Genomic DNA, 50,707 nt, shown 5'->3' with positions numbered 1-50,707 from the left:
TCAGGACGGCGCCCACCAGGGTCACCACCCCGGCCCCCACGAGGGCACCGCCCAGCCCCGCCCCGGTCTGGACGTCCGCTCCCAGCACCGCCACCCCGAGCACCGCCCCGGTCTGCCGGGTCGTGCGGCTGATCCCGGACGCCAGCCCGCCCTCCCGCGGGCTCACCGCCTGGATCGCGGCCCCGGTCAGCGGCGACATGGCCAGGGCGAACCCGACGCCCACCATCGCCAGCCGCCACCACACGTTGCCGTAGCCGGTGCCCGCGTCCACGAACCCCAGCACCAGCAGGCCCAGCCCGGCCAGCACCAGGCCGCTGGTGACCACCACCCGGAAGCCGTACCGCGCGGCGAGCCGGCCGGCGAACGGGCTCACCACCACCATGCCGAGCGTCGCGGGCAGCGTCCGCAGCCCGGCCACCAGGATCGAGCTGCCCTGGACGTGCACGAAGAACTGGGAGAAGAAGAAGGACGAGCCCATCAGCGCGAAACCCACCACGACCATCGCCGTGTTCGACACCGTGAACAGCCGTTCCCGGAACAGCCGCAACGGCAGCATCGGCGCCGCGCGGCGAGCTTCCACGGCGACGAACCCGGCGAGCACCACCACCGCGACCGCGAAGCTGCCCAGGATCACCGGCGAGGTCCAGCCACGCGACCCGCCCTCGATCAGGCCGTAGGTCAGCGCGCCGACGCCCACGACCGACAGGACCGTGCCCGGCACGTCGATCGCCGGCGCCTCCGGGTTGCGGGACTCGCCCAGGACCCGCATGCCGACCACCAGCAGGACCGCGCCGACGGGCACGTTCACCAGGAAGATCGCCGGCCAGGAGAAGGCCTCGACCAGGATGCCGCCTGCCAGCGGTCCCGCGGCCAGGCCGATCCCGCTGAACCCGGCCCACAACCCGATCGCCCGGACCCGCTCGGCCGGAACCGGGTACGCGGCGCTGAGCAGGGCCAGCGACGCGGGGCTCAGCGCCGCGGCCCCGACGCCCTGCAGCACCCGCCCGGCGATCAGCCAGCCGATCGACGGCGCGAGGGCGCACACCACCGACGCGACCGTGAACACCGCCACACCGGCCAGGAACACGCGCTTGCGGCCGAACCGGTCGGCGAAGACCCCGCCGGACAGCAACAGCATGGCCACCAGCAGCACGTAGGCGTCCACGATCCACTGCAGCCCGCTGAGCCCGACGTGCAGGCGCTCCTGCATGTCGGGCAGCGCGGCCCCGACGATGGTGCTGTCCAGCAGCACCATGAACTGGCCGAGGCAGGCCAGCGCGAGCAACGCCGCCCGGCTCACGGCGGGAGTCTCGATCTTCGTCATGCCGCCGACGATAGTTCGATAATCCCGAACTGTCGAACAGTTTGCTAGACTCGGGCCATGCGATCGCTACCCCAGCCCGCACGCGAGTCGCTGACGCTCGCGCAGGTGCTGCACGCGCTGGGCGATCCAGTGCGCCTGAAGCTGGCGCTGCGCGCCTCCGGGGACCCCGAATCGACGTGCGCGGTGCTCGCCGACGGCCTGGACGTGCCGATGTCGACGCTGACCAACCACTGGCGGATCCTGCGGGAGGCGGGGGTGATCTCGATGACCGTGGACGGCAGGCACCGGCGGGTCCGGGTCCGCGCGGACGACCTGGGCGAACGCTTCCCCGGCCTGCTCGGCCCGATCCTGCGCCTGGCCGCGGACGAGTAGGTACGGTCACGGGCATGGACGCGGTGGTTTTCGACCTCGACGGGGTGCTCGTCGACTCCGAGCAGACCTGGGACGAGGTGCGCCGGGCGGTCGTCGCCGAGTACGGCGGCAGCTGGACCGCCACGGCCACCCGCGCCATGCAGGGGATGAGCACCCCGGAATGGGCGCGCTACCTGGTCGAACACCTCGGCGCGCGGCTCACGCCGGAGCGGATCGCCGAGGTCGTGATCGACGCGATGGCCCACCGCTACGCGGGCGGTCCGCCGGTGCTGCCCGGGGCCGCCGACGCCGTGCGCGCGGTCGGCGAGCGGTACCCGGTGGCCATCGCCAGCTCGTCACCACCGGTGCTGATCGAGGCGTTCCTGACGGCCACCGACCTGACCGGGCTGGTCGAGGTCGCGATCTCCAGCGAGCAGGTCGCCGCGGGCAAGCCGGCCCCGGACGTCTACCTCGAAGCCGCCCGCCGGCTGGGCGTCGACCCCGCGAAGTGCGCCGCGGTCGAGGACACCACCAACGGGCTCAAGTCCGCGCTGGCCGCGGGGATGACCGTCTACGCCGTGCCCAACCCGCACTTCCCGCCGGATCCCGCCGTGCTGGAGCGGGTGCACCGGGTCCTGGACACCGTCGCCGACCTGCCCGCCGCGCTCCAGGCGTGAAGGAAGGGCCCGGTCCAGGACCGGGCCCTTCCTCGCGGAGAACTCAGCGCTCGATCTCGCCCGCGATGAACTTCTCCACCGAGTCGCGCGCGGTCGAGTCGTCGTACTGCACCGGCGGCGACTTCATGAAGTAGGACGAAGCCGACAGCAGCGGGCCGCCGACGCCGCGGTCCAGGGCGATCTTCGCGGCGCGCACCGCGTCGATGATGATGCCGGCCGAGTTCGGCGAGTCCCACACCTCGAGCTTGTACTCCAGGTTCAGCGGCACGTCACCGAAGGCGCGTCCCTCCAGCCGGACGTAGGCCCACTTGCGGTCCTCCAGCCACTGCACGTAGTCCGACGGGCCCACGTGCACGTTGGCCTTGCCCAGGTCGCGGTCGATCTGCGAGGTGACCGCCTGGGTCTTGGAGACCTTCTTGGACTCCAGGCGCTCCAGCTCCTTCATGTTCTTGAAGTCCATGTTGCCGCCCACGTTCAGCTGCATGGTGCGGTCGAGCTGGACCCCGCGGTCCTCGAACAGCTTCGCCAGCACGCGGTGCGTGATGGTGGCGCCGACCTGGGACTTGATGTCGTCACCGACGATCGGGACACCGGCGTCGGTGAACTTCTGCGCCCACGCCGGGTCCGAGGCGATGAACACCGGGATCGCGTTGACGAAGGCCACGCCGGCGTCGATGGCGCACTGCGCGTAGAACTTCTGGGCCTGCTCCGATCCGACCGGCAGGTAGGAGACCAGCACGTCGGCCCGGGCCTCGCGCAGCGCGGCGACGACGTCCACCGGCTCCTCGTCGGACTCCTCGATGGTCTCCTGGTAGAAGCGGCCGAGGCCGTCCATGGTCGGGCCGCGGAGAACCGGCACACCGAGCGGCGGCACGTCGGTGATCTTGATGGTGTTGTTCTCGCTGGCGAGGATCGCGGACGACAGGTCCTGGCCGACCTTCTTGGCGTCGACGTCGAACGCGGCCACGAAGTCCACGTCACCGACGTGGTACTGGCCGAACCGCACGTGCATCAGGCCGGGCACCCGCGAGGCCGGGTCGGCGTCGCGGTAGTAGTGCACCCCCTGCACCAGCGACGCCGCACAGTTTCCGACGCCAACGATGGCCACTCGTACGCGGCCGCTGTTGTCGCCCATGCCGGTTTCTCCTTCGTTCAGTGATGTCTTGCCGATTTCGGATGCGGTCTCAGCTCTGAAGCCCGCGGTTTTGCTCGTCCTGCTCGTGCGCGATCAGTTCGTTCAGCCAGCGCACCTCGCGCTCGCTGCTCTCCAGCCCGAGGCGGTGCAGCTCACGCGTGTAGCGGTCGATCTTCTCCTCGGCACGAGCGAGCGCCGCCCGTAGCCCTTCACGGCGTTCCTCGACCCGGCGGCGCCGGCCCTCCAGGATCCGCATCCTGACATCAGCCGGTGTCCGGGAGAAGAAGGCCAGGTGGACCCCGAACCCTTCGTCCTCCCAGGTCTGGGGCCCGGCGTCGGCGAGCAGCTTCGCGAAGTGCTCTTTCCCCTCCGCTGTGAGCTTGTACACCGTCCGAGCCCGCCGGCCCCAGCCCTTGACGGGCTCGCCGGCTCCTCCGACGTCACTGTCGGCCTCTTCGATGAACCCCGCCCGCTGCAGCCGGCGCAGGGTCGGATACAGCGAACCGTACGAGAAGGTGCGGAACATGCCGAGCGTGTCGTGCAGCCGTTTGCGCAGCACGTAGCCGTGCATCGGTGCCTCGTGCAGCAGCCCCAGGATGGCGAACTCCAGCACGGTGCACCCCCTTTCGAGGACTTCCACGACACTCCGGCAACCTAACGCCCGATTATATCGGGCCGATACATCGAAGTGGTGCAGCCAACACCGATGATCACCCGATGCGACCCGAAACACACCCCTGAAGTTCACCAGAGCGTTATGGAACGTTCGGCGTGTCGCGCGCGTGGTCTACATCGTTAGGCCGCACAGCTCATGGCGCACACACGGCGGCCACGTACTCTGTCACCGTGCAGAACCAGCGACAGGTGGTGGACTACGCCCTGCAGCGCCGCGCGCTGCTGGCCGGCGTCCGCGCCGGTCGTGTCGGCACGCGCGACGTCTGCGACGCCGATCCGTACCTGCTCAGGGCTGCCCGGTTCCACGGCGAACCGAGCGGGGCCCCCTGCCCGCTGTGCGGGCAGGACGGCCTGACGAACGTGTCCTGGGTGTTCGGTGAACAGCTCAGGCACGTCTCCGGCTCGGCCAGGACACCGGCGGAACTGGCCCGCCTGGCCAACCTGGTGGGGGAGTTCAACGTCCATGTGGTGGAGGTGTGCCGGGCGTGCCGCTGGAACCATCTGGTGCGTTCGTACGTCTCGGGCAACGGAACCCCGCACGGCCCGTCCCGGAGGACGGCTGGGCAGTGAGGGGACGTAGCGCAGCGCTGGCACTCGATCACAGAACGGCGCCCGGTGTACCGCCGGTCTGGGAGGCTCACTCGTGAACGACCACCGCAATCGCTCCTGGCCCGGTCAGGAGCCCGATGAACCCCGTCGTGCCCAGTGGCCGCGCGAGGGCGGCCCGGCCTGGCCGAACGGTGACGAACCGCCACGACGTCCCGCGCCTCCCCAGCGCCCGCAGGCCCGCGGCCCGCAGGGTCCCCAGGGCCCCCAGTGGCCCGGCGAGGGCGGTGGCCCGGGCTGGCCGGGTGGTCAGGACCCGGACGCCCCCCGTGGTCCCCGCCGCGTCCCGCCCGCGGGCAACCGCATGCCTCCGCCGCCGCAGCGCCGTCCCGGGCCGCCGCCCGGAGCGCCCGGTCCGCAGAACCCCGCCGACCGGCCGATGCGCGGCCGCTACCGCCCGCCCGCCGGTCCGGCCGCCGCCGGCCGCGGTGCCGGTGCCGCCGCCGGCCGCCGCCCCGGCATGGGTGACTCCGAGCCGGGGCTGCTCACCCACGCCGAGCTGCGCGCCAGCGGGTACGACGACTACGACGACTACGTCGACGAGCCCCTGAACGACTCCGGCCCCGAGGACGACGCGCCCGAGGAGACCGGGAAGGGGAAGAAGGGCAAGGCGGCCCTGACGCCGAAGCAGCGCAAGAAGCGGCGCTGGAAGATCATCCGGCGCACCCTGTACGCCTTCTTCGGGGTGTTCGTCGTGCTGCCGGCGATCGCATTCACGATCGCCTACTTCCTGGTGGACGTGCCGACGCCGGAGGAGGTCCTGGCCCAGCAGGCCCAGGTGGTGACCTACTACTACAGCGACGGCTCGGTCATGGGCAAGGAGATCCCGGACAGCGGGAACCGCCAGGTCCTCAAGCCGGGCCAGATCCCGGACACCGTCAAGCACGCCGTGTACGCGGCCGAGGACGCGACCTTCGAGACCAACAACGGTTTCGACGTGATGGGCATCCTGGGCGCCGTCTACAACAACCTGACCGGCGGCTCCGGCGGTGGTTCGACCATCTCCCAGCAGTACATCAAGAAGGCCACCGAGAACGAGGCGCCCACGCTCACCCGCAAGGCGACCGAGCTGGTCAAGTCGTTCAAGATGAACCAGACGCAGTCCAAAGAGGACATCATCACGGCCTACCTGAACATCGTCTACTTCGGACGTGGCGCCTACGGCATCGAAGCCGCCTCGCACGCGTACTTCAACAAGACCGCGGCGCAGCTGACCCAGTCCGAGGCGGCGCTGCTGGCCGGTCTGATCCAGGGCCCCGGCAAGTCGGAGAACGCCGAGTACACGACGTGGCGCTGGAACTACGTCATGGACCAGATGGTCAAGTACAACTGGCTGTCGGACACCGACCGCAAGTCCGCCCAGTACCCGACGCCGCTGCCGAAGGACCAGACCAAGCCACAGGCGATCACCGGCAACAACGCGTTCATCCAGGCGCAGGTCGAAGCCGAACTGGAGGCCGCGGGCTACTCCAAGGAGAAGACCCAGGCCAACGGCTACAACGTCTACACGACGATCGACCCGAACGCGCAGCGCCTGGCGGAGAAGGCCGTCAACGACGTGATGCAGGGGCAGCCGCCCGAGCTGAAGAAGGCGCTCGTCGCCGTGGATCCGAAGACCCGCGGTGTGGTCGCCTACTACGGCGGCCCCAACGACAAGACCGACTACATCGACTGGGCGAACACCGCACGGAACCCGGGGTCGTCGTTCAAGACGTTCGACCTGGTCGCGTTCCTCAAGATGGGCAAGGGGCTCGGCGAAACGTTCGACGGCAGCACGCACCGGCAGTTCGGCGTGCTGCCCAACGGCAACCCGCGCTACATCAACAACGCGGGCGCGTCCAACAGCTGTTCGAAGGAGTGCACGGTCGCGGAAGCGACGATGCGGTCGACCAACACGGTGTTCTTCGACATGGTCGCCAACGTGACCGGACCACAGGCGGTGGCCGACGCGGCCAAGGAGGCGGGGGTCACCTCGCTCAAGGCCGTCGACAACAACATCGCGCTCGGCGGTGGCTCGACCATGGCTTCGCCGCTGGACATGGCGGCCGGGTACGCGACCATCGCCGACAACGGCACCTACCTGGACCGGCACTTCGTGCAGAAGGTGACCACGCCCGGCGGGGACGTGGTGTACCAGCCGTCGAGCAACCCGAAGCCGGCCTTCGCCGAGGGTGACGCGAACAAGAGCAAGCAGATCGCGGGCAACGTGACCAACGCGCTCAAGCCGGTCATCCAGTTCTCGAAGCTCAGCTGCCCCAGCGGCCACGAGTGCGCCGGCAAGACCGGTACCCAGCAGTACGACGCCAGCGCCGGCAACGGCTCCGGGTCGGAGAAGGACAACTCGCAGGTGTGGATGGTCGGCTACACGCCGTCGATCTCCGCCGCGTCCTGGGTCGGTAGTGACAAGAACACGCCGCTGCGGGACAAGAACGGCGACGCGGTCTCCTCGACCGGGCTGCCTGCCAAGATGTGGCAGCAGTTCATGAACGACTACCTCAAGGGCAAGCCGAGCGAGAAGTTCCCGACCGTCTCGCCGATCGGCAAGAGCGCGACCGCCGGTGACGACGCGTCGTCCTCGACGAAGCCGACGAGCAGCAGGTCGAGCACGTCGTCCCCGACCACGCCGCCGTCGACCCCGCCGTCGACGCCGACCCACACCCCGGAGTCCACGGAACCGACGACGAGCAAGTCCCGGCAAACGCCGACCTTCACCATCCCGGGTGGTGGTGGCGACGACTTCGGGCCGACCACCACCCGCGACAGAGGCTGATCCCCGGCTCACGACGCGGGCCGTAACATCGCGCGGGTGTCCAGCCCGACCGACGAGACCACCTCGGCCGAACCCGCGCCGGCGTCACTCGACGCCGGTCAGCGGGTCGCGCCGTCCTGGACCGAGCCGCTGGTCGCGGCCGCGAGCAGACCGATCGGCGGTCCGCTCGGCGAGCACGCGGCGGTCGGGCGGCACTGGTTCTGGACACCCCAGCGGGTCGGGCTGGCCCTGGCCACGCTGGCGCTGGTGCTGTGCTGGTTCGGCAAGGCCAGCTGCATCCAGCAGTACGTCGACGACAGCGGGCAGACCCAGCTGGACTGGCGGTCCGGGCGCCCGTACGTGGCGATGTGCTACTCCGACGTCGTCCCGCTGTTCAGCGCCGAGCGGCTGGACCAGCCCGGCACGTTCCCGTACAAGACGAGCTGGATCGACGACGCCGGCACGCCGAACGCGCACGTCCGGTACATGGAGTACCCGGTGCTGACCGGGCTGTTCCAGTGGGCGAACGCGAAACTCGCGCAGGGCTGGAAGGCGATCGCCGACACCGGCTGGCTGCCCGGCGCGCTGCCGGTGGCGATCTACTTCAACATCACCGCGTTCTGGCTCGCGCTCGCCTGGCTGGTCACGGTGTGGGCGGTGGGCCGCACCGCGAACCGCCGAACGTGGGACGCGTGCCTCGCCGCGATCTCACCGCTGGTGCTGGTGCACGCGTTCACCAACTTCGACGCGCTGGCCACCGCGTTCGCCGCGACCGGTCTGCTCGCCTGGGCGCGGCGGAAACCGGTGGTGGCCGGGCTGCTGATCGGGCTCGGCGCGGCGGCGAAGCTGTACCCGTTGTTCCTGCTCGGGCCCCTGCTCGTGCTGTGCGTGCGGGCCGGGAAGCTGCGGCCGTGGGCGGTCACCGCGGGCACGGCGGTGGGCACCTGGCTGGCGGTCAACCTGCCGATCGCGCTCACGCTGAACGCGGGCTGGCAGGAGTTCTTCCGGCTCAACGCGCAACGCGGGATGGACCCGGACTCGATCTACAACGTGATCTCGTACTTCACCGGCTGGGCCGGCTTCGACGGGCCGCTCGCCGCCGGGCAGACGCCGACCTGGCTGAACGTCGTCAGCGGGGGGCTGTTCCTGGCCTGCTGCGCCGGGATCGCCTACGTCGGGCTGTCCGCGCCGGTGCGGCCGCGGCTGGCGCAGCTGTGCTTCCTGGTGGTGGCCGCGTTCCTGCTGACCAACAAGGTGTGGAGCCCGCAGTACTCGCTGTGGCTGGTGCCGCTCGCGGTGCTGGCGATCCCGCGGTGGCGGCTGCTGCTGGGCTGGATGCTGCTGGACGCGCTGGTGTGGGTGCCGCGGATGTTCTACTACCTGGGCACCGACCACAAGGGGCTGCCGCCGGACTGGTTCCTCGGGTTCGTCACGCTGCGGGACCTGGCCGTGATCGGGCTGTGCGTGCTGGTGGTGCGGGAGATCTACCGCCCGGCGGAAGACGCGGTACGCACGGCAGGCGACGACGACCCGGCCGGCGGAGTGCTCGACCGGGCCCGCGACGTGGTGGTGCTGAAGCGCCGCCGCGCCCGGCACGCGGTCTGAACGGCGAAACCAGCCACGGCCAACAACCACCCGTGTTCCCCCTCCAGCACGGCCGCCGCCGCGGGGGTCAGCCCAGCTTCTCCCGCAGGTAGGCGATGTCCTCGGCCTGTCCGTCGGCCGGGGTTTCGACCACCACGGGCGCTCCGGCGGCCGCCGCGACGGCCACCAGCGCCTCCGGGTCGATCGTGCCGCCGCCGTGCACCACGTTCGCGTGCTGGTCGCGTGCGGAGCCGAACTCGTCGCGCGAGTTGTTCAGGTGCACCAGGTCGATGCGGCCGGTGATGGCCATGACCTTGTCCACCACGTCGTCCAGCTCCCAGCCCGCGGCGAACGCGTGGCAGGTGTCCAGGCAGAACCCGGCGCCGAACTCGGCCACCTCGTCCCACAGCCGCGCCAGCACGTCCATCTCCCGCGCCATCGCGCCGTCGCCGCCCGCGGTGTTCTCGATCAGGATCGGCACCGCGAAACCGCCGTCGGCCGCCTGCCGTTCGAACAACTTGCGCCAGTTGGCCAAGCCCTCCGCGATGTCGTCGCCCTTGCCGATGTGACCGCCGTGCACGACCAGGCCCTTCGCGCCGACCTCCGCCGCGGCGGCCGCGTGCTGGGTGACGAGCTTGCGCGACGGGATCCGGATGCGGTTGTTCAGCGACGCGACGTTGATGATGTAGGGGGAGTGGATGAACACCTCCACCCCGGCCGCTTCGATGTCCGCCCGCGGCGGCTGCGCGACGGGTTTCTTCCAGCCCTTCGGGTCGGCCAGGAAGAACTGCACCACGTCGGCCGAGCGCTCCTTGGCCGCGGTCAGCGGGTCGTCGTCACGGACGTGCGCACCGATCTGCATGAGGCCACGCTACCGGCGGAATCCAGTCGGTTCTCCCCAACCGCACCGACGCTATGAAGTACCGTGAGCGCGGTCCGTGACACACCTGAGTGCTGGGGGACGCATGGGGAAGACCGCGCGCCGCGCCGGAGTGGCCGGGTTCGTGCTGACGCTGTCGGCCACGCTGGCCGCGCCGGGCGCGTTCGCCGAGGAAGCCGACCCCGCGCTGGCCGGCAGCTGTGACGCCACCCTGCGCGACGAGCCGGGCCAGGCACTCACCCTCGACGCGGGCGCCCCGCTCGACCAGCCCGGCGTGCTCACCGTCGGCACCGGCAGCGGCTCCGCGCCCACCGGCCCGGACCAGCGCGACCCGCTGCTGCCGCTGCCGGTGGCCGACCTGGCGAAGGCGCTGGACGTGGGCGACGCGCCGGTCGTCGGCGACGTGGCGACCGAGCAGCTCTGCCCCGGCGTGCAGGGCACGGTGAACACGCTGTCCGCGGCCACCCAGAGCCTCGTCTCCGGTCGGCCGCTCGTCCCGCCGTCCACCGGCGACCCAGCTCCGGACGACCCAGCTCCGGACGATCCGGCGCCGGAGGAACCCGCCCCCGGCGGACCGCAGCCCGGCGAGGAGACCCCGGCGCCCGGAACTCCCGTCGCCCCCGCTCCCGGCGCGACCGGCGGGATCGTGCCGGCCTCGTTCGTCACCGGTGGGTTCCTCATCGGTTCCGGGGGCGTCCCGCTGACGCCGCCGCTGTCCGCCCTGATCCGGCCCGGGGTCGTCCCGCCGGCCGCGCCCGGGCTCGTCCCACCGACTGGGACGGAACCGCCGGTGGTCACGCAGAACTCCGGGACCGCCGAGGCCATGCCGTCGCCGACCGCGCCGGCCCGGTTGCCGCTGATCATCGCGGTGTTCGCGCTCGCGATCGTGGCCGCCGCGCTCACCCGGGCCTGGATGCGCCGCGCCTGACGGCTACTTTCCGCCGTGCGGGCGTCACGCACCTGCTCTAGCTTCGTTGAACCAGTAGCGACGCGCTGGAGGACGAACATGCAGGGTCGGACACGCAGGACCGCCGCGGCGGGCGCCGCCGCCTTCGTACTGGCCGGATCGGCCGCGCTCGCCCTCCCCGCGACCGCGAGCGCGGAAACCCACACGGCCCAGTGCGGCGACACGGTCACGGCCAAACCGGGCGACGTCATCAAGACCCCGCTCGGCCTGAAGACCGTCACCGACGGGCTCACCTCGATCGTCGGCGGCCTGCTCGGCGGGCTGTGCCAGATCACCGTCAAGGTCGTGGACACGGTCGTCGAGCCGCTGCCGGTCGTCGGCGCCCCCGCCGCGAGCGCGGTCAACGGCGCCGTCGCGGGCACCACGAACGGCCTGACCAGCACGGTCGACCAGGCGGGCCGGGCGCTCGGCGGGGGTGGCGCGAGCCGGCCGCAGCCGCAGAACCCGCCGGGCACCGGCGGCCACCCGCAGACCCCGCCGGGCGGCACGCCCGGCCGCACCGAGGGCGTCGCGCCCGCCGCGATCCCCGGCTCGACCAGCCCCGTCCTGGCCGGCGACCCGTCGACGTTCAACCTCCTGCCGTTCGGGTCGGGCAGCGCCTACGCGCCGATGCGCAACTACGCCGGGCTGCCGTTCGCGGTGTCCGCGCTGTGGGCGCCCTCGCCGGGGCTGAAGTACGGCGGGCAGATCCCCGGGTACGCGCCGCAGTACGGCGCGCTCGGCCAGCCCGCGCAGTCCGGCGAGCCGGTGCAGAACGCGGGCCAGGCCGAGGCGCTCCCGGGCGGCTCGGGCGGTGGTGGCAACGTCGCGCTACCGATGCTCATCGCCGTCGTCGCTCTGTCGGGTGTCAGCGCCGGTCTCGTACGCGCGTGGGTTCTACGGGGAGCTACCGCTTAGTATCCTTTGGGTCCGCTCGTCGTTGATCCCTTCCGGGGACACACGCCTGCGATCACTGGAGGACCGCGCTCGTGCGCAACACCAGCCTGATGAAGACCACCCGTAGAGCGCTGACCGTCGCCGCCGTCGCCGCGGCCATCGCCGGCGGCTCGCTCCTGACGGCGGGGACCGCGTCGGCGAGCACCGTGCTGTCGCAGGCGTGCACCGGCACCGTGATCGGCGCCCTCAGCGACAGCGTCGCCGTGCAGGGCAAGGACCTCGCGGGCGTGGTCAAGGCCGGCGCGCAGGAGCAGGAGTGGTTCCTGCACCTCAACGGCGTGGACCCGCAGAAGATCGCGGACACGGTCAGCAAGGCCGGCGCGATCACCGTCGGGCAGATCCCGGCGAACGCGGCCAGCGGCACGATCGGCGGTGACGCCATCGCCACCGCCGTCGCGACCACGCTGAAGAACGCGGGCGACCCGTACGCCGTCGGCCTCGGCATCGGCGCCGACCAGCAGAAGAAGACCCTCGACTCGATCTCCAACAAGGTCGCCGGCAACTGCGGGCTGACCACCTACGCGAACAACTACACCCAGCCCGGCCTCCCCGCCACGCAGCAGCCCGGCGGGGCCACGCCCGCGCCCGGAACCTCGCCGACCGCGACCAGCCCGGGCATCGCGGGCACCGGTTCGGCCACCGCCCCGCCGCGCAACTACGGCAACATCCCGGCCGCCGTCCCCGGTGTGGCCGGCGTCGCGGTGCCGCCGAGCGCGCTCTACCCGTCCTCCGCCACGCTGCCCGACCAGGCGCTGCCGCAGGTCGGCGTGCTGGGCGGCCAGTCCACCTCGGCAGGCGGCCAGGCCGACGTCCGCAACGCGGGCAACGCCAGCGCGATCGGCGGTGAACCGGCCGCGGGCAACGTCCAGCTGCCGATGCTGCTGGCGGTCGTCGCGCTGGCCGGCGTGAGCGCCGCGCTGGTCCGGACCTGGGTGCTGCGCAAACTGTCGTAGCCGCCCCGTAGACTCAACCTCGGCAAACCCTCCTGCCACGGAAAGCCCGTGGCCGTGAAGCCCACAGGAGGTGAGTGGTTGTGTCGCGCCATTACGAGGTAATGGTCATCCTCGACCCCACGCTCGACGAGCGTAAGGTCGCCCCGACCCTGGACACCTTCCTCAACGTCATCCGCACGTCCGGCGGAAGCGTGGAGAAGGTCGACGTGTGGGGCCGTCGCCGGCTCTCCTACGAGATCAAGAAGCACGCCGAGGGCATCTACGCCGTGCTCGACCTCAACAGCGAGCCCGACGCGGTGAAGGAGCTGGACCGGCAGCTGTCGCTGCAGGAGACCGTGCTCCGCACCAAGGTCGTCCGCAAGCCGGTCCCGCGCAAGGCCGCCAAGGCCGCGGCGAAGGCCTGAGGCGAATAGCCCATGGCTGGAGACACCGTCATCACCGTGGTCGGCAACCTGACGTCCGACCCCGAACTGCGGTTCACCCCGTCCGGCGCCGCCGTCGCCAACTTCACCGTCGCGTCCACGCCGCGCACCTTCGACCGCCAGACCGGCGAGTGGAAGGACGGCGAGGCGCTGTTCCTGCGCTGCAACATCTGGCGGCAGGCGGCGGAGAACGTCGCGGAGAGCCTGACGCGCGGTGCCCGCGTGGTCGTGCAGGGCCGCCTCAAGCAGCGGTCGTTCGAGACCAAGGAAGGCGAGAAGCGGACCGTCGTCGAGCTCGAGGTCGACGAGATCGGTCCCTCGCTGCGCTACGCCACCGCCAAGGTGAACAAGGTCAGCCGCGGCAGCGGCGGCGGTGGCGGCGGCTACGGCGGGAACAGCGGCGGTGGTGCCCCCGCCGACGACCCGTGGGGTTCCGCCCCGCCGGCAGGCGACAGCGGCGGTTTCGCCGACGAGCCTCCCTTCTGACCAACCACTCGTACTGAATTCCCAGGAGCATCACCGTGGCCAAGCCACCCATCCGCAAGCCCAAGAAGAAGGTCTGTGTGTTCTGCAAGGCCGAGCAGAAGGGCCACCCGGAACTCATCGACTACAAGGACACCAACCTGCTGCGGAAGTACATCTCCGACCGCGGCAAGATCCGTGCCCGCCGGGTGACCGGCAACTGCAGCCAGCACCAGCGCGACATCGCCACCGCGGTCAAGAACTCCCGCGAGATGGCGCTGCTGCCCTACACCTCGACCGCGCGCTGAGGAGGGACCACATCATGGCGAAGATCATCCTCACCACTGACGTGGCGAACCTCGGCGGCCCCGGCGACATCGTCGAGGTCAAGGACGGTTACGCGCGCAACTTCCTGCTGCCCCGCGGCTACGCCATCCAGGCCACCAAGGGCGCCGAGAAGAACGTGCAGACCATCCGCCGCGCGCAGGAGTCCCGCCGCATCCGCGACCTCGACCACGCTCGGGAGATCAAGGCCGCGCTGGAGGGTCTCGGCACCGTCGAGCTGACCGCCAAGGCCGCCGCGGGCTCGAAGAAGCTGTTCGGTTCGGTCACCACCGCCGACATCGCGAACGCGATCAAGGCGGCCGGCGGCCCGCTGCTCGACAAGCGCGTCCTGGAGACCGACGGGCACATCAAGACCGTCGGCAAGCACGCGGTGAACGCCCGCCTGCACCCCGACGTGCAGGCCTCGGTCCGCCTCGAGGTGAAGGCCGGCCAGTAGGTCGTCACGCAGTACCAACCGGGCAGGTTTCCGCAGCTCGCGGGGCCTGCCCGGTTTTTCCTGTTCGGCCGCGGGAACCGGGTGCGCTGCGCTAGCATCCAAGCGGGCGATCAATGCCGAGGCGAGAACGTAGGGGGTTCCTGGCCATGACCGGTGAGAAGCCGACCGACAGGCTCACGGAGGTACCGCCACCAGCACCGATCCAGGTGGGTGGCAACGGCAGCCCCGGCGGGTACCAGTTCTCCCCGGACGAGGTGCGCGGCGTGATCAGCAAGTGGAAAGAGCTGCTGACCGACCTGCAGACGGACCTGTCGAACGCGAACACGATCGCCGAGGTCCGGCCGCCGGGACAGGAGTTCGCCAGCGGCGACTTCATCAACCGCGCCGCCAAGGTCTCCGGCGAGACCCTGCAGCTGCAGCACCAGCGAATGGTCGACTACGTCAAGAACTACATCGACGCCCTGGAGAAAGCGGCCGGGATCGTCGAGGAGCACGAGGACGAGGTCCACCGCAGCGTCGGAGGGTACCGGGCGGTCTGAGCATGAAACGCACCACTTGGCTCGCCGCCGCGCTGGTCGCAGCCGGCCTGCTGACCGGTTGCTCGCAAGGCGGCAGCACCGACGCGGCTCAGACGCCCACCGCCCCGCCGGTCGACCCGGCGCTGCGCGTGCCGTCGCCGCTGCCGTCGGGCACGCTGGTGAGCGACCCCTGCTCGGCGCTCTCGCCGGCCCAGGTCACCGAGATCGGGCTGGTCAGCCCGGGGGAGCCGTACCCGAGCCCGTCCGGACAGGGCTGCCGGTGGCAGTCGCAGGCGTACGACGCCAACAAGATCTTCATCGCCCCGCTCGGCAACCAGCAGACCGGGCTCACCGGTGTCTACGCCAACCGCGCGCAGGACAAGTACTTCGAGCCGGTCACGATCGACGGCTACCCCGCGGTCTTCGCCGCCAACGCCGACCTGCGCAGCCGCGGGACCTGCGCGTTGTGGGTCGGGGTCACCGACCAGCTCGTCGTGAACGTCAACTCGAGCATCCTGGACGGTCCGAACGTGACCGATCCGTGTCCCATCGTCGAGAAGGTCGCCGTCGCGATGGTGCAGCACCTGAAGGGGGCCGCGTGATGCACGTCCAGATCAGATTCGGCAGCAGGAGGGGTTGAGCCATGGTTGACGACTACACGGCGGGGCGCGTCGCATCGGGCGCGGCCGTCGGTGCGGCGATCGGGTCGGTCGTCCCGGGTGTCGGCACGGCGGTGGGGGCCGTCGGTGGCGCGATCGTCGGCGGTCTCGTCGGCCTGGCGAGCACGCCCGAGGCCGAGCACCACGAGGCGAACATCGGTGGCCGCACGATCGACGCGCGCAAGATCTGGGAGCAGATCAGCCCGGGTGACGCGTCTTCGCTCGTGGCCGGCGCCAACGCGGCGAAGAGCCTCAAGAGCGTGCACGAGGAACGCGGACGGCTCATCCAGCAGATCAACGACCTGATGGACAACGCCTGGAAGGGCATGGCCTCGGGTCAGGCGCAGGCGGGCGCGCACCCGCTGGGCATCTGGCTGCAGGACTCGGCCACCAACCTGGGCAAGAGCCACACCTACCTCAACGACCAGGCCAGCGCGTTCGACACGATCAAGTCCAAGGTCCAGGAAGTGCCAGCCCAGCCGCCGGATGGCAACTTCCTCGACGGCATCAACCCGATGTCCGACGTCGACGAGCAGATCGAGCAGTACAACCAGCGCGGCAAGGCGAACGTCGACGCGTTCAACAACTACTACCAGGCCAGCATGACCAACGCGGGCGGGATGCCGCAGTACACCGCCTGGCAGGGCAACGTGTTCTCCAACGGCGGGTTGCCGGGCGGGATGCCGGGCGGCACCGGCGGCGCCGGGAACATGCCCAGCGCGTCCGGCATGCCCGGTGACTTCAAGCCGGCCAGCACCGGCAACCTGCCGCAGTTCAGCGCCACCGATCCGTCGGCCAACCTGCCGAAGGCGCCTACCGGCCCCGGCTACACGCCGGGCACCGGGTCGGGCCCGTACAACCCGGCCTTCGACGCGACCACCGCGGCGGGCTACACGCCGACCTCCACCAGCGGGTTCGGGCCCGGTAGCGGGGGCGGGTCCGGCGCGGGCGGTGGCGCCGGCGCCGGCGCGGGTGGTGGCGGTGTGGGCGCCGCCGGGTTCGGCGCCGGGTTCGGTCCGGGCGCGGGGATCGGTACGGGCGCGACGGCGGGCACGGGTGCCGGGGCCGGCGGTGCGGGCGCCGGTGGCGCGGGCGGACGGCCCGGTCGCGGTGCGGGCCGCGCCGGCATGGCCGGGGCGCCGGGCATGGGCGGCCGCGGTGGTCACGCCAACGGCGAGGACGACGAAGAGCACGAGAACAAGTACATGGTGGGTGACGACCCGAACGAGCTGTTCGGCACCGACGAGCTGACGGCTCCGCCCGTCATCGGCGAATGAGGCCCGGGACGATGCCGGTGAGCCGGCCGCTGACGATCACCACCCCGACGCTGCTCAACCTGCTGCAGCGCCGGGGTGCGGAGCCGCACAACACGCTGTCGCCCACCGCGACCTGGTACGACGAGACCGCCCAGCGGATCATCGACCAGCAGGTCAACGCGGTGCTGACGCACCACGGCCTGATGGGGCCGCGGGGCATGGACCGCGAGTTCGCCGCGATGATCGAGTCGATCGCGCGGCCGAACGTGGAGTTCTACGGCTGGTTCGAGGGCACGTTCCCGGACGACGCGCCGCAGAACTTCACGGTCCTCGCCGGCAGCGGCGCCGGTGGCGGGTTCGTCCTGGCCCGCCACATCAAGGAGGACGTGGTGGTGATGCGGCCGCAGCGGCCGGACCAGCTGCTCCCGGCATTCGTGGACCAGATCCCGCGGGTGCCGCCCGGCGGCAGCAGCCCGCTGGTGGCGCCGAAGAGCGAGGTCTACGGCGGTGGCCGTCGGCCCTCGGGCGAGGACATGTCGATCATGCGTGGTGGTGGCGGCCGCTCCGTCGCCGATCCGGGCAAGGAGATCAAGCGCATCCTCGAGGGGCCGCGGGTGGCGGCCGGCAGCCTGTACGCGGCCGCGCGCACCCGGGCGGGCACGCGCAGGCGGTGCGACCGCGCGCTGAACTTCGTCGACACGCCCGACGGCCGCTGGCTGCTGGAGGAGCGGCCGGGCACGGGTGAGTCGCTGATCGTGCTCACTCCCGGTACGCCCCAGGCGATCGGTGAACGACTACACAACGCGATGCGCGCGCTGGGCTGATCAGTGCACCGGACCCCCCACTCGGCCGAGTGGGGGGTCTTCTACTGTCCGTAGGCTTGATCCACAGGCCGACGCCAGCGCGAGGCCGCGACACGCCGAAGATCGGGTGCGCGGCGACACGCCGAAGTTTTTTCAGTGAAGTTCTCCACAGGTTACCCACAGGGTTTGAACTGCGGTTTTCCTGCCGGTCAGATGAGTTGCCCCCAGCTTGTCCACAGGGGAAGGCGTACCTGTGACTGGTTCGGCCCGCTCCTCCACAAGCTGTCCACAGAACGGTCCCCAAGCAGGTTTGCACTGGTCCGTCCGAGCGATCTACGGTTCCCGCCGGAGTAGTCGCACACAGTGGCCGGAAGACACGGTCCCACCGGTGCGGCGGGTCCCACGCTCCGGCCGGAGATCCGGCATAATCGAACTGGTGTTCGCTGTCTGGGAGGTATCCGCGCGGTGGCGCTGACTGACGACCGTGGTCCGGCTTATCCGTCCGATCCCGGTCCCGAGGACCCGGGGCCGCGGTACGGCGAGTTCGACCGTCAGCCGCCCCAGGACATCCCGGCCGAGCAGTCCGTGCTGGGCGGCATGCTGCTGTCCAAGGACGCCATCGCCGACGTCGTCGAGGTGCTCTCGCCCAACGACTTCTACCTGCCCAAGCACCAGGCGGTCTACGACTGCATCCTCGACCTCTACGCGCGCGGTGAACCGGCCGACCCGATCACCGTCTCCGCGGAACTGGAACGACGCGGCGAACTCGCGCGCGTGGGCGGCGCGCCCTACCTGCACACGCTGATCGCGACCGTGCCCACCGCCGCGAACGCCGGCTACTACGCGCAGATCGTCGGGGAGAAGGCCATCCTGCGGCGGCTGGTCGAGGCCGGCACGCGGATCGTGCAGTACGGCTACGGCGCCGCGAACGACGGCGGCGACATCAACGAGGTCGTCGACCGCGCGCAGGCCGCCATCTACGACGTCACCGAGCGCCGCACCAGCGAGGACTACGTGGCGCTGGAGGAACTGCTCCAGCCCACCATGGACGAGATCGACGCGATCGCCTCGCGCGGTGGGGTGTCGCAGGGTGTGCCGACCGGCTTCGCCGACCTCGACGAGGTGACCAACGGCCTGCACCCCGGGCAGATGGTCATCGTCGCGGCACGGCCAGGTGTCGGCAAGTCGACCCTGGGGCTGGACTTCGCGCGGTCGTGCTCCATCAAGCACGGCATGAGCAGCGTCATCTTCTCCCTGGAGATGAGCCGCATCGAGATCGTGATGCGCATGCTGTCCGCGGAGGCCCGGATCCGGCTCGCGGACATGCGCAGCGGCCGCATGTCCGACGACGACTGGACGCGGCTGGCGCGGCGGATGAGCGAGATCAGCGAGGCGCCGCTGTTCATCGACGACTCGCCGAACATGACGATGATGGAGATCCGCGCCAAGGCCCGGCGGCTCAAGCAGCGCAACGACCTGAAGCTCGTCGTGGTCGACTACATGCAGCTGATGACCTCCGGCAAGCGCGTCGAGTCGCGGCAGCAGGAGGTCTCGGAGTTCTCCCGTCAGCTCAAGCTGCTGGCCAAGGAGCTCGAGGTGCCGGTGGTCGCGATCAGCCAGCTGAACCGCGGCCCGGAACAGCGGACCGACAAGCGCCCGATGCTGTCCGACCTGCGTGAGTCCGGCTCGCTGGAGCAGGACGCGGACATGGTCATCCTGATCAACCGCCCGGACGCGTGGGAGCGGGACGACCCGCGCGCCGGCGAGGCGGACCTGATCCTGGCGAAGCACCGCGCGGGTCCGACCAGCACGATCGTCGTCGCGCACCAGCTGCACTACAGCCGGTTCGCGGACCTCGCCCAAGGCTGATGCCCGGGTATGCAGGGTCTCAAATCTGACTTCATTTTTTCACCGGTGGTTTCATCTCGGTTTCATTTATGAAGTCTGTTTGAGACTGGGCTGTCTGGATGGTGTCTGCGCCTCGCCTACAGCTACTCGGTCTATGGGAACGGTGATGGCGGGTACGACAGGGCCGGAAGCATTTCGGGTTTCGGGAGTGTTCGGTCGCGGATGCGGAGAAGCTGACCGAGTGGCTGGCAATAGGCTCAGCAGACCCGACATCGGTTAGGAGGCTCGGATATTGCGGCGTACGGCGTCGAGGTAGTCGGTGATGGCCTGGTGGTTCTTGGTGAGGCATTCGATTTTTTCGGCCATGCGATCGCGTTCGCGTTCGAGCGTTGCGACCATGTCTGGCGTGACGTAGGGCATGTGGATCGTGCGGGGGGTGTTCAGGCAGGGCAGGATCTGCTTGATGATCCGTGTGGGCAGCCCTGCGTCGAGCAGGCCTCGTACCTGGAGAACCCGGTCAACGACGTACTCCTCATAGTCCCGGTATCCGTTGGGCAGTCGATCTGACGCGATCAGTCCCTGCTCCTCGTAGTAGCGCAGCAACCTCATCGAAGTCCGGGTGCGCGTCGACAGCTCACCGATCCGCATATCCCTCTCCTCGCCCTCTGTGGCTGGCGTTCTGTGACTCGGCAGACACCGAGTTTGACCTTCACACTAATGTCACCCATCGACGATAGGGCTATGACGCGACCAGATACGCTGCCACCTCGCTCGAGAACGAACGCCCGGCTCCCGCTGGCGGGTCTTCTGGCCTTGGCCACCACCGGGTTCATCACGCTCCTCACCGAGACGATGCCCGCCGGGGTGCTTCCCGGGATGAGCCGAGACCTGGGTGTGAGCGAGAGCACTGCCGGGCAGAGCGTCACCGTCTTCGCGATCGGGGCGATCCTCGCCGCGATCCCGCTCACCAAGGCGACGATCGGCTGGCCGCGCCGACACTTGCTGCTGTTGGCGATCGCAGGACTCGCGATCGCCAACACCGTCACCGCGCTCTCCGAGAGCTTCGCACTTACGCTAGCCGCCCGGTGCCTCGGCGGCATCGTCGGCGGGTTGCTCTGGGCGCTGTTGGCCGGGTACGCGGTACGGATGGTTCCCTCACATCAGCGCGGCAAGGCAATGGCGATCGCGATGGGGGGCGCAATCGTTGCCCTGTCCGTCGGAGTTCCTGCTGCGGCGTTTCTGGCCAAGCTCGTCGAGTGGCGATACGCGTTCGGGATCATGACCGTCCTCACGCTCGCGTTGATCGTGTGGGTCATCGCGGCGGTGCCGAGCTTCCCCGGACAGCCCAAGGGCTCACGGCTCCCGCTCACCCGTACCATTCGCATTCCCGGCGTAGCGCCCGTGCTCTTCGTGACCCTCACGTTCGTGCTCGCCCACAGCATCCTCTACACCTACATCGCGCCGTTCCTCACACCGCTCGGCATGGCAGGTCAAGTCGACGCCGTGCTGCTCACCTTCGGCCTGGTGTCGCTGGTGAGCATCTGGATCGCCGGAGCGCTCGTCCATCGGCACCTGCGCCTCCTCATGATCCTCGCGTGTGCGCTCTTCGCGACATGCACGCTGCTGCTCGGCATCTTCTCCGGCGTGCCTTCGCTCGTCTACGCCAGCGCGGCGCTCTGGGGGCTCGCGTTCGGCGGCACCTCCACCCTGTTGCAGACCGCAGTCGCCGAAGCAGCAGGCGACGCCGGCGATGTCGCCCAAGCACTCCTCACCACCGGATGGAACGTCGGAATCGCCGGTGGTGGCATCATCGGAGGCCTCGTCCTCAGCGGATCGGATGCATCCTGGCTGAGTTGGGTCGCGCTCGCACTGCTCGTCCCTGCACTCGCCACTGTGCTCACGGCACGCAAACACGGGTTCACCAAGGGAGAACTCGGCAGCCGCTGAACCACCGCTGCCCGCGACCCGAGAAAGGCCACGGCTTTGAGACTGTCCTTCAGGACCCTGCGGTGAGAGAACGAGCAAAACCGCAGGTCGCTAAAGATCGACATGTCATCGGCGACGGGACCCTACACGGGTACTTCACCGCCCGGGACGGCGTGGAACTGGCCTACCGGGAGGTCGGTGCCGGGCGTCCGCTCGTGTTGATCCACGGCTTCTTCTCCACCTCGCGGGTCAACTGGGTCACCTACGGCCACGCCGAGCACCTCGCGGGGCTGGGCTTCCGCGTGATCATGCCGGACCTGCGCGGCCACGGGGAGAGCGGGAAGCCGCACGATCCGGCCGCCTACCCGCCGGACGTGCTCGCCGACGACGGGTTCGACCTGGTCGAGCACCTCGGGCTCACCGACTACGACCTGGGCGGCTACTCGCTCGGCGGGCGGACGACCATCCGAATGCTGGTGCGCGGCGCCCGGCCCCGCCGGGCGGTGGTGGCCGGGATGGGGTTGCACGGAATCGAGCACACCGGCGGCGGCAACGCGCACTTCCGCAGGGTGCTGACCGGCCTGGGCACGTTCGAGCGCGGCACGCCGGAGTGGCGGGCGGAGGCGTTCTTCCGGCAGATCGGCGGCGACCGCGACGCACTGCTGCACGTCCTGGACACCTCGATCGACACGCCCCGCACCGTGCTGGAGCACCTGGACGTGCCGACGCTCGTGGTCGCCGGGATCGAGGACCCGCACCACCAGACCGCCCGCAACCTCGCCGAGGTGCTGCCGCACGGCCGGTACGTCAGCGTGCCGGGCAACCACCTCAGCGCGGTCGCGCGCCCCGAACTCGGCCACGCGATCGGCGAGTTCCTCACCTCGTAAGCCGAGCAGCTCCGGCCGCTCAGGGCCTCACCCTCCCGTCGCCGCGCGGATGCGTTCGGCGAGTTCGCGGGACCGCTCGACGAGTTCCGGCGGGCCTTCGATGGTGTACGGCACGCCGACCATCGGCAAGGTCATCGCCAGCCACTCCCACGAGTCCACCGGCGTGACGAACCGGCAGCTGTGCTCGTCGAGGGGCTCCAGCGTGCCGGCTTCGGTCATCAGCCGTTCGGCGACCACCGGCGCCGGCGCGTCGAACCGGACGACACCGCGGTGCCTGCTGAGCGGGAAGTTCGCGCTGGACTGCACGAAGCTCACCGGGTCCGGCGGCAGCGGTCGCGGGACGAACGTCGTCCCGGGCACGGTCACGCCGGTGATCCGGTCGATCCGGAAGGTGCGCCAGTCCCGCCGGTCGACGTCCCAGGCCAGCAGGTACCACCGCTTGCCCAGCAGCACCTGGCGGTACGGCTCGACCCGGCGTTCGCCGCGCTCCCCGGTCCGCGTCGTGTAGCCGAACCGCACGTCCTGGCGGGCGTGGGCGGCCGTGGCGAGCTGCTGGAGCACCCGCAGGTCGAGCAGGCCCGCCGCCCGCGACACCGCCTCCGTCGAGGCCAGCACCGCCGCGATCCGGTACCGCAACCGCGACGGCAGCACCTGTTCCAGCTTCCGCAGCGCGCCGTCGGCCGCACCCGTGGCACCGTCGACCTGGGCCAGTGCGGCGAACCGCAGACCGACGACCGTGGCCACCGCCTCCTCGTCGGTCAGCAGCAGCGGCGGCATCGCGCGGCCGGCCACCAGCTGGTAGCGGCCGCCGGAGCCGGATACCGACGACACCGGGAAGCCCAGCTCACGCAACCGTTCGATGTCCCGGCGCAGGGTGCGTGGGGAGACGCCCAACCGGGTCGTCAGATCCGCGCCGCTCCAGGTGCGGCCGGTCTGCAGCAACGACAGCAGCTCCAGCATCCGCGCGCTCGGTCCGTGCACGAATCGATGGTGGCAGGAATCGCGGCCGGAATGTGGCCGCGATCGTTCCTAGCGTCGGGCGCATGACAGAACTACGGGTCGTGGGTGCCCGGGAGCACAACCTCCGGGACGTCACCGTCACCCTGCCGAAGCACGCGTTCACGGTGGTCACCGGGGTGTCCGGATCGGGCAAGTCCTCGCTGGTGTCCGACACCATCGCGGCCGAGTCCCAGCGGCAGCTCAACGAAACGTTCACCACCTTCGTGCGCAACCGGCTGCCCCGCTACGGCCAGCCCGACGTCGACGCGATCGAGAACCTGTCGGCCGCGATCGTGGTGGACCAGAAACGCCTCGGCGGTGGCCCGCGCTCGACGGTCGGCACGGTCACCGACATCTACTCGCTGATGCGGTTGCTGTGGTCGCGGGCCGGACGGCCGTTCGCCGGGTACTCGAACGCGTTCTCCTTCAACGACCCGCAGGGGATGTGCCCGCGCTGCACCGGCCTGGGCACCGCCCGGACGATCGTGGTCGACGAGCTCATCGACCGCGGCCGCTCGCTGAACGAGGGCGCGATCCGGTTCCCCACCTTCCAGCCCGGCGGCTGGATGTGGCGCACCTTCGCCGACTCCGGCCGGTTCGACCTGGACAAGCCGCTCGCCGAGTACTCGACGGCGGAGTGGGACGCGTTCCTGCACGGCTCACCGGACCACGAAGGCCTGTTGCCGCGGTTCGAACGCATCTGGCTGCCGAAGGACGCCGACGCGCTGAAGGGCCGCACCCGCGAGGCGTTCGAGCGGGTGGTGACCGAGGAGACCTGCCCGAAGTGCCACGGCGCGCGGCTGGCCCCCGAGGCGCTGGCGTCCACAGTGGCCGGACGTTCGATCGCCGACTGCGCGGCGATGGAGGCCGAGGACCTGCTGGCCTTCGTGCGCACGCTGACCGAACCGGAGCCGGTGGTCGCGGGACTGGTCGCGCAGCTGGAGCGGCTCGTGTCGATCGGTCTCGGTTACCTCACGATGGACCGGCCGACCTCGACCCTGTCCGGCGGTGAATCGCAGCGCGTGAAGATGGTGCGGCACCTCGGCAGCAGCCTCACCGACATGCTCTACGTCTTCGACGAGCCGAGTGTCGGCCTGCACCCGGACGACGTGACGCAGCTGGTCGCCCTGCTCAAGAGCCTGCGGGACAAGGGGAACACCGTGCTGGTGGTGGAGCACGACCCGGACGTGATCGCCGCGGCCGACCACGTCATCGACCTGGGCCCCGGCGCCGGGCAGGACGGCGGCCGGGTGGTCTACCAGGGCGCGGTCGCCGGGCTGGCGGACACCCCGACCGGCCGCTACCTGCGGCACCGCCCGCGGATCAAGGAAAACCCGCGGCGGGCCGAACGCTTCCTGGAGATCCGCGGCGCCACGCGGCACAACCTGCGCGAAGTCGACGCGGACATCCCGCTCGGTGTGCTGACCGTCGTCACCGGTGTGGCCGGATCCGGCAAGAGCACGCTGGTGCACGGGTTCGTCCCGGACGCGGTGTCGGTCGACCAGAGCCCGATCCGCGGGTCGCGCCGGTCCAGCCCGGCGACCTTCACCGGGATCCTCGACGGCATCCGGCAACGCTTCGCCACGGCGAACGGGGTGAGCCCCTCGCTGTTCAGCGCCAACTCGGCGGGGGCGTGCCCGCGCTGCCACGGCCTCGGCGTGATCTACACCGACCTGGCCTTCCTCGACCCGATGGTCTCGACGTGCGAGGAGTGCCAGGGACGCCGCTTCGTCGCGGACGTCCTGCGGTACACCTACCGGGGTCGCACGATCAGCGACGTGCTCGACCTCAGCGCGCGGGACGCGCGGACGGTGTTCCCCGACGAGCCGATGCTGGACCGGCTGGTCGAGGCCGGACTGGGATACCTGTCGCTGGGCCAGCCGCTGAACACGTTGTCCGGCGGGGAACGGCAACGCCTGAAGCTGGCCGTCGAGCTCGCCCGCCCCGGCCGGATCTACGTCTTCGACGAACCCACGACCGGACTGCACCCCTCCGACGTCGCCGGACTGGTCGACCTGTTCGACCGGCTGGTGGCGGGCGGCTCGACCGTCGTGGTCATCGAGCACAACCTCGACGTGATCGCCAGGGCGGACTGGATCATCGACCTGGGTCCGGGGCCGGGCAGGCACGGCGGGCGGGTGCTGTTCCAGGGGCCACCCGCGGAGCTGGCCCGTCAGCCGCGGTCGAAGACCGGGCGGCACCTGGCCCGGCTGTCAGGGGACCGCTAGGCCGGCCCGCCGGAGCGCCTCTTCCACGCGCAGCCGCTCCACGTCGCGTTCCACGCCTTCCGGCAGCTCGTCCAGCCAGTGCCGCAGGCCGAGCGCCGCGCAAGCCTGGACCAGCAACGCGTCGTACGCCTGGTGGGTGGCGCGGCGGCGCAGCATCGGCGCGTCCGGGGCCAGGTCCGCCAGGCACCGGTGCACGCGGCGCAGGTCCGCGGCGAGCTGCTCGATCGGCGGGCCGGCCGGCGCCGGTTCCGTGCGGCGCCGGAGGGCGGCGACCACCGCGGGGGTCTTGCTCGCGAGCCAGAACAGCACCGGGGGCGTGGCACACACGACCAGGTAGATCGCCACGTTGACCACCATGGTTCAGGATAGGCGCCCGCCGTCCGCGCCGCGCCAGTCTGTACCGGTTCCGCGCCCGGGAATACCCCGCGACCCCGGTGCGTCGGGTACCGTAGTAGTTGAACTTTCAAACATGGAGGCTGCGATGAGTGCGACTCCCGTGCTCTACCTGAGCCACGGCGCGCCGCCGCTCGCCGATGACGCGCTGTGGACCCGCCAGCTGGCCGACTGGTCGGCGAACCTGCCCAAGCCCACGGCGATCCTCGTCGTCTCGGCGCACTGGGAGGAGGCGCCGGTGACCGTCGGCGCGACCACGACGGTTCCGCTGGTCTACGACTTCTGGGGCTTCCCCGACCACTACTACACCGTCACCTACCCGGCACCCGGCGCGCCCGACCTGGCCGCGAAGGTGCGCAAGCTCCTGACCGGCCCGGGCACCGAGGTGCACGAGGCGCCCGACCGCGGCCTCGACCACGGGGCCTACGTGCCGCTCGTCGAGATGTACCCGGACGCGGACGTGCCGGTGCTGCAGATGTCCATGCCCACGCTGGACCCGCGGAAGCTGTTCGAGCTGGGCCGCAAGCTGCGGCCGCTGCGGGACGAGGGCGTGCTGATCATCGGCAGCGGGTTCTTCACGCACAACCTCTCCGCGATGGGCGTCGGCGTGGACGGCACCCCGCCGCGGTGGTCCGCCGAGTTCGACCAGTGGGGCGCGGAAACGCTGCGGGCCAACGACATCGACGCGTTGCTCGACTTCCGCCACAAGGCGCCCGCCGCGACGCTCGCGCACCCGCGCATCGAGCACTTCGCGCCGCTGTTCGTCAGCCTCGGCGCCGGTTCCGCGGACGCCGAGCCGGAGACCGTCATCGACGGCTACTGGTACGGCCTGGCGAAACGGTCCGTGCAGATCGGCTGACCCGCACGCGAAAAACGGACCCGGGAGCACACGCTCCCGGGCCCGCTTCACGTCAGGGCATCAGCCCTTGATGTTGATCCCCTTGCCGCTGACCAGGTCGCTGACCTGCTCGAAGACGGCGGTCGGGTTGGAGTCCAGCTGCGCGATGGCCGGGACGTCGCCGGTGGGCAGCACGCCCTCGACGCTCGTCGGCAGCTCGGGCAGCTCGGGCAGGCCCGCACCCGGCAGCTCGGCCGGCAGCGCGGAGCGCTCCGCGCGGGCGGGCAGCGCCGGCAGCTTCGGCAGGGCGGTGGCGCCCATCTCCGGCATCGTGATCGGCAGGTCGATCTGCGGCTCCTGGCCGGCGACCGAGATGTCCGTCGCGTTGCGCACCGTCGTGCTGGTGACCGCGATCAGGCCCAGCGGGATGTCGTAGACCTGGGCGACGACGCCGACCGGAACCTGCTTGGTGATCCCGGACAGGGCCTTGGCCGGGCCGGACGTGGTGTCCGTGCCGCCCACGGTGCCGACCGTGGTGTTGTCGGCGAACGCGTGCGCGACACCGCCCAGCGAGACGGCGTTGCCGAACACCTGCGCCACGGCCGCGGCCGGGACGTCGAAGATGTCGCCGGACAGCGCGCCACCCTCGCCCGAGGTGGTGATGTCGCCACCCGAGTTGGCCTCGGTGCTGTTCACACCGGCCGCGTGCGCGACACCGACCAGGCTCGCGGCGTTGCCGAAGACCTGGGCCACCGGCAGCAGCTGGGCCGCGACCACGTTGCCGGCGATCGAGCCGCCCTCACCGTTGGTCTCGGCGTCGCCGCCCGCGGTCGACACGACGTCGTTGGACGCGACGCCCTTGACCACGCCGCCCCACACCGCGGCGTCACCGAAGACGGTGGCCACGGCGCCGACCGGCGCCTCGACGATGTTGCCCGCGATCGAGCCACCCTCACCGGTAGTGGACAGGTCGCCACCCGCGGTCGAGTCGGTCACGTTCTCCGACTCGCCGAAGCCGTTGCCGATCCACGCCCCGCCGATGCCGTGCACCTGCGCGGGCAGCGACACCGGCGCCGCGCCGATGTTGCCGGACAGGAAGCCGCCCTTACCGGTCGCGTGGCCGATGCCACCCGCCGTCGAGGTGGTGTCGGTGGTGGCCGCGCCGGAGCCCTGGCCGATCCACGCGCCACCGATGCCGAACGCCTGCACCGGCGCCGAAACCGGCACCTGGACCAGGTTCGCGCTGGCCGCGGCGTTGTCGTCCTGGGTGTTGCCGCCGCCACCGGAGGTCACGGTCTTGGTCTCGGACGCCTCCCCGGCGCCCTGACCGATCCACGACCCGCCGACACCGAAGACCTCGGCGGGCAGGGCCACCGGGGTCTGCACGACGTTGCCCGAGCCGGTGGAGTCGTTGCCCTGGCTGCCGTTATACCCGCCGGCCTTGACGTCCTTGGTCTCGGTCGCGCTGCCCGAGGCGTTGCCGATCCACGAGCCGCCGACGCCGAACACCTCGACGGTGCCCGCGGGCGGGGCGGACACGGTGTTGCCGCCGAGGAACGAGCCGTTGCCGGTGGTGTAGGTGCCCGAGCCGGCCTCGGCCTCGACGTCGTTGTCGCAGCCGCTGGCGTGCGCGTTGCCGATCCAGGTCCCGCCGACGCAGAACGCCTCGACCGGGAGCGCGACGGGCGCGTCGGCGATGTTGCCGGAACCGGCCGCGTCCTCACCGCTGGTGCTGGTGAAGCCACCGGCCTGCGCGTCGCTGCCGAGGTCCACGCCGCCGCCCTGGCGGTCCGCGCCGCCGCCGACGAGCGAGTTTCCGATCCAGGCCGCGGCGTTGCCCGCGACGGTCGCCGGAACCGCGGGCTGCGGCTGCGCGACGTTGCCCGCCAGGAACGAGTCGTCCCCGTCGGTCTGGATGTAGGTCGGGATGTCGTTCATGCCCGGCTTGGTGTCGCCGGCCTCGGCCTCGGTCTCGTAGGCGCCGGACGGGACGTCGGCGTCGCCACCCCAGGAGACGGCGTTGCCGGACACCTTGGCGGGCAGCGCCACCGGGATCCCGGCGACGTTACCGGTGCCCGCACCCTTCGAACCGTGCGTCTCGATCGAGCCGCCGGACTCCGCCTCGCTGGAGCCTTCGAAGTCGGTCTCGGCGTGGCCGAGGAACCAGCCCAGGGCGTTGCCCGACACCTGCAGCGGCGTCGCGCCCTGCGGGGCGACGACGTTGCCGGACAGGCCGCCGTTGGTGCCGTCGGTGACGATGTCACCGGTGGTCGACGCCTCCTGCGTCGCGCTGCCCGAGGTGTGGCCGCTGCCGACCAGGCCGAGCGCGTTGCCCGAGATCTGGATGGGTGCGGCCCAGTCCAGCGCGACGACGTTGCCGGCGAAACCGCCGTGCGAACCGTCGGTGTTGATGTCCGAGTCGTGCTCGTAGGTCTGCGTCGCGTCGGACTCGACCGCCGCGTCGCCCAGCACGCCGAGGGCGTTGCCGCTGATCAGGATCGGCACGGCGATGTTGCCCGAGACCTTGTTGCCGTGGAACGGGTCACCGTTGTCCTGCACCGAGGGGGTGGCGTCCTGCGCCACGGTGGCGCGCTGCGAACCGGGGTGGGTCGCCTGGCCGACGCGCTGCGCCGCACCGCTGGCGGCGTCGGTGGCCTTGGCGATGACGCCGTTGGCGGCGCCCATGGCCGGGGCGGCGGGCTTCAGCGCGCCGGTCTTGGTGACCGGGGCGGCCGCCTTGTTCACCGCGCCGGTGACCGGCTTGGTGCTGATCTCCTTGTCGACCTCAGGGAGGTCGACCTGCTTGCCCAGGGTGCCCAGGGCGTTGTCCTGGACCTTCACCGGGACGCTCAGGTTGACGTCCAGCGGACCGGCAGGACTGTCCGGGTTGACGTTCTCGTCGGCAGATGCGATGCCGGTACCCAGCATCAGCAAGCCACCCGTGACCAGCGCGGTCTGAATTCCGCGCTTTGCCCAGGTCTGCATCGAGGGTTTCTCCTTTTCTTCGGGTTCCCTTGCGGGGCTTGAAGTCGGTGCACTGACAGAGCACCGGGGATCGCGGGCATGGGTGAGGAAGCCCGCGAGGGCTGGAAAAAGCGGGGTGCTCTGGCTGTGCGCGCGACGCCGGTCCGAAGAAGGGGCACGGCGAACAGGGCGGCGCTTCGAGCTACCCCGCGCGAAAATCAGTCAGGAGTGACACCGGGCTGCTCGCCCGGCTGAACCGGCGTGTGCCGGGAAACGATGCGGACGGCACTGCGGTCGTCCACACCACGCACGGCCGGGCCGCCGGCGGGAACGCCGAACAGCAGGCCGTCGATGTGACCACCGGTGACAGCGCCACCGGGGGCGAACGGAACACCCGCGGGTGCGAGCGGTCCGCGCAGCGGCGAGTACGGGAACTGGTCCCGCTGGTCGCCGGAGGAACGGTCGGTGCCGCGGTCGTGCGGACCGACCTTGGACACCACGCCGTGCGGGACGTCCGGCACCGCCTTCGCGACCGGACCCATCACGGGCGCGGCTGCGGGGGCGGGCAGGACGTCGGCCGCGGGGAGCGCGGCCGACTGCTCGGCGTCGTCGAAGCCACGCAGGCCCGGCAACTTGATCAGGCTCTTACCGCCCGGGTGCAGGAAACCCCACACCTTGTTGCCGAACTCGGCGACCGCGGGCGGCGGGGTCAGCGCCTGGCCGATCACCTGCGGCGCGTCCTGCGGCTTGCGGCTGATGTGCTCGGCGGTGCCGAGGGTGCGCTCGACCGGACGCAGCACCGCGTCGCGGGTGAACGAGTGGACCGTCTGACGCAGGTCCGCCGCGGCGGCCTCGCCACGGGCCGGGTCCGCCGGGCCGCCGGCCATGCCGTACTTCAGCGCGGTGGCGGTGGCGTTGCCGACCAGGTCGGAGACGCCCCAGGTGAGGTCGTCGGTCGCGGTGACCACGCGGTCGGTGACCGGGGTCGCCTCGTCCCCGCTGGTGCGGGTGTCCGCCGGTGCGGGGGCGAGCTGGGTGGCGGAGGCGGTGGCGTCGCCGATCAGCCAGGCGGCCGTGGTGCCCAGGACGGCACCGGCGATCACGAGCAGGGCGCGGACGAGCCAGCGCACGGCCGAAGCCGTACCCCGTCCCATGGCCGCGTTCGCCTGCAACACCGTCTCCTGTCGAAGAAGTTGATCGCGATTTCCCGGTCGAGCCGTGTCCGAAACGTGCTCGCATTGATGCGGTAATCGCTTGCGCTGTCGAGATAACCAAAACTCGGGGGGCCCTCGCACCCTCGACACGACTTGATCGCACGATCGTGTGAAGAACACCGGGTGTGGCCGGACATCACGGGACGTGATCGGACCGGCCACACCCGCGGGGCGCCCAGAACGCGAGGGATCCTGGGCGCCCCAAGGGAAATCAGCCCAGCGCGCCCTGGACGATCGACGGGATCGCACCCGCCCAGGCGGAGCTGGCGAGACCCGCGGCACCGGCACCGGCCAGCGCGCCGGACTCGTTCCACGCGTTCACGTAGTCCGCACCCGTCGGGTGCGACGGCACCACGACGGGGGCGGTCAGTTCGTCCGCCGACGCGGTTCCACCGGCGAAGGCGAAAGCGCCGAGGGCGATGGCGAGAGCGGCGGCGCCACGCATCAGGGTCCTGCTCATGATCTGCACTCCTTCGTTGTGGGCGTTCGGTTCCGGTGAAAGCGCTATCCGAGCGCGCCCTGGACGATCGACGGGATCGCACCCGCCCAGGCGGAGCTGGCGAGACCCGCGGCACCCGCACCCGCCAACGCGCCGGACTCGTTCCACGCATTGACGTAGTCCGCGCCCGTCGGGTCGGACGGGACGACCACCGGCGCGGTCAGCCCGCTGTCCTCCCGGCCGCTGACCGAACCCGCCGCCCCCTGCACGATCGACGGGATCGCACCCGCCCAGGCGGAGCTGACCAGACCCGCGGCACCGGCGCCGAAGCACGCCCCGGACTGGTTCCACGCGTTCACGTAATCGGCGCCCGTCGGGTGCGAAGGCACCTGCGCGGGGCAGGTCAGACCGGACGGTTCCGCGCCGGTCGCCGCCGACGCCGTCCCACCGGAGACACCCATCGCGAGCAGGCCGGCCCCCACCAGCACCGCCGCGGCCGTCGTCTTGCGGAATTTGCTGAACATCGTCAGTGCACTCCTTTTCAATCGACCGGAAGTTCCACGCACTCCCGTCGCAACTGACGTTAAACGTCGAATGGAAGAATGCGCCAGATCGATTACCCGGAAGTGTGAAGAAAGCGCTTTCGGGCAGCACACAGAGCCGCTCCACTGCTAGTCAGAGCGGCTGTTCAGGGCACAAAGGGAAACGGTTGGAAAAGTCGTGCGGACGTGCCGGGAAATCGATCGGGAAACTTTCGGACGCGTTCCGCCCGGAGGAATCCGCGGTCGGCGGAATGGGATTCCGCGACCACGGCGAACGGCATCGGCGGCGGCGCCGGGCGCAGCGGGCAGACGCCGGCCGCGTCCGTGGCGTGCACCGGAGCCGCGCAGGCGCCGTGCACCGGTGCCGCCGGTTCGGGCGCGCCCGGTCCGGGTTCGACCGGTTTGGGTTCGACCGGTTTGGGCTCAGCGGGTTCGGGCTGCACCGGGGCGGGTTCCGACGCGGGGAGCGGCGCCGGTGAGGTGACCTTCGGCGGAACCGGTGGCGGCTCCGGCACTCGCGGCAGCACCGGAGCGGCCCGGCGATCGGGCACAGCCGGCGGCGGCTTCGGCGCGCTCGCCCGGGTGGTTCCGGCGGCCCGCGGCCGCACCGGTTCCGCGAACACCGGCGTGGTGCCGGTCACCGAAGCGACGATCCGGTCGGTTCGCAGCGGCGGCGCGATGATCCCGGTCACCTGCCGCACGACGTCGTGCACCGGCTCGGTCGTCCCACCGACCAGGCCGAGCAAGGGGGACAGCGGATCCGGCACCGCCTCGTCCGCCGACGCCGACGACGCGACGAGCCAGGACACCAGGGTGACCGCGAACGCCCCGGCGATGCCGAGCAGTACGCGCACCAGGATGTTCCCGGCCGTGGTCCGTCGCGTCATGGAGAAGCTGCCACTCCTCTCATCGCGCTGGGTGGTCAGCGCGATCACGCAGCGTCGATCTTGGTCGAAGATTGACATACCGTCGGAACTTGCGCTGACTCGATGACGGCACTTGCGCCTGATCGTGTGACGCTGCGCCCGCGGCCGCGGCTTCCGCGCGTTGCGCTGCCGTATTCGTCCCGCTCGATAGGGTGGATCCGTGACTGAGCCGCAGCCTCCGAAATACGGATTCCTCAGCGACGACTCGGTCGTCCCGCGCGGGCTCCGGGTCAGCGCCGCATTCAGCTGGCGGTTGCTCGTGGTGGCCGCGGCCGCCTACCTCATCCTGCGGCTGCTCGCCTTCCTGTCGGTCGTGGTGATCCCGGTCGCGATCGCGCTGCTGCTCGCGGCCCTGCTCGCCCCGGCGGTGGCACGGCTGGTGCAGGTCCGGGTGCCGCGGGGGCTGGCGACCGCGATCGTGCTGATCGGCGGGCTCGCGGTCCTGGGCGGGATGCTGGCGTTCGTCGTCATCAACATCACCGATGGCCTGCCCGCGCTGACCAGCCAGGTCAACAACAGCCTCAACCAGATCCGGGACTGGCTGATCAACGACCTGCACCTCAAGCAGGAGCAGATCCAGCAGTTCCTGGACAACTCGATCAGCTTCCTGCAGGACAACCAGGCGGCGTTCACCAACAGCGCGCTCACCACGGCGACCACGGTCGGCGAGATCCTCACCGGCTTCGTGCTGACGCTGTTCGTCCTGATCTTCTTCCTCGCCGGCGGCGACAAGATCTGGAGCTGGGTGACGCTGGGCATCCCGCAGCGGGTCCGGCGCCGCGTGGACGTCGCGGGCCGGCGCGGGTTCGCCTCGCTGGTCGCGTTCGTCCGCGCCACCGCGGCGGTCGCCGTGGTGGACGCGGTCGGCGTCGGCATCGGGCTGGCGATCCTCGGCGTCCCGCTCGCGATCCCGCTGTCCACGCTGGTGTTCATCGGCGCGTTCATCCCGATCTTCGGCGCGGTGATCACCGGTGCGGTCGCGGTGCTGGTCGCGCTGGTCACCAAGGGTTTCGTCACCGCGCTGATCGTGCTGGCCATCATCATCGCGGTGATGCAGCTGGAGAGCCACATCCTGCAGCCGCTGCTGCTCGGCCGCGCGGTCAAGCTGCACCCGCTGGCCGTCGTGCTCGGCATCGCCGCCGGCCTGATCGTCTACGGCATCCCGGGCGCGCTGCTTGCGGTGCCGCTGATGTCGATCGTCAACGCCGGTGTGCGCTCGCTGCTGCACGAGGTCGACCCGGACCCGGCCGAGGTCGACGTCCTGCACGACATCGAGGCCGTGCCCAACGCCGATCCCGCCGAGGCGGACGAGGAGCCCGGCGACCCAGGCAAGTCGTGAGCCGCCGGTTCGGGCCCACCGCGCGCGAACCGGCCACCCCGCTGTGGTGGGGCACGATCGGCCTGCGCGTGCTCACGCTGCTGTTCGCGGTCGGCGCGGTGATCGTGCACAACGACGGCTACCAGCGTCCGTGGCTGGCCTGGACCGTGCTCGGCGGGATGACACTGTGGACGGTCGCGACCGCCCTGGTCTACGCGCGGGAGGCGCTGCGGTGGCGGTGGCGGTGGTTCGTCTTCGCCGACGTGCTGGTCACCTGCGCCCTGATGCTGACCTCGCCGTGGATCCTGACCGACGAGCAGAACGCGGCGGTGGCCCCGCTGATCACGACCGTGTGGGTGGCCGGTGCGCCGGTCGCGGCGGGCACCCGCTTCGGCGGGGTGGGCGGGGTCGCCGCCGGCCTGGTGATCGCGGCCGCGACGGGGATCGCGCGGCAGGGGTTCACCCTCGACGTGGCGCGGGACGGTGTGCTGCTGGTCGCGAGCGGGCTGCTGATCGGCATGAGCGCGTCGACCGCGCGCAAGTCGGCGGCCGTGCTCGCCGAGGCGCTGCGCACCGAGGTCGCCAACGCCGAGCGGGAACGGCTGGCGCGCGACATCCACGACAGCGTCCTGCAGGTGCTGGCGCGCGTCCGGCGGCGCGGCGCCGAACTGGGCGGGGAGGCGGCCGAGCTCGCCGAACTGGCCGGGGAGCAGGAGATCGCGCTGCGCGCCCTGGTCACCACCGGGCCGCGGCGGCACAGCACCGGCGAGACCGATCTGCGGGCCGCGCTGCAGCTGCTCGGATCGTCGAAGGTCCAGGTCGCGGCGCCGGCGGGGGAGGTGAACCTGCCGTCCCGGACGACCGCGGAGCTGGTCGCCGTGGTCCGCGAGGCCCTGTCCAACGTCGACAAGCACGCCGGTCCGGCGGCCAAGGCGTGGGTGTTGCTGGAGGACGTCGGCGGTGAGGTCGTGGTGACCGTGCGGGACGACGGCCCGGGCATCCCCGCGGGACGGCTCGCGGACGCGGAGAGTGAGGGCCGGATGGGGGTTGTTCACTCGATACGGGGACGCGTGACCGAACTCGGTGGCACGATCTCCCTGGAGACCGCGCCAGGGCAGGGGACCGAATGGGAGATCCGGGTGCCGAGGACATGATCAGCGTGATGGTCGTCGACGACCACCCGATCTGGCGGGACGGCGTGGCACGCGACCTGACCGAGAACGGGTTCGACGTGCGGGCGACCGCGCCGGACGCCGCCGCCGCGGTGCGCATCGCGACCGCGGTGCGGCCGGACGTCGTGCTGATGGACATGAACCTGGGCAACACCTCCGGGGTCGACGCGACGCGGGAGATCACCACGTCGCTGCCGGACACCCGGGTGCTGGTGTTGTCGGCCAGCGGTGAGCACAGCGACGTGCTGGAGGCGGTCAAGGCCGGGGCGTCCGGGTACCTGGTGAAGTCGGCGTCGGTGCCGGAGCTGGTCGAGGCGGTGCGGCGGACCGCGGAGGGCGACCCGGTGTTCACGCCCGGGCTGGCCGGCCTGGTGCTGGGCGAGTACCGGCGGATGGCGGCCGCGCCGGCGGGCGGGGTGGCGCCGCCGCGGCTGACCGAGCGGGAGACCGACGTCCTGCGGCTGGTCGCGAAGGGTCTGACGGCGCGGCAGATCGCCGAGCGGCTGGTGTTGTCGCACCGGACGGTGGAGAACCACGTGCAGTCGACGCTGCGGAAGCTGCAGCTGCACAACCGGGTGGAGCTGGCGCGCTACGCGATCGAGCACGGGCTCGACAAAGACTAGGGATTTTCCCGGATCTCGTCCCGGGGTCGCCGGTCGTAGCGTGGTGGCATGGGCGAGGAGACCGGGACCAAGCCGATGAGCCCGCGCGACCTGCGGGTGTCGGACGCGGAGCGCGAGTACGTCGTGGAGGTGCTGCAGAAGGCGATCGGCCGCGGCATGATCGACCTCGACGAGTTCACCGAGCGGACCGACAAGGCGTTGGCGGCGCGCACACGGGGTGAGCTGAACGCGGTGCTCGCGGACCTGCCCGGGCTGGTGCACCCGGAGGTGTACCCGGCCGCGCCGGCGGTGTCGTTCTCGCCGGACCAGCGGCTGGAGCTGAACGCGAAGTACTCGGCGCTGGTGCGCAACGGCCGGTGGCTGGTGCCGCCGGAGGTGGTGGTGCGCAACCGGTACGGCTCGACGAAGCTCGATTTCAGCGACGCGCAGGTGGCGAGCCCGGTGGTGCGGGTCGAGCTGGACTGCAAGTGGGGCTCGGTCGAGGTGATCATCCCAGACCACGCGGCGGTCGACCTGAACGCGATCACCGAGATCAAGTACGGCTCCCTCCAGGACAAGACGGGTTCCGACGGCAGGCCCGGCAACCCGCGGCTGGTGTTCGCCGGCCGGCTGCACGGAGGCTCACTGGTGATCCGCCACCCGCGGCGGGGGTTCTTCGGCCATTAGGGGCGCGGCTGGGGAGCACCGCAGGCTGTGCGGGCGCGGGAAGGCTACGGCGCGCGCAAACGCCGCAGGGCGGCAGCGGGGGCGCAGGTGCGGGCGGGGCCACGGCCCTGCAGGCGGAGCGGGAGGCGCGCAAGCGCCGCAGCGCTGCGCGCGGGACGCGGGAGGCGCCCGCAGCGGCGGCGCAACCGCGTGGACGGGCTGCACCTGCGGCAGCGAGGCGCTCTTGCCGACAGAGGCAGGGCCGCAGCGGGGGCACCACAACTCACCCTCGGGGCGATGCGCTAGCGCCGCTCCGACGACAGGCACGCAAACCGCCGATGATCCCGGGCCGGAGCTTGGCTGGCCGGAGCTCCCTTGGCCAGTCCTCCGCGGCAGCGAGGCGCTTTTGCCGACAGGGGCAGGGCCGCAGCGGGGCACCACAACTCACCCTCGGGGGCGGTGTGCGGGCGCTGCTCCAGCGACAGGCGCGCGAACTCCGGCCGTGGGTTGCCTGCGCCGGGCACCCTTGATAGCCCTTCGCCGCCGCCGGAGCTGGCCCTCGGTGGATGCCCGGTCAGCCCCGTGCGGCGGTGCGTGCCTCGGCGGGAGTCGGGGCCGCCAGGGCGGCCTCCGCGGCCCGCTGGCAGTCCGCCAGACCCACCTGCGCCAGGCTGGCCCCCACCGTGCGGATCGCGCTCGCGTTCATCGACAGGCTCGTCATTCCCAGGCCCGTCAGCACGCGCGCCAGCAGAGGGTCCGCCGCCGCCTCGCCGCAGACGCCCGCTGGTTTGCCGCTCGCTCGCGCGGCCTTGCCGACCAGCGCGATCAGCCGCAGCAGCGCCGGTTGCCACGGGTCGTTCAAGCCCGCCACCGCCCCCAGCTGCCGGTCCGCGGCGAACGTGTACTGCGCCAGGTCGTTCGTGCCCACCGAGACGAAGTCGACCGCCGCCAGGATCTCCTCCGCCGCCAGCGCCGCCGCCGGGACCTCGATCATCACCCCGGCCCGCGTGATTCCCGCGGCCCGCACGCGTTCGGCGAACCACGCCGCCTCCGCCGCGGTCGCCACCATCGGCGCCATCACCGACACCTCGGCGCCCGAATCCGCCGCCGCGCCCGCGATCGCCTCCAGCTGCCGGTCCAGCACGTCCGGCCGGTCGAACGCCACGCGCACGCCCCGCACGCCCAGCGCCGGGTTCGGTTCCGCCTCCGGGGACAGGAACGCGAGCGGCTTGTCCGCGCCCGCGTCCAGCGTCCGCACCACCACCGGCTTCCCCGCGAACGGCGCCAGCACCGCGGCGTACGCGGCCCGCTGCTCGTCGACCGACGGCTCGGCCGGGGCGTCCAGGTAGCAGAACTCCGTGCGGAACAGGCCCACACCCTCGGCCCCCGCCTCCGCCGCGGCGGTCGCGTCCGCGGGTGAGCCGACGTTGCCGAGCACCTTGACCCGGTGGTCGTCCGCCGTCGCGCCGACCCCGTTCCACTCCGCCGCGCCCTCGCGCACCGCCGCCAGCACCGGCGCGTCCGCCGCGACGACCTCGACCACGCCGGTATCGCCGTCCACCAGCAGCGCCTCCGCCCGCAGACCGAGCACCCCGCGCACGGCCACCACCGCCGGGATCCCGAGCGACCGGGCCAGGATCGCGGTGTGGCTGGTCGGCCCGCCCTCCTCGGTCACCAGCGCCAGCACCCGCGCCGGGTCGAGGCCCGCCGTGTCGGCCGGTGCCAGGTCCCGCGCGACGAGCACGCTCGGACCGGCCAGGTCCGGCACCCCGGGCGGCGCCACGCCCTGCAGCTCGGCGATCACGCGGTCCCGGATGTCCTCGACGTCGCGGACCCGCTCGGCCATGTACCCACCGGCCGCGGCAAGCGCTTTCGCGAAGCCGTTCGCCGCCTCGTAGACCGCCCGCGCGGCCGGCTTGCCCTCCGCGACGACCAGCCGTTCCGCCTCGCTGACCAGCGCCGGGTCACCGGCCATCGCCGCGGTGGTCAGCAGGATCGTGGCGGCGTCGCCGGTCGCCTGGCCGGCAAGCGCTTCCAGCCGCGCGGCAACCGCCTGCGCGGCCGGCGCGATCCGCGCGGCCTCGGCCTGCGGATCGGACGGGCTGGGCCCGCTCGCGGGCGCGGCGGCGGGTTCGGCCACGGCGACGACCGGACCGCTCGCGCGACCCGGGCTCACCGGCACCCCGGACAGCCTCGTTTCCGACATGGTCTAGACCATACCCTCTCCGGATCCGTACCGGACCAGCGTTTCACGAACCCGCGACTTCCGCAGCCGTCGGGTAGGAGGGCTGCGCGCCGGGCCGGGTGACCGAGATCGCCGCGACCTGCGCCGCCCGCCGCGCCGCCGTCTCCAGGTGCTTGCCCTCCGCGATCGCCGCGGCCAGCGCACCGGTGAACCCGTCGCCCGCGCCGGTGGTGTCCACGGGCGTCACCTTCGGCGCGGCGACCTCGGTGGTCCCGTCGCCGGTGATCACCAGCGCCCCGCGCGCGCCCAGCGTCACGACCGCCGCGGACGGCCCCAGGTCGAGCAGCCGCTCCGGCGGCACCCCGTCACCGAGCAGCCACGCGGCCTCGTGCTCGTTGACCAGCAGCACGTCGAGCGCGGCCAGGGTCGCCGGGCTCACCGCGGCGACCGGGGACAGGTTGAGCAGGCTGCACACGCCCTGCTCGGCGGCGACCGCGACCGTCCGTTCGACCGTCGCGAGCGGGATCTCCATCGACGCGACCACCACCTTCGCCCCGTCCAGCGCGCTGTCCACCACGGACGGTTCGAGCGCGGTGTTCGCGCCGGGGGAGACCAGGATCGAGTTCTCGCCGTCCGGCGTCACGGTGATGTAGGCGATGCCGGTCGGCCGCGCCACCCGCCGCACCAGATCGGTGCGGACACCGGCGTCCCGCAGCGAATCGAGCAGCAGATCCCCGTAGGAGTCCTCGCCGACCGCACCGAGCAGGGCGACCTCGGCGCCGAGCCGGGCCGCCGCGACCGCGGTGTTCGCCCCCTTGCCGCCCGGGGAGACCACCGTGTCGCCGCCCAGCACGGTCTCGCCGGGCCCGGGCCGGCGCTCGGCGGGGACCACGAGATCAGCGTTGGCGGAGCCGACCACCAGAACGTCGCAAGCCATCCGGGCATTCTTTCCTATGCAAACGTGAAGATTCTTGTAACTTCTGGGGCGAATGGTGCGACACTAAGGTGAGCGTCCGCGACGTTCACCCGATTGGGGCAATCTCGACATCGGGGCGTCCCACCAGGGTTCACGCGGGCTCTCACTTGGCGTCCGGCACCGGTTGCGCCACCGGAGGCCGGGCATCGGGTCGCTGGTACCGATCGCGTAGCCCCCCGAGCGATCGGTACCGGCGGCGCCCGATTCCGCCGGAAATGCGCGCTCACCTTCTAGAATGCCGGAATGGACAAGCCGACCCGACGGGGTCGCGAGCGCGCGGCGACCGATCAGGACATCCGCCGGACCGCACGCAAGCTCCTCGTCGAGCGCGGACCGGAAGCCGTGACGTTGCGGGCCATCGCCCGTGAACTCGGCATCACCGCCCCCGCCCTCTACCGGTACTACGGCTCACGTGACGACCTCGTCGAACACCTGCGCCTCGACGTCGTCGCGGACCTGGCCGCCGAACTCACCGAGGAGATCTCCGGCCTGCCCGACGACGGCGCGGTGCAGCTCTTCGCGATCTGCCGCGGCTTCCGGCGCTGGGCGCTCACGCACACCAAGGAGTTCACGCTGGTGTTCGCGTCGCCGACCGGCGAGGTCGGTTCGGCGGCCGGCAGCGTGGCGACCCTGAACCGGGCCAACGAGCCGTTCGGCCGGATCTTCCTCACCGCCGCCGGGCACCTGCTGGCCAACTTCCAGCTGGAGATCCCGCCGACCGAGGCGGTGCCCGTCGAGCTGCACGACGACCTGACCGCGTTTCAGGACGACCTGCTCGCGGTCCTGCGCGAATCGGGCGTCGACTTCCCGCCGGAGAAGCTCGACCTGGGCACCACGTACGTGATGATCCAGTTCTGGGCGCGCCTCTACGGGCACGTGACGCTCGAGGTGTTCGGCAACTACCCGATCCCGATGTCCAAGCCGGACGCCGTGTTCGACGCGCTGCTGGCCGACCTCGCCCGCGAGATCGGCCTCGACGCCTCCTAGAGCACCACGTTGACCAGGCGGCCCGGGACGACGATGACCTTGCGCGGGGTGCCGCCGCCCAGCAGCGCCACGATCTTCTCGTCGGCCAGGGCGGCGGCCTCGACGGCCTCCTTGGCCGCGTCCGCGGGCACCTGGATCCGCGCGCGGATCTTGCCGTTGACCTGGATCGGGTACTCCACGGTGTCCTCGGCCAGGAACTTCTCGTCGGCGACCGGGAACGGGCCGTGCGCCAGCGAGCCCTCGTGGCCCAGCCGGTGCCACAGCTCCTCGGCGATGTGCGGGCACAGCGGCGCCAGCATCAGCACCAGCGGCTCGACCAGCTCGCGCGGCGTCGACTCGGCGGCGCCGTAGACCTTGGTCAGGTGGTTGTTGTACTCGATCAGCTTCGCGCCGGCGGTGTTGAACCGCAGACCCGAGTAGTCGTCGCGGACACCGGCGATGGTCTTGTGCAGGATCCGGCGGTCGTCATCCGTCGGCTCGGCCGCCGACACCCGCGGCTCACCGGTCTGCTCGGACACCACCAGGCGCCACACGCGCTGCAGGAACCGGTGCGCGCCGACGACGTCCTTCGTCGCCCACGGCCGGGAGTCGGCCAGCGGGCCCATCGACATCTCGTAGAACCGGAAGGTGTCGGCCCCGTAGTCCGCCGCCATCTGGTCGGGCGTGACCACGTTCTTCAGGCTCTTGCCCATCTTCCCGTACTCTTGCCTGACTTCCTTGCCCTGGTGGAAGAACTTGCCGTCGGACTCCTCCACCTCCTCGGCCGGGACGTAGAAGCCGCGCTCGTCGGTGTAGGCGTAGGCCTGGATGTAGCCCTGGTTGAACAGCCGCCGGTACGGCTCCTCGGCGCTGACGTACCCCAGGTCGAACAGCACCTTCTGCCAGAACCGCGCGTACAGCAGGTGCAGCACCGCGTGCTCGACGCCACCGACGTACAGGTCGACGCCGCCCGGGTCGTTCACGCCGTGCTCGGCCGGGCGTGGGCCCATCCAGTACTGCTCGTTGCCCGGGTCGACGAACCGCTCGGCGTTGTCCGGGTCGACGTAGCGCAGCTGGTACCAGCACGAGCCGGCCCAGTTGGGCATGGTGTTCGTGTCGCGGCGGTAGGTCTTCTTGCCGTCACCCAGGTCCAGCTCGACCTCGACCCAGTCGCTCGCGCGGGACAGCGGCGGCGACGGCTCGCTGTCGGCGTCCTCCGGGTCGAAGGTGCGCGGCGAGTAGTCGTCCACCTCGGGCAGCTCGACCGGCAGCAGGTGCTCCGGGATCGCGTGCGCCCGGCCGTCCTCGTCGTACACGATCGGGAACGGCTCGCCCCAGTACCGCTGCCGCGAGAACAGCCAGTCGCGCAGCTTGTACTGCACGGTGCCGGCGCCGTGGCCGTTCTCCTCCAGCCAGGCGATCATCGTCTTCTTGGCGTCGTCGACGTTCAGGCCGTCCAGGCTGAGTCCGTTTTCCTGGCGCGAGTTGATCGCGACGCCGTCACCGGTGAACGCCTTGCCGTCGAAGCCCTCGCTCGGCTGGACCGTGCGGACGATCTCCAGCCCGAACTTCTCCGCGAAGTCCCAGTCGCGCTGGTCCTGCGCCGGCACCGCCATGATCGCGCCGGTGCCGTAGCCCATCAGCACGTAGTCCGCGATGAAGACCGGGATCTCCTTGCCGTTGGCGGGGTTCACCGCGTACGAGCCGACGAAGACGCCCGTCTTGTCCTTGCTCTCCTGGCGGTCCAGTTCGGACTTCCGCGACGCGGCGCGGCGATAGGCGGCGACCGCCTCGGCCGGGGTGGCGGCGCCACCGGTCCAGCGCTCGTCCACATCGGACGGCCACGCGTCCGTGGTCAGCTCGTCGACCAGCGGGTGCTCCGGCGCCAGCACCATGTAGGTGGCGCCGAACAGGGTGTCCGGCCGGGTGGTGAAGACCTCGATCTCGTGCTCACCGGCGGCGAAGTTCACACGCGCACCGTGCGACCGGCCGATCCAGTTGCGCTGCATCGACTTGACCTTCTCCGGCCACTCCAGCCGGTCCAGGTCGTCGACCAGGCGGTCGGCGTAGGCGGTGATGCGCATCATCCACTGGCGCAGGTTGCGTCGGAACACCGGGAAGTTGCCGCGCTCGCTGCGGCCGTCCGGCGTGACCTCCTCGTTGGACAGCACCGTGCCCAGCCCGGGGCACCAGTTCACCGGCGCCTCGGAGATGTAGGCCAGCCGGTGCTCGTCCAGGATCACCAGCTGCTCGGCACGGGTCAGCTCGCTCCATGCCCGGCCGTCCGGAGAAGGCACAGCGCGGCGCCCTTCCGCGTACTCGGCCTCCAGCTCGACGATCGGCCGGGCCTTGCCCTGCTTCTCGTCGTACCAGGAGTCGTAGATCTTCAGGAAGATCCACTGGGTCCACTTGTAGTACTCCGGATCGATCGTGGCGATCCGGCGGCGCTCGTCGTGGCCCAGGCCCAGCCTGCGGATCTGCCGCAGGTAGGTCTCCATGTTCTGCTCGGTGGTCTTGCGCGGGTGCTGCCCGGTCTGCACCGCGTACTGCTCGGCGGGCAGGCCGAACGCGTCGAAGCCCATGGTGTGCAGGACGTTGCGCCCGATCATGCGGTGGTAGCGGGCGTACACGTCAGTCGCGATGAAGCCCAGCGGGTGCCCCACGTGCAGGCCGGCCCCCGACGGGTAGGGGAACATGTCCTGCACGAAGAGCTTGTCCGAGGGAACGCTGGAGTCGGTCGCCAGCGAGCCGGCCGGGTTCGGTGCGTGGAAGGTGCCGTGATCGGCCCAGTAGTTCTGCCAGCGCAGCTCGACCCGACCGGCCAGGTCGGCGTTGTACCGGTGGCCGGGCGTTTCCTCGATTGCTTCACTCACCCAACCATGGTAAGCGGCCCGGCCCACCCGGCTATCGGCGCACCGCGAATGCGATGACCTGCGTGATCTGGTTCGCCGAGAAGTTGTCGTCGCTCACCAGCACCAGGGTCCGCTCGCCGCTGGGCAGGCGCGGCCCCCAGGTCATGCCCTCGACGTTGTCGACCTTGGACAGCGGGTGGTCCGCCAGGTCGAGCAGCAGCTTCTTGCGGACCGGCTTGACCTTCGCGTCCGACAGCGAAGCCGTGTGCAGGACGTCGGTCGCGCCGTGGGTGTCGATCTCGTAGATCCGCACCTTGTTGCCGACGCCGGAGACGAACGCGCGCTCCATCACGAGGTAGCGCGACGGGTCGAGCGGGTCGGCGGCCAGGATCGAGGAGACGCCGGTGCTGCCGCCCGCGCCCGGCGCGAACACCGGCTCCTGCGGGTAGGCGTACTGGGCGAGGATCGTGCCGCCGCGGGTCTGCACGGTGATCCGGGACAGCGCGCCCTGCTCGGCCGTGGCCACCGGGCCGTCCTGCAGCAGCGGGCCCTCCAGCGCGCTGACCACCAGCGTGCCGCCCGCGGCGAAGGTCAGGCCCTCGAGCACCAGGTTCTGCCGCGGACCCGAGTCCGGCAGCATCCGCTCGTTGTCCGGGATCGGCAGGTCGCGCACGTGGTCGCCGTCCCGCTGCGCCACCCGGATCGACGGGTCGGCCAGCACGGTCGCGGTGCGGTCGCCCTCCTGGCTCCAGAAGTAGTCGCCGGTCCACGGGTCCGCGCGCAGCTCCTCGGGGTCCACGCCCTGCGCCGGGTAGGTGGTGCCGTCGGCGCGGCGCAGCGGGTGCGTGGCGGTGAAGGTCACCGGGCCGACGCCGGATTTGGTGACGTCGAACCGCGCGGTGTAGAAGCGGGCCGGCTGCAGCGCCGACCGGTCGTCGCTGAGGAACACGTACTGGCCGGTGCGCGGGTCGTAGTCGATGCTCGACAGCCCGCCGACAGTCGTCCCGTCGAACGCGAGCACGTTCGGCACGTGCTGCTCGCCGAGGAAACGGACCGGGGACGGGGCGGCCTCGGCGGGGACCGCGGTCAGGAGGAGGCAGCCGGCGATGGCGCCGGTGAGGAGTCTGGAGGACATGGCGTGCAGCACATCGGATGCGGGTGTCCAGCAGGTAGCGCGCAGATCACGCCTATCCTCGTGAGCGTGCTGGTAGTCGCGCTCATTCCTCTGGTGCTCGGTGTCGTCGTCGGCTGGGGTGGCCTGCTCGGCTGGCGGGAGAAGCTGCCGCGCGACCGCGGCGCCGGCGTGCGCACCGCCGCGACGCTGCGTTCCGACGAAGCCTTCCGGCTGGCGAACCGGGTCGCCGGGCTGCCCACGATGGTGGCCGGGGTGGTCGGGATCGTCGCCGGGATCGCCGGTCTGCTCATGCCGGGCACCGCGGGCGTGCTGATCGCCACCGCGATCGGCCTGGTCGGCATGTTCGCGCTGGTCGCCGGTGGTGGCGCGCTGGGTCACCGGGCCGCGGCGACCGTGCCGCCGCCCGCGCCCGCCGTGCCGGCCGGTTGCTCGGGCTGCGCGTGCGGCGGGTGTGCCGTGCAGGCATGACAGCGGCGCGAAGCGCCTCCGTGGGGGGTGGTGGTCGGGCGAGGGGCTGGCCCTAGTTCCGCTGCAGGTCGCCGGGGTGGGTGGCCAGCAACGCCGTCGGCACGCCCTGACGGCGCAGCACCTGACCCCACAGATCACGCTCCGGCGTGGCCAGCACGTCGCTGGGCAGCGCCGGGACGATCAGCCAGTCACCGCGGTCGATCTCGCCGTCCAGCTGACCGGAGTCCCAGCCCGCGTAGCCCGCGAACACCCGCAGCCCGCGCACCTTCGGCACCAGCGCGTCCGGATCGGCGTCCAGGTCCACCAGCGCCACCGGGCCGCGCACGCCGATCAGCCCGGGCACGCCGGACGCGGTCTCCCCGGCCCGCAACGCGGCCAGGCACAACGCGGTCTTCTTCTCCACCGGGCCGCCGACGAACACCGACTGCGGTTCCACCACGTGCCGCCCCCAGCTGGGCAGCACGTCGTCGACCGGCACGTCGCTCGGGCGGTTCAGGACGACCCCGAGCGTTCCCTCCTCCCGGTGGTCGATGATGAACACCACCGTGCGGCGGAAGTTGGGATCGAACATCGTAGGAGCGGCGACCAGGAGCGATCCCGGTTCAACCTCGGCGTCCGCTGGCACGCCCCCATGATCCCACTCCCGCAAAACCGGGCCACGGCGCCGGGAACAAGGGGCGGCCCCCACCCGTTGGACTGGGTGGCCGGCGCACTCCGTGTCCCCCGGGCTCACTGAAGAAAAGCCTTTGTGGAATACCGTTCGGCAGGAGCCACACTGCGCAATGCCGCCGAGAGGCGACCAAGTGCGCCGGCCTCGAAATCCTCCCCTCCTTCCCCGCGTTTCGGCACCGTAGGCTGGTGAGCCGTGACAGCGAGTGCACAGCCCGTCCGGAAGGTCCCGCCGCGCGCGTTCTTCGCGATGGCGGGCTTCCGGACGCTGCTGTTCACCCGCTTCGCCGCCCAGTTCTCCGACGGCGTGTTCCGCGCCGGACTGGCCGGGGCGGTGCTGTTCAACCCCGAGCGCGGCGCCGACCCGCTGACCATCGCCGGCGGGTTCGCCGTCCTGCTGCTGCCGTACTCGTTCATCGGGCCGTTCGCCGGCGCGCTGCTGGACCGGTGGGACCGGCGCCGCGTGCTGATCGTGGCCAACCTGCTGCGCGGCACGGCGATCGTCGCGACGGCGGTCGTCGTCGGGCTCGGGTTCGCCGGGCTCGAACTGTTCGTGCTCGCGTTGATCGTCGAAGGCATCTCCCGGTTCGTCGGGTCCGGGCTGTCCGCGTCGCTGCCGCACGTCGTACCGCCGGGCACGCTGGTCACGGCCAACGCGCTGGCCACCACGCTCGGCTCGCTGGTCGCGGTCCTCGGCGGCGGTGTGGCGATCGGCGTGCGGGCGCTGATCGGCGCCGGGAACAGCGGGTCCGGCTGGACCACGGCCGTCGCGATGCTCGGCACGCTGGTCTCGGCCGCGATCGCCCGCCGGTTCGCCCGTGGCGCGCTGGGGCCGGACACGGTCGACGAGCCCAGTGACGCTTTTCTGGCCGTGGCCCGCGGCCTGGTCGATGGGGCCAAGGCCGCGCTGGGCGCGCCCAGCGTCGTCGCCGGGTTCGTCGCGCTGCTCGCGCACCGGGCGTCCTACGGCATCTCGCTGCTGATCACCGTGTTGCTGCTGCGGTTCAGCTTCACCGACCACGGGCTGCTCAGGGCCGGGCTGCCCGGGCTGGGGCAGCTGGCCGCGATGGCCGGCGCCGGGATCCTGTTCGCCGGTTTCCTCACCCCGCGGCTGGTGCGCGGCCTCGGCCGCCGCCGCGCGATCCCGGGAGCGCTGGTGATCGCCGCGGTCGCGCAGGCCGGGCTCGGCCTGCCGATGCAGCTGCCGACCGTGCTGGTCGCGTCGTTCGTGATCACCGCGGCCGGTCAGGTGGTGAAGCTGTGCGTGGACTCCTCGATCCAGCACGACGTGCGCGACGAGGCCCGCGGACGGGTGTTCTCGTTGTACGACACGCTGTTCAACATCACCCAGGTGATCGCCGTCTCACTCGCCGCCACGATCGTGCCGCTGAGCGGGCGGTCGGTGCCGCTGCTGCTCGTCGCCACCGCGTTGTACCTGCTCGGCGCGGCCGGATACCTGGTGATCGCCCGGCGCACGCGTACCGAGTGACGGAATTTGCCCGATTACGCCGACCGGACGAAGGCGGCCCACTAGAGTGGCCCGGGTGAGCACCCCGGGGGACGACCGCGCGCAGAAGGAAGCCCGCAACGCGGCGATGCGTGAGACCGTCGACCAGTTGATGGACAAGTTCCAGCAGCAGACCGCGCAGTTGCGGGAGGCGCAACAGGCCGCGTCAGCGCTGACCGCGGAACTGTCCTCGCCGGACGGTCTGGTCAAGGTCACCATCGACGCCCAGGGCACGCTCGCCGACCTCAAGCTCGCCCCGACCACGTTCGACCGCACCCGGCCGGAGGCGCTCGCGCGCACGATCAGCGATCTGGTGCGCCGCGGGATGCTGGAGGTCAAGCAGCAGCAGGCCGAGCTGTTCCGGCCGCTGACCGCTGACCTGCCGGACCTGTCCGAGTTCATCGAGGGCGCGCCGTCGCTGTCCGGGCTGATGCCGGACATCCCGGACTTCCTCGAACCCGAACCGGAGCCCGCGCCCGCGCCGGACCCGGAGTCGCAGTCGATCATGCGCCGGGACGTGCCGGCTCCGCCGCCCGCACCGAAACCGGTGGCGCGTCGCCCGCGTCCAACCACCGACGACGACGAGATGCCCGACACCTGGATGACGCGGGGTGACCGATGACCGGACCTGGTACCGGCCACGACATGGACCCGGACACGGTCCGGACCGGCGCGGGGAAGTTCCCGCCAGCCGGCGACGCGCTCAAGGCGGCCGGCGACGCGCTCAAGGCCGCGCTCGACGCGCAGGGCGCCTGCTGGGGCAATGACGAGTCCGGCCAGGCGTTCGCCAAGGACTACGAGCCGGCGGCGAAGAACTGCGTCGCGGCCTTCGGCAACCTCGACAAGGCTCTGAAGGACGTCGCGAAGGCCGTCAAGAAGGCCGCGGACGCCACCGAGGGCACACACAAGGACGCCGAGAAGGCCGTGCGGAACGCCGCGGGTCAGGTCTAGCCATGGGGATGGAGTTCCCCGAGGACGTCAAGTGGCTGCTGCCCATCGTCGTGGGCGAGCACTGGCCGGAGGGCGACGAGGACAAGCTGCGCGAGGTCCGCGACGCCTGGCTGGCGGCGCGGGACGCGCTCGGGCCCGTCGTCGACAAGGCCAACGGGGCCGCCTCGGAGGTGCTGAGCACCTGGACCGGCCAGCCGGCGGTCGAGTTCCAGAAGATGTGGGACAAGTTCGTCACCGGCGACGAGGCGTACTTCGTCAACCTGACCAAGGCGTGCGAGGCGCTGGCGAAGTCGGCGGACTCGACGGCGCTCGACGTCGAGTACACGAAGTACATGATCATCGCGTCGCTGATCATCCTGGCGATCCAGATCGCCGCCATGATCGCGGCCGCGGTGGTGACGTTCGGCGGGTCGACCGCGGGCATCGTGCCGGCGCAGATGGCCACGCGGATGACCGTGCAGATGGTCTTCCGGCAGCTCGTGCAGAAGATGCTGCAGGAGGGCTTCCGCAAGGTCGCGCTGCAGTTGCTGAAGCACCTGGCCAAGCAGGTCGCGATGAACGTCGCGATGAACCTGGCGCTGGACGTGGGTATCCAGGGCGTGCAGGTCGCCAAGGGTGACCGCAAGCTCGAGGACTGGGACTTCGACAAGACGGCCGGTGCGCTGGCCAGCGGTGTGGCGGGCGGTGTCGCCGGGGCGGCCGGGCACGCCATTCCGAAGGGTGCGACCAAGGGGTTGCAGGACAGCGTCGCGGGGCAGATCGCGGACCGGGCGGTGCGCGAGGGTGCGCGCGGCGCGGTCGAAGGCGTCGCCACGACGGTCGGGCAGGCCGCGCTGACCGGTGACCTCGGCAACCTGAAGATGCAGGACCTGGCGATGGGCGCGTCGGCGGGTGCCGTGGACCGCGCGACCGGGGGCGCCAAGGACCAGATCAACGAGATCAAGAACTTCAACGCCGACGTGCGGGCGGGGAACATCAAGGTCGACGGGTCGCCGGTGGATTCGGGTTCGTCGGATTCCGGTGGGTCGTCGAGTGGGTCGTCGTCGGATTCGGGCGGTTCGTCGCGCTCGGATTCCGGTTCTTCGTCGGGTGGTTCGTCTTCGGGTGGTTCGTCAGCAGCCCGTGAGCCGGCGATGGCGGGCGCGTCGTCATCCCACTCGGACGGTGCGTCCGGCTCGGTCTCGAACGCGATCGCGAACGACCGGGTGAGCGGCCAGTCCGCCGTCGTGGCGGACCGCCCGGCCCCCGGAACAACGGACGCGCCACGGTCCACTTCGGACGGCTCCGGACAGCAGGGCCAGTCCGCTCCGACTGCGCCACCGACCGCGACGCCGAACCAGGCCGGCGGCCCACCAGCCGGAACGGCCGGCGTCTCTTCGGCCGGTTCGGCGGCAGGCTCGGCGGGTTCGGCCGGTTCCTCTGCAGGCTCCGCCGGTTCTTCGGCCGGTTCGGCTGGTTCCTCGGCAGGCTCCTCGGCAGGTTCCGCAGGTTCTTCGGCAGGCTCCGCCGGTTCCTCTGCAGGCTCCGCCGGTTCTTCGGCCGGTTCGGCTGGTTCCTCGGCAGGCTCCGCCGGTTCTTCGGCGGGCTCGGCTGGTTCTTCGGCAGGCTCCGCCGGTTCTTCGGCGGGCTCGGCTGGTTCTTCGGCAGGATCCGCGGCCTCGTCAGCAGGCTCAGCCAGCTCGTCGGCCGGTTCGGCCGGCTCCGCAGGTTCCTCGGCCGGCTCCGCAGGTTCCTCGGCCGGCTCGGCTGGATCCTCCGCGGGTTCGGCCGCAAGCGCGGCCGGCTCCTCGGCGAGCTCCGTCGGTTCCTCGGCAAGCTCCGCGGGTTCGGCCGGATCCCCGGCGAGTTCGCCGCTCGGCTCGAGTGGTGGCGCGTCCGCGGCTTCAGCTGGGACGGCGCGGGGTTCGGCCGGGGCGTCGGACGGCGCTCCGGTGAGCGGCGCGGACCGGATGCCGGTCCCGGCCGGCGCGGGTCCGGTGCAGCCGGGCAGCGGTTACGGGCCCATCGACCCGCCACCGACGCGTCCGGACGGCGTGACCGCCGCCGGCTACACCCCCGGCGGCTTCGGTCCGACCGGCGGCGCCCCCCAGCAGGGCGATCGAGGACCCCAGCAGCAGTCGCCGCAGTCGCAGATGCCTCCCGCCGCGCCGATGCAGGGTTACCCCGGCGGCGCGCCACAGGGCTACGGGCCGGGCGGACAGCCACCCCGCGCCCCCCAGTACGGCCCGCCGCAAGGCGGCCCCTTCCAGGGCGGCCCGGCGCAGCCACCCCAGGGCGGCCCCGCCCAGGGCGCCCCGT

48 protein-coding genes are annotated in these 50,707 nt (G+C 71.4%); 31 read left to right on the top strand and 17 right to left on the bottom strand.

Annotated features, from left to right (window positions below):
• Nucleotides 1–1,324 (bottom strand): DHA2 family efflux MFS transporter permease subunit (locus D0D15_RS19115; RefSeq protein ID WP_208646184.1); only part of this gene is annotated, 1,324 nt, incomplete at its 3' end.
• A 57-nt stretch (nucleotides 1,325–1,381) separates the two neighbouring features.
• Here D0D15_RS19115 and D0D15_RS19110 point away from each other — a divergent pair.
• Nucleotides 1,382–1,696, top strand: coding sequence for an ArsR/SmtB family transcription factor (locus D0D15_RS19110; protein WP_094003255.1), 315 nt, complete (start codon nucleotides 1,382–1,384; stop codon nucleotides 1,694–1,696).
• A 14-nt stretch (nucleotides 1,697–1,710) separates the two neighbouring features.
• Nucleotides 1,711–2,352, top strand: coding sequence for an HAD family hydrolase (locus tag D0D15_RS19105; RefSeq protein ID WP_094003256.1), 642 nt, complete (start codon nucleotides 1,711–1,713; stop codon nucleotides 2,350–2,352).
• Between the two features lie 43 nt (nucleotides 2,353–2,395).
• Here the strand turns inward: D0D15_RS19105 and D0D15_RS19100 are convergent, their stop codons facing one another.
• The gene (locus D0D15_RS19100; RefSeq protein WP_094003257.1) at nucleotides 2,396–3,487 is read right to left on the bottom strand and encodes an inositol-3-phosphate synthase; all 1,092 of its coding nucleotides are present in this window, start codon (nucleotides 3,485–3,487) and stop codon (nucleotides 2,396–2,398) included.
• A gap of 49 nt (nucleotides 3,488–3,536) precedes the next feature.
• Nucleotides 3,537–4,100 (bottom strand): PadR family transcriptional regulator, encoded by a 564-nt coding sequence (locus tag D0D15_RS19095; RefSeq protein ID WP_094003258.1) that lies wholly within the window; start codon nucleotides 4,098–4,100, stop codon nucleotides 3,537–3,539.
• Between the two features lie 233 nt (nucleotides 4,101–4,333).
• On the opposite strand from D0D15_RS19095, the gene D0D15_RS19090 reads away from it, so the two are divergent.
• The 3 genes from D0D15_RS19090 (at nucleotide 4,334) to D0D15_RS19080 (ending at nucleotide 9,122) form a co-directional block, all read left to right on the top strand.
• Complete coding sequence (locus D0D15_RS19090) at nucleotides 4,334–4,732, top strand: DUF5318 family protein (RefSeq protein WP_094003259.1); 399 nt, start codon at nucleotides 4,334–4,336, stop codon at nucleotides 4,730–4,732.
• A 340-nt stretch (nucleotides 4,733–5,072) separates the two neighbouring features.
• A complete protein-coding gene (locus tag D0D15_RS19085) occupies nucleotides 5,073–7,538 on the top strand; it encodes a transglycosylase domain-containing protein (protein WP_244214971.1) in 2,466 nt (821 codons plus the stop codon).
• A gap of 36 nt (nucleotides 7,539–7,574) precedes the next feature.
• Nucleotides 7,575–9,122 carry a glycosyltransferase family 87 protein gene (locus D0D15_RS19080; protein WP_094003261.1) on the top strand — a complete coding sequence of 516 codons (1,548 nt, stop codon included), beginning with the start codon at nucleotides 7,575–7,577 and terminating at the stop codon, nucleotides 9,120–9,122.
• 67 nt (nucleotides 9,123–9,189) lie between these two features.
• Here the strand turns inward: D0D15_RS19080 and D0D15_RS19075 are convergent, their stop codons facing one another.
• Entirely contained in the window at nucleotides 9,190–9,963 is a 774-nt protein-coding gene (locus D0D15_RS19075) for a deoxyribonuclease IV (RefSeq protein ID WP_094003262.1), read from the bottom strand.
• A 103-nt stretch (nucleotides 9,964–10,066) separates the two neighbouring features.
• Here D0D15_RS19075 and D0D15_RS19070 point away from each other — a divergent pair, with 103 nt between their 5' ends.
• The 12 genes from D0D15_RS19070 to dnaB all read left to right on the top strand — a co-directional run bounded on the left by D0D15_RS19070 (nucleotide 10,067) and on the right by dnaB (nucleotide 19,607).
• Nucleotides 10,067–10,909 carry a hypothetical protein gene (locus D0D15_RS19070; protein ID WP_094003263.1) on the top strand — a complete coding sequence of 281 codons (843 nt, stop codon included), beginning with the start codon at nucleotides 10,067–10,069 and terminating at the stop codon, nucleotides 10,907–10,909.
• Nucleotides 10,910–10,987: 78 nt separating this feature from the next.
• On the top strand, nucleotides 10,988–11,845 hold the full coding sequence (locus D0D15_RS19065; RefSeq protein WP_094003264.1) for a hypothetical protein: 858 nt from the start codon (nucleotides 10,988–10,990) through the stop codon (nucleotides 11,843–11,845).
• 71 nt (nucleotides 11,846–11,916) lie between these two features.
• Nucleotides 11,917–12,837: a hypothetical protein gene (locus tag D0D15_RS19060; RefSeq protein WP_094003265.1), complete on the top strand. Its 921-nt coding sequence runs from the start codon at nucleotides 11,917–11,919 to the stop codon at nucleotides 12,835–12,837.
• Nucleotides 12,838–12,917: 80 nt separating this feature from the next.
• Nucleotides 12,918–13,241, top strand: coding sequence for a 30S ribosomal protein S6 (rpsF, locus tag D0D15_RS19055; RefSeq protein ID WP_020423406.1), 324 nt, complete (start codon nucleotides 12,918–12,920; stop codon nucleotides 13,239–13,241).
• Nucleotides 13,242–13,253: 12 nt separating this feature from the next.
• Nucleotides 13,254–13,745, top strand: a complete 492-nt coding sequence (locus tag D0D15_RS19050) for a single-stranded DNA-binding protein (RefSeq protein ID WP_094003266.1) — start codon at nucleotides 13,254–13,256, stop codon at nucleotides 13,743–13,745.
• A gap of 35 nt (nucleotides 13,746–13,780) precedes the next feature.
• A complete protein-coding gene (rpsR, locus tag D0D15_RS19045; protein ID WP_020423407.1) occupies nucleotides 13,781–14,029 on the top strand; it encodes a 30S ribosomal protein S18 in 249 nt (82 codons plus the stop codon).
• Between the two features lie 14 nt (nucleotides 14,030–14,043).
• Entirely contained in the window at nucleotides 14,044–14,502 is a 459-nt protein-coding gene (rplI, locus tag D0D15_RS19040; RefSeq protein ID WP_094003267.1) for a 50S ribosomal protein L9, read from the top strand.
• Between the two features lie 146 nt (nucleotides 14,503–14,648).
• Nucleotides 14,649–15,041 (top strand): hypothetical protein, encoded by a 393-nt coding sequence (locus D0D15_RS19035; protein WP_094003268.1) that lies wholly within the window; start codon nucleotides 14,649–14,651, stop codon nucleotides 15,039–15,041.
• Nucleotides 15,042–15,043: 2 nt separating this feature from the next.
• A complete protein-coding gene (locus D0D15_RS19030) occupies nucleotides 15,044–15,622 on the top strand; it encodes a DUF3558 domain-containing protein (RefSeq protein ID WP_094003269.1) in 579 nt (192 codons plus the stop codon).
• Between the two features lie 41 nt (nucleotides 15,623–15,663).
• Nucleotides 15,664–16,956 (top strand): hypothetical protein, encoded by a 1,293-nt coding sequence (locus tag D0D15_RS35980; RefSeq protein ID WP_162830608.1) that lies wholly within the window; start codon nucleotides 15,664–15,666, stop codon nucleotides 16,954–16,956.
• Nucleotides 16,953–17,759 carry an ESX secretion-associated protein EspG gene (locus tag D0D15_RS19015; RefSeq protein WP_233157024.1) on the top strand — a complete coding sequence of 269 codons (807 nt, stop codon included), beginning with the start codon at nucleotides 16,953–16,955 and terminating at the stop codon, nucleotides 17,757–17,759. Before D0D15_RS35980 ends, D0D15_RS19015 begins: the two co-directional genes overlap by 4 nt.
• A gap of 444 nt (nucleotides 17,760–18,203) precedes the next feature.
• Nucleotides 18,204–19,607: a replicative DNA helicase gene (dnaB, locus tag D0D15_RS19010; protein ID WP_094003271.1), complete on the top strand. Its 1,404-nt coding sequence runs from the start codon at nucleotides 18,204–18,206 to the stop codon at nucleotides 19,605–19,607.
• Nucleotides 19,608–19,862: 255 nt separating this feature from the next.
• Here dnaB and D0D15_RS19005 read toward each other — a convergent pair whose 3' ends face one another.
• Nucleotides 19,863–20,234 (bottom strand): MerR family transcriptional regulator, encoded by a 372-nt coding sequence (locus tag D0D15_RS19005; RefSeq protein WP_094003272.1) that lies wholly within the window; start codon nucleotides 20,232–20,234, stop codon nucleotides 19,863–19,865.
• 93 nt (nucleotides 20,235–20,327) lie between these two features.
• On the opposite strand from D0D15_RS19005, the gene D0D15_RS19000 reads away from it, so the two are divergent.
• Both D0D15_RS19000 and D0D15_RS18995 read left to right on the top strand, forming a co-directional pair.
• Nucleotides 20,328–21,533 carry an MFS transporter gene (locus tag D0D15_RS19000; protein WP_094003273.1) on the top strand — a complete coding sequence of 402 codons (1,206 nt, stop codon included), beginning with the start codon at nucleotides 20,328–20,330 and terminating at the stop codon, nucleotides 21,531–21,533.
• A gap of 62 nt (nucleotides 21,534–21,595) precedes the next feature.
• The gene (locus D0D15_RS18995; RefSeq protein ID WP_233157025.1) at nucleotides 21,596–22,399 is read left to right on the top strand and encodes an alpha/beta fold hydrolase; all 804 of its coding nucleotides are present in this window, start codon (nucleotides 21,596–21,598) and stop codon (nucleotides 22,397–22,399) included.
• Nucleotides 22,400–22,426: 27 nt separating this feature from the next.
• On the opposite strand, the gene D0D15_RS37580 is transcribed toward D0D15_RS18995, so the two are convergent.
• On the bottom strand, nucleotides 22,427–23,380 hold the full coding sequence (locus D0D15_RS37580; RefSeq protein ID WP_275897091.1) for a helix-turn-helix transcriptional regulator: 954 nt from the start codon (nucleotides 23,378–23,380) through the stop codon (nucleotides 22,427–22,429).
• 62 nt (nucleotides 23,381–23,442) lie between these two features.
• Between D0D15_RS37580 and D0D15_RS18985 the strand changes: the two genes are divergently transcribed.
• Nucleotides 23,443–25,626 carry an ATP-binding cassette domain-containing protein gene (locus D0D15_RS18985; protein WP_094003275.1) on the top strand — a complete coding sequence of 728 codons (2,184 nt, stop codon included), beginning with the start codon at nucleotides 23,443–23,445 and terminating at the stop codon, nucleotides 25,624–25,626.
• On the opposite strand, the gene D0D15_RS18980 is transcribed toward D0D15_RS18985, so the two are convergent.
• On the bottom strand, nucleotides 25,612–25,983 hold the full coding sequence (locus D0D15_RS18980; protein WP_094003276.1) for a hypothetical protein: 372 nt from the start codon (nucleotides 25,981–25,983) through the stop codon (nucleotides 25,612–25,614). The genes D0D15_RS18985 and D0D15_RS18980 overlap by 15 nt on opposite strands.
• A 124-nt stretch (nucleotides 25,984–26,107) precedes the next feature.
• Between D0D15_RS18980 and D0D15_RS18975 the strand changes: the two genes are divergently transcribed.
• A complete protein-coding gene (locus D0D15_RS18975; protein ID WP_094003277.1) occupies nucleotides 26,108–26,878 on the top strand; it encodes a dioxygenase family protein in 771 nt (256 codons plus the stop codon).
• 60 nt (nucleotides 26,879–26,938) lie between these two features.
• On the opposite strand, the gene D0D15_RS18970 is transcribed toward D0D15_RS18975, so the two are convergent.
• The 5 genes from D0D15_RS18970 to D0D15_RS18950 form a co-directional block, all read right to left on the bottom strand.
• Nucleotides 26,939–29,842, bottom strand: coding sequence for a beta strand repeat-containing protein (locus D0D15_RS18970; protein WP_094003278.1), 2,904 nt, complete (start codon nucleotides 29,840–29,842; stop codon nucleotides 26,939–26,941).
• Nucleotides 29,843–30,039: 197 nt separating this feature from the next.
• Complete coding sequence (locus D0D15_RS18965) at nucleotides 30,040–30,951, bottom strand: hypothetical protein (protein WP_094003295.1); 912 nt, start codon at nucleotides 30,949–30,951, stop codon at nucleotides 30,040–30,042.
• 295 nt (nucleotides 30,952–31,246) lie between these two features.
• Nucleotides 31,247–31,495, bottom strand: coding sequence for a hypothetical protein (locus D0D15_RS18960; protein WP_094003296.1), 249 nt, complete (start codon nucleotides 31,493–31,495; stop codon nucleotides 31,247–31,249).
• A gap of 44 nt (nucleotides 31,496–31,539) precedes the next feature.
• A complete protein-coding gene (locus D0D15_RS18955) occupies nucleotides 31,540–31,998 on the bottom strand; it encodes a hypothetical protein (protein ID WP_094003279.1) in 459 nt (152 codons plus the stop codon).
• Between the two features lie 164 nt (nucleotides 31,999–32,162).
• Nucleotides 32,163–32,903 carry a hypothetical protein gene (locus D0D15_RS18950; RefSeq protein WP_094003280.1) on the bottom strand — a complete coding sequence of 247 codons (741 nt, stop codon included), beginning with the start codon at nucleotides 32,901–32,903 and terminating at the stop codon, nucleotides 32,163–32,165.
• Nucleotides 32,904–33,102: 199 nt separating this feature from the next.
• On the opposite strand from D0D15_RS18950, the gene D0D15_RS18945 reads away from it, so the two are divergent.
• Genes D0D15_RS18945 through D0D15_RS18930 form a run of 4 tightly spaced genes read left to right on the top strand, consistent with a single transcriptional unit; the run spans nucleotide 33,103 to nucleotide 36,721 of the window.
• A complete protein-coding gene (locus D0D15_RS18945; protein ID WP_094003281.1) occupies nucleotides 33,103–34,281 on the top strand; it encodes an AI-2E family transporter in 1,179 nt (392 codons plus the stop codon).
• Nucleotides 34,278–35,414, top strand: coding sequence for a MacS family sensor histidine kinase (gene macS, locus D0D15_RS18940; protein WP_094003282.1), 1,137 nt, complete (start codon nucleotides 34,278–34,280; stop codon nucleotides 35,412–35,414). The genes D0D15_RS18945 and macS overlap by 4 nt, the downstream gene beginning before the upstream one ends.
• The gene (locus tag D0D15_RS18935; RefSeq protein WP_094003297.1) at nucleotides 35,411–36,055 is read left to right on the top strand and encodes a response regulator; all 645 of its coding nucleotides are present in this window, start codon (nucleotides 35,411–35,413) and stop codon (nucleotides 36,053–36,055) included. The genes macS and D0D15_RS18935 overlap by 4 nt, the downstream gene beginning before the upstream one ends.
• 48 nt (nucleotides 36,056–36,103) lie before the next feature.
• Nucleotides 36,104–36,721, top strand: coding sequence for a DUF1707 SHOCT-like domain-containing protein (locus D0D15_RS18930; protein ID WP_094003283.1), 618 nt, complete (start codon nucleotides 36,104–36,106; stop codon nucleotides 36,719–36,721).
• Between the two features lie 553 nt (nucleotides 36,722–37,274).
• On the opposite strand, the gene ptsP is transcribed toward D0D15_RS18930, so the two are convergent.
• Nucleotides 37,275–38,906, bottom strand: coding sequence for a phosphoenolpyruvate--protein phosphotransferase (ptsP, locus tag D0D15_RS18925; protein WP_115944622.1), 1,632 nt, complete (start codon nucleotides 38,904–38,906; stop codon nucleotides 37,275–37,277).
• 43 nt (nucleotides 38,907–38,949) lie between these two features.
• Entirely contained in the window at nucleotides 38,950–39,822 is an 873-nt protein-coding gene (locus D0D15_RS18920) for a ribokinase (RefSeq protein ID WP_094003285.1), read from the bottom strand.
• 282 nt (nucleotides 39,823–40,104) lie between these two features.
• Here D0D15_RS18920 and D0D15_RS18915 point away from each other — a divergent pair, with 282 nt between their 5' ends.
• On the top strand, nucleotides 40,105–40,848 hold the full coding sequence (locus D0D15_RS18915; protein ID WP_094003286.1) for a TetR/AcrR family transcriptional regulator: 744 nt from the start codon (nucleotides 40,105–40,107) through the stop codon (nucleotides 40,846–40,848).
• On the opposite strand, the gene leuS is transcribed toward D0D15_RS18915, so the two are convergent.
• Both leuS and D0D15_RS18905 read right to left on the bottom strand, forming a co-directional pair.
• A complete protein-coding gene (leuS, locus tag D0D15_RS18910) occupies nucleotides 40,845–43,700 on the bottom strand; it encodes a leucine--tRNA ligase (RefSeq protein ID WP_094003287.1) in 2,856 nt (951 codons plus the stop codon). The genes D0D15_RS18915 and leuS overlap by 4 nt on opposite strands.
• 31 nt (nucleotides 43,701–43,731) lie before the next feature.
• Nucleotides 43,732–44,814 (bottom strand): esterase-like activity of phytase family protein, encoded by a 1,083-nt coding sequence (locus D0D15_RS18905; protein ID WP_094003298.1) that lies wholly within the window; start codon nucleotides 44,812–44,814, stop codon nucleotides 43,732–43,734.
• Between the two features lie 66 nt (nucleotides 44,815–44,880).
• Here D0D15_RS18905 and D0D15_RS18900 point away from each other — a divergent pair, with 66 nt between their 5' ends.
• The gene (locus D0D15_RS18900) at nucleotides 44,881–45,282 is read left to right on the top strand and encodes an SdpI family protein (RefSeq protein WP_094003299.1); all 402 of its coding nucleotides are present in this window, start codon (nucleotides 44,881–44,883) and stop codon (nucleotides 45,280–45,282) included.
• A 52-nt stretch (nucleotides 45,283–45,334) separates the two neighbouring features.
• On the opposite strand, the gene D0D15_RS18895 is transcribed toward D0D15_RS18900, so the two are convergent.
• The gene (locus D0D15_RS18895) at nucleotides 45,335–45,931 is read right to left on the bottom strand and encodes a YqgE/AlgH family protein (RefSeq protein ID WP_255407826.1); all 597 of its coding nucleotides are present in this window, start codon (nucleotides 45,929–45,931) and stop codon (nucleotides 45,335–45,337) included.
• A gap of 270 nt (nucleotides 45,932–46,201) precedes the next feature.
• Here D0D15_RS18895 and D0D15_RS18890 point away from each other — a divergent pair, with 270 nt between their 5' ends.
• The 4 genes from D0D15_RS18890 to D0D15_RS35975 form a co-directional block, all read left to right on the top strand.
• Complete coding sequence (locus D0D15_RS18890) at nucleotides 46,202–47,440, top strand: MFS transporter (protein WP_115944621.1); 1,239 nt, start codon at nucleotides 46,202–46,204, stop codon at nucleotides 47,438–47,440.
• A gap of 55 nt (nucleotides 47,441–47,495) precedes the next feature.
• On the top strand, nucleotides 47,496–48,080 hold the full coding sequence (locus D0D15_RS18885) for a YbaB/EbfC family nucleoid-associated protein (protein WP_094003289.1): 585 nt from the start codon (nucleotides 47,496–47,498) through the stop codon (nucleotides 48,078–48,080).
• Complete coding sequence (locus tag D0D15_RS18880) at nucleotides 48,077–48,409, top strand: hypothetical protein (RefSeq protein ID WP_167481520.1); 333 nt, start codon at nucleotides 48,077–48,079, stop codon at nucleotides 48,407–48,409. Before D0D15_RS18885 ends, D0D15_RS18880 begins: the two co-directional genes overlap by 4 nt.
• Before the next feature lie 2 nt (nucleotides 48,410–48,411).
• The coding region (locus D0D15_RS35975; protein WP_279630570.1) for a WXG100-like domain-containing protein at nucleotides 48,412–50,707 on the top strand (2,296 nt) is incomplete at its 3' end.

The organism is Amycolatopsis thermalba (assembly GCF_003385215.1).
Classification (GTDB): Bacteria; Actinomycetota; Actinomycetes; order Mycobacteriales; family Pseudonocardiaceae; genus Amycolatopsis_E; species Amycolatopsis_E thermalba.
Note: the sequence above shows the minus strand (reverse complement) of the source record. Positions and strands in the feature narration are given on the sequence as shown.

Coding starts and splice junctions, on each gene's coding strand:
- D0D15_RS19065 (WP_094003264.1), top strand. CDS start 10,988: ATGCAGGGTCGGACACGCAGGACCGCCGCGGCGGGCGCCGCCGCCTTC.
- D0D15_RS18920 (WP_094003285.1), bottom strand. CDS start 39,822: ATGGCTTGCGACGTTCTGGTGGTCGGCTCCGCCAACGCTGATCTCGTG.
- D0D15_RS18950 (WP_094003280.1), bottom strand. CDS start 32,903: ATGACGCGACGGACCACGGCCGGGAACATCCTGGTGCGCGTACTGCTC.
- D0D15_RS19105 (WP_094003256.1), top strand. CDS start 1,711: ATGGACGCGGTGGTTTTCGACCTCGACGGGGTGCTCGTCGACTCCGAG.
- D0D15_RS19050 (WP_094003266.1), top strand. CDS start 13,254: ATGGCTGGAGACACCGTCATCACCGTGGTCGGCAACCTGACGTCCGAC.
- D0D15_RS19000 (WP_094003273.1), top strand. CDS start 20,328: ATGACGCGACCAGATACGCTGCCACCTCGCTCGAGAACGAACGCCCGG.
- ptsP (WP_115944622.1), bottom strand. CDS start 38,906: ATGTCGGAAACGAGGCTGTCCGGGGTGCCGGTGAGCCCGGGTCGCGCG.
- D0D15_RS18935 (WP_094003297.1), top strand. CDS start 35,411: ATGATCAGCGTGATGGTCGTCGACGACCACCCGATCTGGCGGGACGGC.
- D0D15_RS19015 (WP_233157024.1), top strand. CDS start 16,953: ATGAGGCCCGGGACGATGCCGGTGAGCCGGCCGCTGACGATCACCACC.
- D0D15_RS18960 (WP_094003296.1), bottom strand. CDS start 31,495: ATGAGCAGGACCCTGATGCGTGGCGCCGCCGCTCTCGCCATCGCCCTC.
- D0D15_RS18980 (WP_094003276.1), bottom strand. CDS start 25,983: ATGGTGGTCAACGTGGCGATCTACCTGGTCGTGTGTGCCACGCCCCCG.
- D0D15_RS18955 (WP_094003279.1), bottom strand. CDS start 31,998: ATGTTCAGCAAATTCCGCAAGACGACGGCCGCGGCGGTGCTGGTGGGG.
- D0D15_RS19005 (WP_094003272.1), bottom strand. CDS start 20,234: ATGCGGATCGGTGAGCTGTCGACGCGCACCCGGACTTCGATGAGGTTG.
- D0D15_RS18970 (WP_094003278.1), bottom strand. CDS start 29,842: ATGCAGACCTGGGCAAAGCGCGGAATTCAGACCGCGCTGGTCACGGGT.
- D0D15_RS19100 (WP_094003257.1), bottom strand. CDS start 3,487: ATGGGCGACAACAGCGGCCGCGTACGAGTGGCCATCGTTGGCGTCGGA.
- D0D15_RS19035 (WP_094003268.1), top strand. CDS start 14,649: ATGACCGGTGAGAAGCCGACCGACAGGCTCACGGAGGTACCGCCACCA.
- D0D15_RS18915 (WP_094003286.1), top strand. CDS start 40,105: ATGGACAAGCCGACCCGACGGGGTCGCGAGCGCGCGGCGACCGATCAG.
- D0D15_RS18975 (WP_094003277.1), top strand. CDS start 26,108: ATGAGTGCGACTCCCGTGCTCTACCTGAGCCACGGCGCGCCGCCGCTC.
- D0D15_RS18930 (WP_094003283.1), top strand. CDS start 36,104: ATGGGCGAGGAGACCGGGACCAAGCCGATGAGCCCGCGCGACCTGCGG.
- D0D15_RS19070 (WP_094003263.1), top strand. CDS start 10,067: ATGGGGAAGACCGCGCGCCGCGCCGGAGTGGCCGGGTTCGTGCTGACG.
- D0D15_RS19075 (WP_094003262.1), bottom strand. CDS start 9,963: ATGCAGATCGGTGCGCACGTCCGTGACGACGACCCGCTGACCGCGGCC.
- D0D15_RS19085 (WP_244214971.1), top strand. CDS start 5,073: ATGCCTCCGCCGCCGCAGCGCCGTCCCGGGCCGCCGCCCGGAGCGCCC.
- D0D15_RS18880 (WP_167481520.1), top strand. CDS start 48,077: ATGACCGGACCTGGTACCGGCCACGACATGGACCCGGACACGGTCCGG.
- rplI (WP_094003267.1), top strand. CDS start 14,044: ATGGCGAAGATCATCCTCACCACTGACGTGGCGAACCTCGGCGGCCCC.
- D0D15_RS35980 (WP_162830608.1), top strand. CDS start 15,664: ATGGTTGACGACTACACGGCGGGGCGCGTCGCATCGGGCGCGGCCGTC.
- D0D15_RS19030 (WP_094003269.1), top strand. CDS start 15,044: ATGAAACGCACCACTTGGCTCGCCGCCGCGCTGGTCGCAGCCGGCCTG.
- D0D15_RS18985 (WP_094003275.1), top strand. CDS start 23,443: ATGACAGAACTACGGGTCGTGGGTGCCCGGGAGCACAACCTCCGGGAC.
- D0D15_RS18905 (WP_094003298.1), bottom strand. CDS start 44,814: ATGTCCTCCAGACTCCTCACCGGCGCCATCGCCGGCTGCCTCCTCCTG.
- D0D15_RS19110 (WP_094003255.1), top strand. CDS start 1,382: ATGCGATCGCTACCCCAGCCCGCACGCGAGTCGCTGACGCTCGCGCAG.
- D0D15_RS18890 (WP_115944621.1), top strand. CDS start 46,202: ATGGCGGGCTTCCGGACGCTGCTGTTCACCCGCTTCGCCGCCCAGTTC.